Origin of the sequence: Delftia sp. HK171, assembly GCF_001886655.1 — a bacterium.
GTDB lineage: Bacteria > Pseudomonadota > Gammaproteobacteria > Burkholderiales > Burkholderiaceae_C > Comamonas > Comamonas acidovorans.
The window spans coordinates 5,632,663-5,688,509 of sequence record NZ_CP018101.1 but is presented as its reverse complement, the minus strand read 5'-3'; the positions used below and the strand labels follow the sequence as shown (position 1 = coordinate 5,688,509).

The window sequence follows — 55,847 nt, the reverse complement described above, 5'->3', positions numbered from 1 at the left end:
GCAGATTGTCCAGCAGGTGGTGCAGCAGCTCGCGGATCTCCTGCGTGCCGGCCTCGGAGAACTGACGGCCCTTTTTGATCTTCTTGTCCTCGATGTCCAGCAGCACGCGCTCGATGATGTCGCCGATCTGCTCCATGTTGATGGTGAAGCTGATGATTTCCGTCCAGCGCTGGCCCTCGCGCTCATCCAGTTCGGCGCGCGAGATCTTGGTCATGTAGTACTTGATGGCCGAGTACAGATCGTCCACCGTGCCTTCAAGCTCGCGCAGCTCCTGGGACAGCTTGAGGTCGTCTGTCTCCAGCACGCGCTGCATGCCGATCAGCATGGACTCGACCATGTCGGCCTGGTGCAGGGCCTCGCGCGCGGCGCAGGAAATGGCCAGCGACGGTGTGCTCAGCGCCGAGGGGTCCAGGTGGCGCGGGCGCAGCAGGCTGGTGGAGCTGGCCTCGGGCTTGGGCAGCAGGGCCGTCACCCAGCGCGCCACGGTCTGCGTGAGGCCGATGAAGCACAGGCTGTTGAAGATGTTGAAGGCCAGGTGGAACAGCACGATGTTCTGGCCCTTGCCGTCGATCATCGGCATCACGTAGGTGGCCCACAGCCCCAGGAAGGGCGCGACGATGGCCACCCCCATGATCTTGAACAGCATGTTGCCGATGGTGACCTGGCGCACTTCGGTGCTGGACTTGGCCGTGGTCAGCACGGCCACCAGGCCGCTGCCGATATTGGCGCCTAGCGTCAGGCCGAGCGCCACTTCCATGGGAATCGCGCCCGAGCTGGCCATGGCCGCGATCAGCAGCACGATGGCCAGGCTGGAATAGGCCATCACGGCCAGCAGCGCACCCAGCAGCAACTCCATGAAGATATCGCTGGTGACCGAGCCCAGCAGGGTGCGCACGGCGGGGGCTTCCAGCAGCGGCTCGGTGGCCTCGACCACCAGGCGCAGGGCCAGCAGCATCACGCCCAGGCCGATCAGCACGCGGCCTATGCGCCCGGCCGTGGTGTCCTGGCGGGTGATGAACAGCACCACGCCCACGAAGATGAACAGCGGCGACAGCCAGGACAGGTCGGTGGAGAACAGCACGGCCATCAGCGCCGTGCCCACGTCGGCGCCGCGCATCACGGCCAGCGCGGCCGGCAGCGAGATCAGGCCCTGGCCCACGAAGGCCGAGGTCATCAGCGAGGTGGCCGTGCTCGACTGCACCAGCGCAGTCACGCCCAGGCCCGACAGCGCAGCCGAGAAACGGTTGCTCATGCTGTGGGCGAGCAGGTCGCGCAGGTTGGCGCCGAACACCCGCAGCACGCCGGTGCGGACCATGTGCGTGCCCCAGACCAGCAGGGCGATGGCGGCCAATAGATTGAGTAAGTGCTTCATGTGCTGTGAGCGGAGAAGCGGACCAATATAACCCCGGTCCCGGCTTGCGCGCAGGAGAGTCGGCCGCATGAGCGCACAGTTTGGTGCGAAATAAAGAAAATTGTAGAAATAAAACGAATCAAAAAGAATTTCGGTTGACCAAAAACGCACTCAGGAAAACCCGAGGAGAAAGCCCGTCGGCACGCAGTTGGCGGCAGCCCCCCATGAAAAAGCCCCTCGCAGGAGGGGCTGGGCTGGCTGTCGTGGCGTGCGCCGCGGATCAGGTTCTTTTGGCCCGCCGTGCGCGCAGCACCTCGTCCAGGATCAGCAGGCCCGCGCCCACGCTGATGGCGATGTCGGCGGCATTGAAGGCCGGAAAGTGCGAACGGCCCCAGTAGAAGTCCAGGAAGTCCACCACGTATCCGTGCTGCAGGCGATCCACCACGTTGCCGATGGCGCCGCCCAGGATGCTGGCCAGCGAGAAGCAAAACAGCTTCTGCCCCGGATGCTTGCGCAACTGCCAGACGATGAGCAGCGTGGCCGCCACGCCGATGCCCACGAACAGCCAGCGCTGCCAGCCGCCCGCTCCGGCCAGGAACGAGAAGGCCGCGCCCGTGTTGTGGGCCCGCACGATGTTGAAGAAGCCCGTGATCGGCGTCCAGTCGCCCAGCTGGTAGGCACCAAGGATCCACTGCTTGGTGAGCTGGTCGATGGCGATGATCGCCAGCGACCAGGCCAGCCAGGGCCAGATGCGGCTGTTGCGGGATTCGGGGACCGCAGCAAAGGTAGGGGTCATGGCAGCGCCTCAGGGGTTGATTACGCCTTGTGGCGCTCTTCGCCAGCACCGTGCAGGTTGCTGTCGCAACGGCCGCACAGGCTGGGGTGCTCGGGGTTGATGCCCACGTCGGCACGGTAGTGCCAGCAGCGGTCGCACTTGGCATGGCTGCTGGGTGTGACGGCGGCCTGCAGGGCCTCGCCTGCCAGGGCCTCGGCCGCCGAGGTGATGAAGACGAACTTCAGGTCGTCGCCCAGGCTTTGCAGCAGGGCCAGGTCTTCGGGCTGGGCCGAGACACTGACTTCGGCCTGCAGCGAGGAGCCGACCCGGCCTTCGGTGCGCACGGCCTCGATGTCCTTGTTCACCACGTCGCGGATCTCGCGCAGGCGCGCCCACTTGGCCAGCAGGGCCTCGTCACCGGCCGGCAGGTCGGTGTAGGTCTCCAGGAAGATGGACTCGCTGTCGCCGAAGACCTTCCAGGCCTCTTCGGCCGTGAATGACAGGAAGGGCGCCATCCAGCGCAGCATGGCATGCGTGATCTGGTGCAGGGCGGTCTGGGCGCTGCGGCGGGCCAGGCTCTTGGGCGCGCTGGTGTACAGGCGGTCCTTGAGCACGTCCAGGTAGAAGCCGCCCAGGTCTTCCGAGCAGAACAGCTGCAGCTTGGCCACCACGGGGTGGAATTCATAGACCTTGTAGTGGGCCAGCAGCTCGGCCTGGAACTGGGCCGCGCGGGCCAGGGCCCAGCGGTCGATTTCCAGCAGCTCTTCGGTGGGAACCGAGTCCTGCGCAGCATCGAAGTCGCTGACGTTGGCCAGCAGGAAGCGCAGCGTGTTGCGGATGCGGCGGTAGGCATCCACCACGCGGGCCAGGATCTTGTCGTCGATGCCCAGGTCGCCCGAGTAGTCGGTCGAGGCCACCCACAGGCGGATGATCTCGGCGCCCATCTTGTTGCTCACGTCCTGCGGGGCGACGGTGTTGCCCAGCGACTTGGACATCTTCTTGCCCTGGCCGTCCACGGTGAAGCCGTGCGTCAGCAGGCCGCGGTAGGGCGCGCGCCCGAAGATGGCCGAGGCCAGCAGCAGCGACGAATGGAACCAGCCGCGGTGCTGGTCATGGCCTTCCAGGTAGAGGTCGGCCTCGGGGCCCTGGTCGTGGTGCATTTCGGCGTGCGTGCCGCGCATCACGTGCCAGAAGGTGGAGCCGGAGTCGAACCAGACTTCGAGGATGTCGGTGCTCTTGGTGTAGTGCACGGCCTCCTCGGCGCCCAGGATGTCCTCGGCCGTCACGCGGCTCCAGGCCTCGATGCCGCCCTGCTCGACCATGGCGGCCGCCTGGTCGATGATCTCCATGGTGCGCGGGTGCAGCTCGCCGCTGTCCTTGTGCAGGAAGAAGGGCAGGGGCACGCCCCAGCTGCGCTGGCGCGAGATGCACCAGTCGGGGCGGCCGGCGATCATGTCGCGCAGGCGGGTCTTGCCGTTCTCCGGGTAGAACTGGGTGTGCTCGATGGCCTCCAGCGCGATCTGGCGCAGCGTCTGCGCGGGCTTGTCGCCGGGCTTGGTGAACACGCCCTCGCCCTCGTCCATGCGGATGAACCACTGGGCTGCGGCGCGGTAGATCACGGGCGTCTTGTGGCGCCAGCAGTGCGGGTAGCTGTGGGTGATGGTCTTGGTGTCCATCAGGCGGCCGGCCAGCTTGAGCGCGTCGATGATGGCGGGCGTGGCCTTCCAGATGTGCTGGCCGCCGAACAGCGGCAGCTCGGGTGCGTAGACGCCGTTGCCCTGTACGGGACTCAGGATGTCTTCGCGCGTCATGCCGTTGTTCATGCAGCTGTTGAAGTCGTCCACGCCATAGGCGGGGGCCGAGTGCACGATGCCGGTGCCGTCATCGGCCGTGGCGTAGTCGGCCAGGAACACGGGCGAGACGCGGTCGAAGCCCTTGTCCATATCGGCCAGCGGGTGCTTGAACTGCAGGTGGTCCAGCTTCCTGCCCACGGCGGTGGCGACGACCTGGCCTTCGAGCTTCCAGCGTGCCAGGCATTTCTCGACCAGGGCCGAGGCCACGATCAGCAGGCCGCGCTCGGTGTCCACCAGGCTGTATTCCAGCTCGGGGTTGACGTTGAGCGCCTGGTTGGCGGGGATGGTCCAGGCCGTCGTCGTCCAGATGACGATGAATGCTGGCTTGGCCAGCGAGGGCAGGCCGAAGGCGGCCGCCAGCCTGTCGGGCTCGGCCGTGGGGAACATCACGTCCAGCGTCTGGCTTTGCTTGTCGGCGTATTCGATCTCGAACTCGGCCAGCGAGGAGCCGCAGTCAAAGCACCAGTACACGGGCTTGAGACCGCGGTAGACGAAGCCGCGCTCCATGACGCGCTTGAGGGCGCGCAGCTCGGCGGCCTCGTTGGCGTAGTTCATGGTCTTGTAGGGATGGTCCCAGTCGCCGAGCACGCCCAGGCGCTTGAAGTCCACCATCTGCTGGGCGATCTGCTCGGTGGCGAAGGCGCGGCTCTTGGCCTGCATCTCGTCGCGCGGCAGGTTGCGGCCATGCAGCTTTTCGATGGCGTTCTCGATGGGCAGGCCGTGGCAGTCCCAGCCCGGCACGTACAGCGCGTCGAAGCCTTCGAGCTGGCGGCTCTTGACGATCATGTCCTTGAGCGCCTTGTTCACCGCGTGGCCGATGTGGATCTTGCCGTTGGCGTAGGGCGGGCCGTCATGCAGGATGAACTTGGGCGCGCCGTGGCGCGCATCGCGCAGCTTCTTGTAGAGCCCCTTGTCCTCCCATTCCTGGACCCAGCCCGGCTCGCGCTTGGGCAGGTCGCCGCGCATGGGGAAGGGCGTGTCGGGCATGTTCAGCGTGGCGCGATAGCCCGCATTGGCGTTGGGAGAGACTTTCGAATCAGACATGGAGAACCTTGAAAGCAGGCCAGAGCCCGGACCGTCTGGTCCAGGCACGGAAAAAGGGGAGGGAAGCCTGGTGCGCACCCGCGCCCGGGCAGGTGACGGAGATCGTCAAATTCGGTCGCGCGTGGTCTGGCGACGGGTCTCTGTGTAGATGGGCGTGTGGATGGTGGCGAAGAACGCGCGCGCGTCATCGCAGTCCTTGGCGATGCCGGCGGTGAGGGCGTCGAGACTGTCGTACTTCAGCTCGTCGTGCAGTTTGTGCAGAAGTTCCACGCGGATGATTTTACCGTAGGCCTCTTCGCCTCCCGGCGCGCCGGGCCAATCGAGGCAGTGGGTTTCCAGCAGGACGCGCCCGCCGTTGACATCCGTCGGGTCCAGGGAAGGGCGCACGCCGAGGTTGGCCACGCCGCGCAGCGGTCGTTCATTCAGGCCATGGACCAGCACGGCGAAGATGCCGCTGGCCGCAGGCTTCCAATGGTTGAAGCGCAGGTTCAGCGTGCGAAAGCCGTCGCCCGCGCCCTGGCGGCTCTCGGCCAGGCTGCGGCCCAGCTTGCGGCCGTGCACCACATGGCCGGAGATGGTGTAGGGATGGCCCAGCAGCCGCGCGGCGTCCTGCATGCGCCCCTCGGCCAGGGCTGCGCGCACATGGGTGCTGGACACGCGCAGGCCGTGCACCTCGTAGCTGTTCATGCGAGCCACGTCAAAGCACTGGCGCTGGCCTGCCGCATCCAGCATGGCGTAGTCGCCCGCACGCTGGGTGCCGAAGCGGAAGTCGTCGCCAACCAGCACGTATTTCGCGCCTAGGCCCGCCACCAGCACTTCGTCGATGAAGGCCTGCGGCGACTGGCTGGCCAGCGTCTGGTTGAAAGGCAGAACCACAGTCTGGTCCACCCCGCAGCGCTCCAGCTCCGACAGCTTGTCGCGCAACGTGCCTATGCGCGCCGGAGCGATTTCAGGCCGTCCAAGGGTCTGGGCGAAGTAGTCGCGCGGATGGGGCTCGAAGGTCAGCACGCAGGTGGGCACACCACGCTGTGCAGCCTCGGCCGACAGCAGGGCCAGCATGGCCTGGTGGCCGCGATGGACACCATCGAAATTGCCGATGGTGACGGCACAGGCCGATTCCCGCCCTGGATGGTTGAAGCCTCGAAAAATCTTCATGGGACGCTTTGTTTTCAATAGCGGCTGGCACGCGCGCAGCCAGCGCAGGCTGTCAATCCGACATGGAAACAGAGTATATTGCCTCGATAAGGCCTGCCTTGCAGGCCCTGTGCACTGGCTGCATTCCCGTTCACTTTGGTGTCAGAGGAGGCGTGTCGTGAAGGTCTTGAAGCTGTCGGCCCAAGGGCTGCCCCAATCCTGGATCACGCTGGAGCAGGCGGCGCTGCATTACGCGGCGGACGATGTGCGCTGGGAGTCCGGCGGAGAGGTCGCCTGTTTCCGCGGTGGTCACAATGCCGTCACGGGCTGCCAGTCGGTCATCCACATCAACAGCATCATCGGTACGCGCGGTGCGCCTGCCATCAATCCGCACAGCCTGCAGCCGGGTCTGACCAACGGCAAGCTGTTCGCACGCGACCGCTGCATCTGCGCCTACTGCGGCCGCGTGTTCCATGAAAACGACCTCACGCGCGAGCACATCGTGCCCATCTCCGCAGGGGGAGGCCACCAGTGGATGAACCTGGTGACGGCCTGCCGCTCCTGCAATCACCGCAAGGGTGCCCGCACGCCCGAGCAGGCGCGCATGCCGCTGCTCTACACGCCCTATATACCCAGCCTCTGGGAAGACTTCATCCTGCGCAACCGGCGGATCCTGGCCGATCAGATGGAGTTTCTGCTGCTGCACGTGCCCCGGAGTTCGCGCTGGGCACGGGACGGCTTCGCCGAGGGCGGTGGTGCGCCCACGCACGAGGTGGCGTGGGCTTGATGAAGGCCTGTCAGGCAGCGGTCTTGGTGGCCGTCACGACAAAGCCCTGAACCGGCTCGCCACCTTCCTGGCGCAGCACCAGTTCTTCCGTCGACACACTGAAACCGGCTTGCTTGCACAGTGCCTCGATATGACTGCGCTTGTGGGCGTAGCGCTGGCTGGGTTGGAGGACCAGGTCGGGACCGTCTTCTGGGGCGGTTTCGCAGGAGAAGATGAACTCGCCACCTGTCTTGAGAATGCGTGCGGCATTAGGGATGACCGGTTGAGAGTCGCCAATGTAGACCAGTACATCCAGGCAGGTAATCACATCGTATTCCTGGTCTGGTGTATTGCTCAACGCGTCCAGCAGGTTGACATGGTGAAAACGGTCATAGATGCCATGCTTGGCTGCCTGCTCGATCATCTTGAGAGAGCTGTCGACACCAATCAGGTAACCCTGCATGGTGCCAAGGCAAAGCCCGAGCAAGCCGGTGCCACAGCCCAAGTCGAGCACATTGACGTCTTTTTCCGGATGACGTGCGATCAATTGCTGCGCCACCAGTTTGGGTAGTTGGTAGCCCAATCCCTGGACCAGATGCTGGTCAAACCTATCTGCCATGTTGTCGAACAGGGCCCGGTGCATTTCCTCTGGCAGATGTGCAGGAGTCGTTCCCTTCGCCAATGCTGCGTAATACGCCAGCGTTTCATCTTCTGGGAATTTCTCTTCCAGGATACGGATGTCATCCAGGGCTTCAGCGGCTTGACCGTGCGTGACGGTGTGCTTTACCCGTTCCATTCTGTATTGCGGTTGCAGGGGATGCTCCTGCACCAAGGCATCCAACAGCTGCACGGCTTGTGCATGCTCTCCCAGGTTGCCCAGGTCGCGGGCCAGATGCAGGCGCAGTGTGGCATCGCCCGGATGCATTTCAAGGCCGCGGTGCAGATGCTTGACGGCCATCTGCAGATTCCCGGCGCGGTGCGCAATATCGATCACGCCAGCAAGCACCTGGGAATTGTTGGGCTCAATGCGGGAAACTTTTTCTGCCAATTCAATCGCTGAATCGAACTGACCATGCCTTGCGCGAAAGAGCGCCGTCTCCAGCAAGCCCGGGCCCCACATGGGAGCCAGTTCAAGGCATCGTGCGAAGGCTTGTTCGGCCTTGGCGTGGTTCCCTGCCTTTTCAGCCATCAGTCCGCCCAGCATGAAGACGCGAGCGTCACCAGGCACTTGGCGATGAGCCTTGTTCAGAGTCTGGGCGGCTTTTTGCAGGTCGCCTTTCGCGATCTGCTGGCGAGCCATTTCCAGGTGCTTGCGGTTGATGTCGGCGGGGATGGAAGTAGCGCTCATGGACAGGTGTGTGTTTATGGCCAAGGAGAGGCGGGCGTTGATTGCGGCATGTGCCGGCAGGCCACGCCAGTGGCGAACTTTTCATTATCGTGGATTCTTCGCTCGGCCATGTTTCAAGCCGATGCCTGCAAGGTCTTGGCCTGCGGTGCGGGCAAGGGGCGCGGTGGCAGCGTGAGCGTGAAGCTGGTGCCGCCCTGGGCTGATGGCGCTGCCTGTATGTCGCCGCCATGCAGGCGCGCAATGCGCCGGGCGACCCACAGGCCCAGGCCGAAGCCGCGGGCCTGGTCCGCGCGGTGGCCGCGCTCGAAGCGCTCGAAGATGCGTTGCGCCAGCTCGGGGGCAAGACCCGGGCCCTGGTCGCTGACAGTGAGTTCCAGCCGGCCGTGTTCGTCGGTGCGCGCGCGCACGGCGATTTCTCCGGCCTTGGCATATTTCACCGCGTTGTCCACGAGGTTGGACAGGGCGATGCGGGTGAGCGTGGAGTCGCACTCCCATGTGGCAGGCGCATTGGCGCTGTCCAGGTTCAGGTGGTGGCGGCGTGACCAGTGCACAAGCTGCGCGGCATCATCGACCAGTTCCATGACGGGAGCGCGGTGCAATTGCAGCCGGAAGGCGGGGGCATCCAGGCGGTCGCTGATCAGGCAGTTGTCCACCAGGGCCGTCAGGCGCCTGCAGGCGCGGCGGATCTGTGCGGCGCGCTCAAGCTGGGAGTCGATGTCGGGCGAGGGAAAGGACAGCTGCTCGGTGGCCGCGCTGTCCACCACGGCCAGCGGCGTGCGGAATTCATGGTTGACCATGTTGAAGAACTGGCGTTGCTCCAGCCGCAGCGTGCGTTCGCTGTGCAGTGCCGCTTGCAGTGCGTTCTGGGCACGCAGCAGCTCGGCCGTGCGCAGACGTACACGCTCTTCCAGCGCATGCTCGGACTTGGCAAGGGACTCGAGCAGCTGTGCCTGGCGTGCCATGGAGTCCCGGAATTTCTGGATCAGACCGGCGCCCACGGCCACGGTGATCACGATGTTGACCAGCAAGGTGTTGAGCTGCCAGAACACGCTGGTTTCTATGGTCGGCAGGCTGGTCAGGCCGACATAGGCCGCTGTCACATACAGGCCCATCAGCCCATACATGGTGCTGGGAACCACCATCAGCACATGGACCAGATTGGCACGCTCGCGCAGCAGATTGCTCCATGCCACCACGGCGAACAGTGCGCTGATGGCCCAGGGCGCGCCAACCCCTATCCAGGCCCAGTCCTGGTAGCGGCCCAGCGGTATGCTGGGCAGGCACAGCAGAGGGATGATTCCCAGGGCAAGCAAGGCCCGGTCCATGCGCCGCCAGCGTGTGTCGCGTGTCAGCAGCTCGCGCATCTGCCAGGCCAGGGCGGCGGGCAGCATCAAGGTGCCCAGGCTGACGCACAGATGGCCCCAGTGCGCGAGATGGTCGGGCAGCCAGATCTGCAGGTACCCCCGGTCGCTGGCGCCGTGGATCAGCACGGCCATGGCGGCCACGGCCATGGCGGCCAGATTGCGCAGGCGCAGGGCCAGGGCAGCGCCGATGATCAGCAGGGCCAGCATGAGATTGATGCCCTGGTGGATGCCCGATGCCCATTCCACGGCCGAGAACTGCGTCATCAGGCCGCTGCTGCGCCAGAGCGTGGCGTCCAGCTGCATGGGGCTGGAGGTCTGCACGCGCAGGATGAAGGGCTGGCCCGAGTACAGCGGAAACACCAGCTGCCGAACGTGCACGCGCGGTTCGTCGGTGGCCGTATCACCGCTGCTGCGCATGCGCCATGCGCCGTCCACGTGCTGGTAGAGCGCAACGCGGTCCAGATAACTGGGCAGGATTTCCAGCCACAGCGGATCGTGCTCGGGGTCTGCCTTGCCGGCGGCGATGTGAGGCGCCTGCACCTTGAGCCAATACACATCGCGCGTATAGCCCTTGTTCAGCGGTGTATCGAGCAGGGTGAAGGCCGTATCGGGCAGGGCTGCCACCTGATCGATGGTGAAGCTGCCCTGGGCATCGACGAGCGCCAGCATGGGCAAGTCCGTGCCCAGCTGCAGGCGCTTTGCCGGCAGGGACTGCCAGGCCGGGCTGAGAATGAAGCAGACCACCAGCACCAGCGAAAACACCAGCCAGCCCGGCAGCGCCAGCCGGTTCAGGATACGCAGCAGGTTCAGGATACGCATGGCGAGGCGGGCTGTGTTGCAGCTGTGGCAAGGCCGCTGTCTTCGGGAATGCTGCTGGGCAGCGTCAGCGTGAAGCAGGTGCCGCCGCCCGCAGCTGGCGTGACCTGCACATCGCCGCCATGCATCTGGGCCACGCGCCGGGCCACCCACAGCCCCAGGCCGAAGCCTCGGGTCTGGTCCGAACGCTCTCCGCGCTCGTGCAGCTCGAAGATGCGCTGCGCCAACTCGGGCGCCAGGCCAGGGCCCTCGTCGCTGACGGTGAGTTCCAGCCTGCCCTGTGCGTCCAGGCGGGCGCATACGGCGATTTCTCCGGCCTGGGCGTATTTCACGGCGTTGTCCACGAGGTTGGACAGGGCGATCCGTACCAGGGTGGGGTCGCACTCCCAGGAGGCGGGGACGCCCGCAGTCTCCAGCTTCAGATGGTGGCGGCGCGACCAGTGCACGAGCTGCACGGCATCGTCGATCAGGTCCATCACGGGCACCCGGTCGAGCTGCAGCCGGAACGCAGGCGCGTCCAGTCGGTCGCTGACCAGGCAGTTGTCCACCAGGGCCGTGAGGCGCCTGCAGGCGCGGCGGATCTGGGCTGCGCGTTCCAGCTGGGAATCGATATCGGTGGACGGAAAAGTCAGTTGCTCGGTGGCCGCGCTGTCCACCACGGCCAGCGGCGTGCGGAATTCATGGTTGACCATGTTGAAGAACTGGCGCTGCTCCAGCCGCAGCGTGCGCTCGCCATGCAAGGCGGCCTGCAGCGCGTTTTGCGCATGCAGCAGCTCCGCCGTGCGTGTGCGCACCCGTCCTTCCAGCGCATGTTCCGACCGGGCCAGCGACTCCACCAGCTGCGCCTGCCTGCCCATGGAGTTCTGGAATTTCTCGACCAGGCTGGCGCCCACGGCAATGATGATGAGGATGTACAGCAGCAGCGATTCCAGCTGCCAGTACATGCCTGCCTCGATGTCGGAAGACACCAGTCCCGTATAGGCCGCAGCCACGTGGATGCCCATGACCGTGTGCAGCGTGTAGGGAATCAGCACCAGCAGGTTGACGATGCTGGGACCCTGGCGGAACAGGTTCTGCCAGGCCACCAGCGCACTCAGCAGACTGGCCATCCAGGGCACGCTGACCCCCAGCCAGGCCCATTGCGTGTAGTGCCCCGTCGGTATGCTGAGTACGGCCAGCAGCGGTGCCACGGTCAGCAGCACCAGCATGCGATCGATGCGGCGCCAGGCCGTGCCGCGCGTCAAGGTCTCGCGTGCCTGCCAGGCAAAGGCGGCAGGCAGCAGGAAGACGCCCACGCTCACCCAGACATCCGCATGCGGCGCCCAGGGCTCGGGCAGCCACAGCTGGGCATAGCCGCGCACATTGGCGTTGTGGGTCAGCACCACGAAGGCCAGCAAGGTCATGGCCATCAGGCTGCGCATGCGCAGGGCCAGGGCCGCGCCCGCGATCAGCAGGGTCAGCACCAGATTCACACCCTGATGCACACCCGATGCCCACTCGACGCTGGACAACCAGGCCATCAGCCCCGTGCTGCGCCAGACCGTGGCGTACAGCTGCATGGCGCTGCTGGTCTCGATGCGCAGCACAAAGGGCTGGCCAGCGCGCAGTGGAAACACCAGCTGGCGCACATGGATGCGCTGAGCCATGGGCACGGTGTCACCGCTTTCCCTCGCCTGCCACAGGCCGTGCGCCTGCTGGTAGAGCGTGACCCTGTCCAGATAGGTGGGCGTGATCTCCAGCCACAGCGCATCGTTGTCGGCCAGCCCGCTTGTGGGCGCAAGGGCAGGCGTGGCAACCCTCACCCAGTAAGCATGGCGGGTATAGCCCTCGTTCAGAGGCGTGCGCCGGGTTTCGAAGGCATCATCGGGCAGGGCCGCGACCTGTTCAATGGTCATGCTGCGGCCCGCATCGGCAAGCACCTGCATGGGCAGGTCCTTGCCAAGACGCAGTCCCTTGTCAGGGGGAGGCATGGACGCCGGGCTCAGCACGAAAAATGCAAGCAACCCGAGCGAGACCATGATCCATGCAATAAATGTAAATTTTTGTGTGTTTCTCTGAACTGTGAGCATTCGAGAGTGTTCGTGCATGGCGGCGGACGTTCGCCCCAATGAAAATCCGCGCACCAATAGGCAAACATCATGCAGCAGACACTAGAGCCATCGATCGAGTTCACCGTCGCCGTCGTAGAGGATGACGAGGATATTCGTATCAATGTGTGTCGATTTTTAACAAAGTCTGGCTTGCATGCCTGGGGCACGGATTCTGCAGAAGACTTCTACATAAAGCTACTGCGTGAGAAGGCAGATCTGGTCGTCGTCGACCTGGGCCTGCCCGGCGAGGACGGCCTGAGCCTGGTCAAGCGCCTGGCCGAGCAGGAGATTCCCGTCGTGGTGCTCACGGCGCGTGGCGATCTGGACAGCCGCATCGCCGGCCTCAATGCCGGCGCCCTGCAGTACTTCGTCAAGCCCACCGACATGAACGAGCTGGTGGCCGGCATCCGCTCCCAGCTGCGCCGCAACACGGGCCAGCCGGCCCGGGCGGCGGCACCTTTCCTGACCTGGCGCCTTGACCCCCTTTCGGCCTGCATGGTCGCGCCCAACCACCAGATCATTGCCCTGACCAGTCGCGAGCTGGAATTGCTCGGCTGCCTGATGGCAACCCCCGGAACCATGGTGGCCAAGCAGACCTTGATCGAGACCATGGGCTATGCCGATGTGGATGACGGCTTCCACCGCATCGAATCGCAGCTGACGCGGCTGCGCCGCAAGACCCTGGATATCTCCGGGCTGGCCCTGCCGGTGAGGGCCGTGTTCGGCCGAGGGCTGGTGTTCGTGCCTTAAGCGCCCGCCACTTTTCTTTCCCTTTCCCCACCTTTTGAACGCGGCTTTCAGAGCCCGCGCAGGGGATTCGTTCGCTCTTTTTTTGAGCGCGGGAAAGCTGCGGGGCTGTCGCCAGTGGCGCTACAGAGTTTTTTCAACGGTGCGAAAGCATCAAAAAAGAGAGGAGCGGTATGACAAGACAGACTATCCGTGCCGAGCGGAGTGCTTTCAAACAGAAGGCCGGAACCCAAGCAAGGCGCCTGGCACTGGGAGCTGCGCTGCTTGCAAGCACCGTGGCCCAGGCATCGTTCATCAATGGCGATTTCGAGACGGGAAATCTGAATGGCTGGACGGAAGAGGCCTGGACCAACAATGGCACGGCGGCGACCTTGACGTCCAACCCCGTCAAACTGGCTGACCTGCAGCGTGCGGCTCCGGCGGGAAAGCTGCCGTTGAACTCGGTCGTCACAGCGCCCGAGGCGACGGTCAAGGATCGCCTGTGGGTTTCGGGCAGCTCCGATCTGTTGCTGCCCATGCGCGGCAGCAACACGGCCCGCATCAATCTGACCGAGACGCATATCCCTCGCAATGTGTCGCCAGAGCCCTCGTTTACCCAGCAGCCGAAGACAGCCAGTGCCATTTCGCAGGAAGTGACGCTGACGGCCGACGACATCGACAAGGACGGAAAGATCCATATCCGTTTCATCGCTGCGCCGGTGCTGGATGATCCAGGCAGCGGTCACACGCCTGCTCAGCGTCCGTACTATGCCATTGCATTGGTCAAGACTTTCGATGCACAAACTGCTTCGGTGGTGGACAAGGAACTTTTCTTTAAATATCACTATGCGGGTCAACCGGGTGTGGCTTGGAAATCGTTCCAGGATGCGAATGGGCACTCGGAGTTGTTCACCGACCCTCAGGCCTATGACGTGGCGCCCGGCAATGAAGTGCTGCGTGTAGGCGATAAGGTTCGACTGGAAGCGATTGCCGCTGGCTGCAGCCAGAGCGGACACTCGGGCCACCTGTACGTGGACAACTTCACCACCGCCCTGCCCAAGGGGGTATGGATCACGGCGTCGGGACCGGTGAGTGCCCCCAAGAACGATGGCACTGAGATCACCTACACGTACAGCTACACCAACAATGCCAGTACGCCGGTGACCAATGTCGAGGTGACGCCGGCCATGCCGCAAGACAGCACGGGCGTTTCCACCAGCTTTGTCTCTTTGGTCGATGCGAAAAACTATTGCACCGCACCTGTGGGTGGCGTGGGCTCCACGGGCCCTGCAAAGTGCAGCATCCCCAGCCTTGCACCAGGTGAGACCCTGACGTTCAAGATGACGGTCAAGGTTCCGCTGGGCACGCCGGGCGACCAGATCAACAACGGCAACTACACCATTGGTGGCGATGGCGTGGCCACACTCATGGGAGCCATGGTGCAGACCAACCTGCTGGACGCTGCGTCCTCCAGCGACATGACCACGAACCCGAGCGGACTGCCGCCCAAGGGCACGGTGGGCGTGCCTTATCCGCCGACAGCTTCGTTCTCCTGCACCAACCAGGGTGCTGCAACTGCGAACAATGCGATCTGCGGCGTGACCGGCCTGCCCCCGGGAGTTACTGTGGGTCAGTGCAAGGTGAATGGTGTGGACTGGGCCCAGGGCGATGCCGTCGCTGCAGGCGAGACGGTGGTCTGCCCGGTCTCCGGCACGCCGACGGCTCCAGGCACTTCCAACGTACAGGTCACGACGGGTGCGGACAACGACGTGACTCCTGCCAACAACCAGGTGGCGGCGTCTCCTGTGGTGATTGCGTCCCCTGCGGGCCCGGCCTCCATCCCCACGCTCTCCGAATGGGGCCTGATCCTGATGTCCGGCCTGATGGGCATCATGGGCTGGGGCATGGCGCGCCGCCGCCGCGCCAACCCGCTGTGACCGGCAGTCGGTCGTGACACAGGGCGCCCTTCGGGGCGCCTTTTTTTTCATCTGGGCGCTGCCGCAGCCAATTGACTTGCTCAATGTGTGATCGAATAAGGGTTTGTACCTAGTGATATCCCCATGATCGTCCGTGATCGCCCCGCCGGCCTCAGGCTGTTTCTGATTTTGCGGGGCTCGGTGCTCCAGCGTATCCAGGTCACGCTGCTCGTGAACATCGTGTTCGCCGCCATCATCACTCTGGTGCATGGCAACCTGTTCGACGTCAAGATCACGGTGACGCCCATCCCTTTCACGCTGATCGGCCTGCCGCTGGCCATCTTCCTGGGCTTTCGCAACAACACCGCCTATGACCGCTACTGGGAAGGCCGCAAGCTCTGGGGCGAGATGGTGATCTGCGCGCGCACGCTGGCGCGCCAGTGCCAGAGCCTGATCGTCATCGACGGGGATCCGGACCCGGCCCGGCGCAGCAGCGATGTGCGCGTGCGCATGGTGCACCGGGCGATCGCCTTTGCGCATCTGCTGCGCACGCAGTTGCGCGGGCTGCACGAGGATGTGGCCGCAGGCCGCTGGCTAGTGGACAAGGAATGGCGCCAGCTCCAGGGCCTGCCGCTGGAGCAGCGCTGCGACGCACTGATGATGTCCATGGGCCGCGATCTGGCGCAGTGCGTGCGCCGTGGCGAGATGGACCCCTGCCTGGCCGCGTCCATGGACAAGACCTTCACGCGCATGACGGCGGCAGCCGCCTCGTGCGAGCGCATCCGCAACACGCCCATGCCGTTCTCCTATGCGCTGCTGCTGCACCGCACGGCCTATATGTACTGCTTTCTGCTGCCGTTCGGCCTGGTGGACACGACCGGGTTCATGACGCCCTTTGTCGTGGCCATCGTGGCCTACACCTTCTATGGGCTCGACGCCCTTGGCGATGAACTCGAAGAGCCCTTTGGCCTGGAGAGCAACGACCTGCCGCTGGACACCATCTGCCGCTCCATCGAGATCAGCCTGGGCTGCACGCTGAGCGAGACGGATCTGCCGGCACCGCTCAGGCCGGAGGGCTACCGGCTGACCTGAGGCGGCGGGCAGACATGGGCAAAGGCCCATGAAAAAAGCCCCGCAGTTTTCTGCGGGGCCTGGTGCGGTGCGCTGCGGTGAGGTCAGACCTCAGGCAAACACGCCGGCCGTGTCCTGCATCTTCGCGGAGACGATGCCCAGGTGATGCAGGGTGTCACCGCCCGTCATCTCCATCTGCGTCAGGCGCTTGAAGTAGTGGCTGCCCGCGTACTCGTCGGTCACGCCGATGCCGCCGTGCAGCTGGACCGACTGCTGGCCGACAAAACGCAGCGACTGGCCCAGCTGGACCTTGGCGCGCGCGATGGCCACGTGGCGCTCGGCATCGGCTGCGCTCATCTTGAGGCTGGCGTAATAGCTCATGGAGCGGGCCAGCTCCAGCTGCATCTTCATGTCGGCCACGCGGTGGCGCAGGGCCTGGAAGCTGGCGATCACCGTGTTGAACTGCTTGCGCTGGTTCATGTACTCGGTGGTTAGCTTCAGGGTCTGCTCCATGGCGCCCACGCCTTCGGCGCACAGCGCGGCGTTGGCGGCGTCCTGGCCCAGCGTGAGGGCGGCCAGGCCATCGGCCGTCACCAGCGTGGCGGGCGCCGCCTGGCAGCGCAGTTCGGCCGCGCGGCTGCCGTCCTGGGTGCGGTAGCCCTGGGTGCTGACGCCGCTGGCGCCGCGCTCCACCAGGAAGAGGGCGATCTTGCCGTCCAGCTGGGCCGGCACCAGAAAGGCATCGGCCGCGTCGCCTGCGGGCACCACGCTCTTGGTGGCGTCCACCGTGTAGCCGCTGCCGCTTTTGCTGGCCTTGGCGGCGCAGACATCGAGGCGGTAGCGGGCCTGGCGCTCCTGGTGTGCCAGCACGACCAGGGCCTCGCCGCTGGCCACGCGCGGCAGCCACTGGCCGGCCACGGAGGCGTCGGCGTGCTTGCCGAGCACGCCGGCGGCCACAAAGGCCTGCGCCAGCGGCTCCATCACCAGGCCGCGGCCCAACTCCTCCATCACCACCATCACGTCGGTGGCGCCCAGGCCCAGGCCGCCGTGCTCCTCGGGCACGGTCAAGGCCGTCAGGCCCAGTTCGGCGAGCTCGCCCCAGACCTCGCGCGAAAAACCGCCCGCCTCGACGATGGAGCGGCGGCGCTCGAAGGTATAGCCCTTGTCCACCCAGCGGCGCACGGCGTCGCGCAGTTGCTGCTGGTCATCCGAAAAATCAAAGTCCATTTTCTGTCTCCCGAAGCTGATCGAAGCGCGTCCGGCGCACTTCTGGGTTCAGCGAAACTCCAGCCAAAATCAGCCCAGCACCGTCTGAGCGACGATGTTTCTTTGCACCTCGTTGGAGCCGCCGTAGATCGTCGTCTTGCGCATGTTGAAGTACGTCGATGCCAGCGGCGCGTTGTCCACCACGCCGCCGGGGAAGTCGCCCTGCCAGCCGGCTTCCATGGCCTCTTCGATGAAGGGCAGGCTGAAGGGGCCGGCGGCCTGCATCATCAACTCGGAGTAGCGCTGCTGGATCTCGCTGCCCTTGATCTTGAGCAGGCCGGCGATGTCCAGCGGGTTCTTGCCCGATTTCTCGGCCGACAGCACGCGCAGCACCAGCATCTCCAGCGCGACCACATCGACTTCGAGCTTGGCGATCTCATCGCGGAAACGCTGGTCCTCGTAGACGCCTTCGGCCTTGGCGATGCGCTTGAGGCGCTCCAGCTCGCGCTTGGCGCGGTTCACGTCGGCGATGTTGGTGCGCTCGTGGCTCAACAGGTGCTTGGCGTAGGTCCAGCCCTTGTTCTCCTCGCCGATCAGGTTCTCGGCCGGCACCTCGACGTTGTCGAAGAAGACCTCGTTGACCTCGCACTCGCCGTCCAGCAGCTTGATGGGGCGCACGGTCACGCCGGGGCTCTTCATGTCCACCAGCAGGAAGCTGATGCCGGTCTGGGGCTTGCCCTCGTTGCTGGTGCGCACCAGGCAGAAGATCCACTCGCCGTACTGGCCCAGCGTGGTCCAGGTCTTCTGGCCGTTGACGATGTACTTGTCGCCCACGCGCTCGGCACGGGTCTTGAGGCTGGCCAGGTCCGATCCCGAGCCCGGCTCCGAGTAGCCCTGGCTCCACCAGACCTCGCCGCTGGCAATGCCGGGCAGAAAGCGCTGCTGCTGCTCGGGCGAGCCGTAGGCCATGATCACGGGTGCCACCATCACGGGGCCGAAGGGAATGATGCGCGGGGCGCAGGCCAGGGCGCATTCCTCCTCGAACAGATGCTTTTGCACGGCCGTCCAGCCGGGGCCGCCGAACTGCTTGGGCCAGCCGTAGCCCAGCCAGCCTTTCTTGCCAAGAATCTTGGCCCAGTTCTGCAGGTCGTCGCGCGTCAGGCGCAGCGAGTGGCGCACCTTGTGCGCGATGTCCTGGGGCAGGTTGGCCCGCACCCAGGCGCGGACTTCCTCGCGAAAGGACTGTTCTTCAGGGGTAAATGCCAGGTCCATGGACTGTGTCTCCTTCAATCCCGGCTTTTGTAGCACGCACGTTCTTTTTTGGACTGTCCAGGGCGTGACAACCTATGGCAATCCCTGATGCAACAAGCCCCGGGCGGCGGGACCGTCCGGGGCTTGCTGCTGGGGCTGCCTGAGCGCGGGCGATCAGCTGGATTGGCCGGGCTCCTCCAGCCCCAGCTGTGCATAGACATGCGCAAGACGTGCCTGCAATTGCTGTACCTGGGCTTCGAGATCAACCACGCGCTGGGCCAGGGCATCGCCGCGTGCGCCTGCTGCAGCGGGGGGCTGGGCCATGGCGTTCACGTCCACGGGGCCGCACAGCAGATGGGCCCAGCGCTGCTCGCGTGCGCCAGGCGCGCGTGGCAGCAGCACGACCAGCGGGCCGCCTTTTTCCTCGCTGCGTTCGCGCAGCTCTTCCAGGAAGGCTTCGACCGATGAGATGTCGGCGAAGCGGTGCCAGCGCTCGGAGTTGATGCGCAGCTCGCCCGCCGTCTGCGGGCCGCGCAGCATCAGCAGGGACAGCAGCACGGCACTCTGGTCGGGCACCCCCACGCCGCGCGGGAAGTTGTGCTCCCAGCGCGTGGCGCGCGCGCTGCTGATCTGTACGGACATGGTGCGCAGGCGCAGGCTGTCCAGCGCTTCCTGGGCCTCGCCTTCGCTGACTTCCATCACCGGATCACGGCTGCTTTTCTGGTTGCAGCCCGTGACCAGCGCGTTGAGCGTGAGCGGGTAGCTGTCGGGCACGGTGCGCGCCTTCTCCATCAGGGTGGCCAGCACGCGGGCTTCGACAGCGGTCAGGGGGGTGGAGCGGGGATCGAATGGCATGGGTGTCTGGACGGAAGAGGTGACAAGGCCCGGCAGGGCCATGGGCCTTGCCGGGGCTGGCGCAGGCCGCGCGGCCTGCGGTGCGACAATCGCCGCCCATGAAAAATATCGTGATCCTGATCTCGGGCGGCGGCTCGAACATGGCTGCCATTGTGCGTGCTTCGCAGCAACAGGACTGGGCGCGGCGTTACGGCGCCCGCGTGGCCGCCGTGGTCAGCAACAAGGCCGAGGCCTCGGGCCTTGTTTTCGCGCGCGAGCAAGGCATTGCCACCGAGGTGCTGGACCACCGCCCGTTTCCCAGCCGCGAGGCGTTTGACGCCGAGCTGGCCCAGGTGATCGACCGCCACGCGCCTTCGCTGATCGTGCTGGCCGGCTTCATGCGCATCCTCACGCCGGGCTTCGTGGCGCATTACGAGGGACGCATGATCAACATCCACCCCTCGCTGCTGCCCGCCTTCACGGGTCTGCACACGCACCAGCGGGCGATCGATGCAGGCTGCCGCTTTGCCGGCTGCACCGTGCACCGCGTTACGGCCGAGCTGGATGTGGGCCCCATCCTGGAGCAGGCCGTGGTGCCCGTGCTGCCCGGCGACACAGCCCAGGCGCTGGCCGCGCGCGTGCTGGTGCAGGAGCACCTCATCTACCCGCGCGCCGTGGCGCAGTTGATGCGGGGCTAGGGTCTGCTCACAGGCCCTCGCTCTGAAAGGCCTGCTGCTCCGGCTCGGGACAGCGTGCAAAGCGGGGCTGCTCCACGCCGTCGATGACCACGGTTTCATTGAACATGGCGGCAGGCCGCACCCACAGGCCTCGCTCGCCGTAGAGCGCGCGATACAGCGTCATGGACTCGCGCGTCTCACTGTGGCGCACGGTGGCAAGCACTTCGTAGGGGGCGCCCTTGTAGTGGCGGTACAGGCCCGGGGGCGTGGAGATCAGAGGTGGCAGGTCGTCGTCGGTCATGGGGCGCCATGGTAGCTGCGCCAGCCCGGCGTTGCTTCGGGTTCCGACCTGTGGCCCTCTCGGATTTGCAAGGCAGTGGGACAATTGCGCCCATGCATCCCAAACAGCTTCTCGACGCCTGCGCCGAACTGGTCAAGCGCACCCTGACTTTCGAACACCCGGCCGACGCCGTGGTGTCACGCTTTTTCCGTGAAAACCGCAACCTGGGCCCGCGCGAGCGTGCCGCGCTGGCCGAAACCGCCTACACCGTGCTGCGCAAGAAGCTGCTTTTTGAGAGCCTGGCGCGTTCTGGCAGCGGCTCGCGCGAGCGCAGGCTGGCCATCCTGGGCTTTGCCCATAGCCAGGAAGCCCTGGCCCGCGTGGCCGGCAAGTCCGAGCAGGGCGTCAAGGAGGCGCTCGGCTTTGCGCGCGCAGCGCTGTCCCCCCAGGAACTGCAATGGCTGGACGCCTGCGATGCCGTGCGCCCCGATGAGCTGATGGAGCCGCACCGCCACAACCTGCCCGAGTGGCTGGTCGCGCCGCTCAAGCAGCAGCTGGGCGAAGATTTCTGGGCCTTTGCCCAGAGCATGGAGCAGGCCGCACCGCTGGATCTGCGCGTCAATGCGCTGAACGCCAAGCGTGCCGATGTGCAAAAGGAACTGGCCGATGCCGGCATCGCCGCCGAAGCCACGCCGTACTCGCCCTGGGGCCTGCGCGTGCAGGGCAAGCCTGCGCTGGCCCGGCTGGACGCCTTCACGCGCGGCGCCATCGAGGTGCAGGATGAAGGCTCCCAGCTGCTGGCGCTGATGCTGGACGCCAAGCGCGGCGAAATGGTGGTCGATTTCTGCGCCGGCGCAGGCGGCAAGACCCTGGCCATTGGCGCGTCCATGCGCAGTACGGGGCGCCTGTACGCCTTCGATGTGTCCGGCCACCGGCTCGAAGCCCTGAAGCCGCGCCTGGCGCGCTCGGGCCTGTCGAACGTGCACCCTGCGGCCATCGCCCATGAGCGCGACGACCGCGTCAAGCGCCTGGCCGGCAAGATCGACCGCGTGCTGGTCGATGCGCCCTGCTCGGGCCTGGGCACGCTGCGTCGCAATCCCGACCTCAAGTGGCGCCAGTCGGCCAAGGCCATCGAGGAGCTCACGCAAAAGCAGGCGGCCATCCTGGCCAGTGCAGCGCGCCTGGTCAAGCCGGGTGGGCGCTTGGTCTATGCCACCTGTTCGGTCCTGCCGCAGGAAAACGAAGCCATCGCCGAAGCCTTTGCAGCGGAGCACTCTGACTTCGTGGCCATGGATGCCGGCGAACTGCTGGCCCAGCTCAAGGTGGAGCAGGGCGATGCGCTGTGCAGCGGCGGCGAGACCGGCACGCAGTACCTGCGCCTGTGGCCGCAGCGCCATGAGACGGATGGCTTTTTCGCCGCCGTTTGGACCCGGAAGCCGTAACTTGCAGACGCAATAAGCTGTAAATCGCAGGAGATTGTCGAATGCCTTTGTAGGCGCATCGCCTAAAATTGAGGCATCGGTGCCACTGGGCGCCGCCTTGCCAAAGGCTTCGGTTATGTCGCTGGATTTCGGATCGGTTTGGAACCTCGCCGTGGATTGGATGGCCCATGGCCTGTGGCAGCTGTCGTGGTGGCAGCTGCTGCTGTACGCCCTGGTCACCACCCACATCACCATTGCGGGCGTCACCATCTTCCTGCACCGCTGCCAGGCCCACCGCTCGCTGGACCTGGGGCCGGTTCCTTCGCACTTCTTCCGTTTCTGGTTGTGGCTGGGCACGGGCATGGTCACCAGGGAGTGGGTGGCCATCCACCGCAAGCACCACGCCAAGTGCGAAACCGAGGACGACCCCCACAGCCCGCAGACACGTGGCCTGGACACCGTGATGCGCCAGGGTGCGGAGCTGTACCGTGAAGAGGCGGCGAACGCCGAGACACTCAGGAAGTTCGGCCACGGCACGCCCGACGACTGGATCGAGCGCCATCTCTACAGCCGGCATTCGATCTGGGGCCCTTCGCTGATGCTGATCATCAATGTGCTGCTGTTCGGCGCCATCGGATTGACGATCTGGGCCGTGCAGATGGCCTGGATTCCGTTCTGGGCTGCCGGCGTGGTCAACGGCCTGGGCCATTTCTGGGGCTACCGCAACTTCGAGGCCCAGGATGCCAGCACCAACCTCGTGCCCTGGGGCCTGATCATTGGCGGCGAGGAACTGCACAACAACCACCATACCTACCCGACCTCGGCGAAGTTCTCGGTCAAGCGCTATGAGTTCGACGTGGGCTGGGTCTACATCAGCGCCATGCAGAAGCTGGGCTGGGCCAAGGTCAAGAAGACGGCGCCGCGGCTGGTCATGGGCGCCGTCAAGCCCGTGGCCGACGAAAAGACGCTGGAGGCCGTGATCGCCAACCGCTACGAGGTCATGGCCCGCTATGCGCGCGGCGTGCGCGCCGCCGTGCAGATCGAGCTCGATGCGCTCAAGCAACGCAAGGCCCGGCAGGCCGACCTGTCCCAGCTCAAGACGGCGCGCCGCTGGCTGCACCGCGATGCCGACAAGGTGCCCGCCCAGGCGCAGGGGCAACTGGCCCAGGCGCGCGCAGCCCACCCCGTGCTCGACCAGATGCTGGTCATGCGCGAGGAGCTGCGCCAGCTGTGGCTGAACACCTCGCTGTCGCGCGAGCAACTGACGGCCCATCTGCAGGCCTGGTGCCATCGCGCCGAGGCCAGCGGCATTGCCGCGCTCAAGGAGTTTTCCGTCAAGCTGCGCGCTGCCCACGCCTGAGGCCGCGAAGCCAGCCGGCAACTGACCATGCCCGGGGCCGCATCCCCTCTTCGGAGGCGATGCGGCTTTTTGCTGTGGGGCTCTGCCGCAGTTCCAGGCTTGCCATGGCCTGGGACAAGGAGCGGACCCGTATCTGCAGATCGGCGCCCGCGCGCCAGCCCTGGCCCGGCTGCAGCCTGAGGGCCGGCGCGGGCACCCCATCCGCCCAGGCCTGTTGCGGGGCGGTGATTTCCAGCGGGCCGTGGCGGCAGAACAGTTCACTGCCCTCCAGCACATGCAGGTGAAGATCGTTGCCGGGGGCAAGATGGCGCAGTTCGAAGGAGCGGGTGTCGGCGTTGTGCATGGTCTGTGTCCTGTGATTCCAGGCCCTCAAGCGTAGGCAGGCGGCCTTCATCGGCACAGGCACAGCCCGCGGCTTGTTGCATCGCAGCAGTGCAGATGGCGGTGGATCTGTTCTGCTTTGTGGTCGATGGATCTGTATCTGTTGCGTAACAGCGCCTTGCGGCAAGATCGCGGGCAAGTCCTCTCGTCCCCGATTCGTTGTCGACCTGTTCCATGACCCTTGCTAGCGCCTCTCCGACCCTGTACCGCCGCCTGGCGGCCGACTACAGCCTGGCGATGGAACTGGGCACGCTCAAGGCGGGCGAGCGCATGCCTTCCGTGCGCGAGCTGATGCGCCGCCATGAGGTCAGCCTGTCCACGGCGCTGCAGACGCTGCGGCATCTGGAGGACCTGGGCCAGCTCGAAGCCCGCCCGCGCGTGGGCTACTTCGTGCGCGATGCCCGGCCTGCAGGCCTGGCCCCGGCCAGCGAGCCCGACCTGAGCCAGCCGGTGCAACCGCTGCCGCAGCCGCACTTCGCAGGCATCAATGAACACATTTCCCTGATGCTGGAGCGCGGCCGCCAGGCCGACGTGCGCGTGGACCTGGGCGGTGCCACGCCACCGCCCGAACTGTTCGATCGCGGCTACCTGAACCAGACCGCCGCCCGGCTGCTGCGCGAGCAGCCCGACCTGTTGGTGCTGGGGCGCTCCATGATGGGCAGCCACCCCGATTTCCAGCGCGCCATGGCGCGGCGCGCGCTGGCGGCGGGCATCCATGTGGCACCGGCCGATGTGCTGGCGACCACGGGCAATTCCGAGGCCGTGAGCCTGGCGCTGGCCGCCGTGGCCTCGCCCGGCGACTTGGTGGCCGTGGAGTCGCCGACCTACTACGGCCTGCTGCAGGTGGTGGAGTCCTTGCAGATGCAGGCGCTGGAGATTCCCTGCAGCCCGCGCACCGGCCTGTCCATCGAGGCGCTGGAGCTGGCCCTGCAGACCCAGCCGCGCCTGAAGGCCGTGGTGGTCGTGCCCGAGCTGCAGATGCCGCTGGGTACGCGCATTCCCGATGAGCACAAGGCCAGGCTGGTCGATCTGTGCGGCGCCCACGGCGTGGCATTGATCGAGGACGACTCCTATGGACTGTTCGTGGAAAGCAGCCAGCCCGTGCGCCCCATCAAGGCCTGGGATCGCCTGCCGGGCCATGTCATCTATTGCGAGGCCTTCAACAAGAGCATGGCGCCGGGCCTGCGCCAGGGCTGGATGAACGCTGGCCAGTGGCATGGGCGGGTGCAGATGCTCAAGTTCGCGCGCAGCCGCGGCACCCAGACCCTGGCCCAGTTGCTGGCGGCCGCCTGCGTGGGCTCGCCCGCGCATCTGCGCAATCTGCAGCGCCTCAAGCAGCAGTTGCGGCGCCAGCGTGAAGGCATGGCGCAGCTGGTGGCGCGGTTTTTCCCGCTGGGCACGCGGCTGAGCCTGCCGCCCGGCGGACTCAGCCTGTGGCTGGAGTTTCCGGCTGGCGTGTCCACGTCCGCGCTGTTCACGCAGGCGCTGGCGCGCGGCATCCGCACGGCGCCGGGCAGCATGTTCTCGAACTCGGGGCGCTACGAGCACTGCATGCGCCTGGGCTGCACCCTGCCGGTGGATGCCGTGATCGAGCAGGCCTGCCGCGAGCTGGGTGCCATGGCCTGTGCGCAGCTGGGTCAGCCGGCGCGCAGTGGGTGACAGACGAAAAACGGACGCAAAGCCAACACAAAGCGGACGCAAAAAAACCGCCGGGCTTGCGCCGGGCGGTTTTTTGTCGGTACCGGGAACAGGCTGAATTACTTCAGCTTGATTTCCTTGTACGTGACGTGCTTGCGAGCCTTGGGATCAAACTTCATGATCGCCATCTTCTCGGGCATTGTCTTCTTGTTCTTGGTCGTGGTGTAGAAGTGGCCGGTTCCTGCAGTGGATTCCAGCTTGATCTTTTCGCGTCCGCCTTTAGCAGCCATGGTGTTTCTCCTTGAGGGATTTAGGCTTGGCCACGGGCACGCAGGTCTGCGAGCACGGAGTCGATACCGTTCTTGTCGATCAGGCGCAGAGCAGCGCTGGAAACGCGCAGGCGCACCCAACGGTTTTCGCTCTCAACCCAGAAACGGCGGTATTGCAGGTTGGGCAGGAAACGACGCTTGGTCTTGTTGTTGGCGTGGGAAACGTTGTTTCCCACCATGGGCTTCTTGCCCGTTACTTCACATACGCGTGCCATGAGGACACTCCGATAGTTGTACAGCCGCCGACGCTGATGCCCTGCATTTGCTGCATGGCTTGCCGGCAACCTCACCTCGCCATAAAGGGTGGCGGTAACCCCATGCTGAAAGTGTCCTGGCCATGCAAGCAAGGCGCGCTTCAAATTCAGCAAAGCCACGGATTATAGCGTCTCCATGAGAAAAGCCCCTGGGCCAGCCAAACACGGCTGCAGCCAGGGGCTTTTGCCGCCCTGCGGGAGAGCAGGGCGGGCAGGATTGCGGGTTGCGTCCTGCTTATTCCTGTTCGAGGAAGCGCTGGGCGTCCAACGCGGCCATGCAGCCCGTGCCGGCGCTGGTGATGGCCTGGCGGTAGACATGGTCCTGCACGTCGCCAGCCGCGAACACGCCGGGCACGCTGGTCTGCGTGGCAAAGCCCTTGAGGCCGCCCTGGGTGATGATGTAGCCGGTCTCGTCCATCTCCAGGTGGCCCTTGAAGATCTCGGTATTGGGCGCATGGCCGATGGCGATGAAGCAGCCCTGCAGCTGGATGTCCTCGGCGTGGCCGTCCTGGGTGCTCTTGATGCGGATGCCGGTCACGCCGGACTGGTCGCCCAGCACCTCTTCGAGCACGAAGTGGGTCTTGAGCTCGATCTTGCCGGCCCGGACCTTGTCCATGAGCTTGTCCACGAGGATGGGCTCGGCCTTGAACTTGTCGCGGCGGTGCACCAGGGTGACCTTGCTGGCGATGTTGGACAGGTACAGGGCTTCCTCGACGGCCGTGTTGCCGCCGCCGACCACGCACACGGGCTGCTCACGGTAGAAGAAACCGTCGCAGGTGGCGCAGCCGGAGACGCCGCGGCCCATGAAGGCCTCTTCGGAGGGCAGGCCCAGGTACTTGGCTGAGGCGCCGGTGGCGATGATCAGGCTGTCGCAGGTATAGGTGCCGGAGTCGCCGGTCAGCGTGAAGGGGCGCTTGGAGAAATCGACGCTGTGGATGTGGTCGAACACCACCTGGGTCTTGAAGCGCTCTGCGTGCTCCAGAAAACGCTGCATCAGCTCGGGGCCCTGCACGCCGTTCACGTCTGCAGGCCAGTTGTCCACCTCGGTCGTCGTCATCAGCTGGCCGCCCTGGGCCATGCCGGTCACCAGCAGCGGGTTGAGGTTGGCGCGCGCGGCATAGATGGCGGCCGTGTAGCCGGCAGGGCCGGAGCCGAGGATCAGGACTTTGGCGTGTTGGGTAGAAGACATGGATGCAGTTCTTGAAAAAGGCGCACGCCGGCAGTCGGCGTGCAGAAAAAAAGATACATCGGGAACAGCTGTGGAGTATCGCTCCGCAGTCAGGTTCCCGTTGCCATATGGATCAATGGCCCGGATTGTCAAAAATGATCGACGTGGCGCCGTCATGCGGCGGTGTCATGCTCTGTTGCAAGTGCTTGCATTACGCTTGCGGGTCGCCCTGGCTGTTTTTGCGGCCAGTCCGAGGGGGCTGGGGTAAGCTCCCGCCTGCGTATGACTTACTCATTGAACGCTCTGAACGCTTCCACATCCGCCAAGGGCAAATCCAGGTCTGCGGCGCGCCCCGGCATGGTGGCGCGCTTCGGCCACGAAATGCTGCTGCTGGCGGGGCTGCTGGCCCTGGTGTTCTGGCTTGCCTCCATGCTCAGCTACTCGCCCCAGGATCCAGCGTGGTCCACCTCCGGGGCGGGACACGCGCGCCTGGTCGCCAACTGGATGGGCCGCGTCGGAGCCTGGCTGGCCGACGCCTGCTATTTCGGTTTCGGCATGTCGGTCTGGTGGCTGGTGCTGGCCTCGCTGCAGACCTGGCTGTCTTCCTTTGCGCGCTGGCTGCGCGGCGGCGTGCCGCGCGACGGTGTGCCACTGCCGCCCCTGTGGCGCCGGCGCCTGCGCTTTTGGGGCGGGCTGCTGCTGCTGCTGGGTGCGAGCTGCGCACTGGAGTGGACGCGCCTGTACCGCTTCGAGAGCGTGCTGCCCGGCCCGGCCGGCGGCGTCTTCGGCTACATGCTGGGGTACCACAGCCTGCAGTGGCTGGGCTTCATGGGCTCGGGCCTGATCGGCATCTGCGTGGCCGTGATCGGCCTGGCCATGGTGTTCCGCTTTTCCTGGGGTCATCTGGCCGAATCCATGGGCGCACGCCTGGACGGCTGGGTGCTCTTTCTTTTTGCGCGCCGTGAAAAGGCCCGGGACGAAGCCGCAGGCCGCCGCGCTGCGCGCGAGCGCGAGGAAGTGGTGCAGGAAGAGCGCACGGAAAGCGCCGTGCAGCACCCGCAGCCCGTGCAGATCATCGAACCCGTGCTCCAGGAGGCTGCGCTACCCAGCGTGCGCGTGGTCAAGGAGCGCCAGAAGCCCCTGTTCTCCGAACTGCCCGACAGCAAGCTGCCCCAGGTGGATCTGCTCGATGCGGCGCAGCAGCGCCAGGAAAGCGTCTCGCCCGAAACGCTGGAGATGACCAGCCGGCTGATCGAAAAGCGCCTCAAGGACTTTGGTGTCGATGTGCATGTGGTCGCCGCCATGCCCGGCCCCGTGATCACGCGCTACGAGATCGAGCCGGCCACGGGCGTCAAGGGCTCGCAGATCGTGAACCTGGCCAAGGATCTGGCGCGCTCGCTGTCCCTGGTGTCCATCCGCGTGATCGAGACGATTCCCGGCAAGAATTTCATGGCGCTGGAGCTGCCCAATGCCAAGCGCCAGTCCATCCGCCTGTCCGAGGTGCTGGGCTCGCAGGTCTACCACGACGCCAAGAGCATGCTGACCATGGGCCTGGGCAAGGACATCGTGGGCAATCCGGTCGTGGCCGATCTGGCCAAGATGCCGCACGTGCTGGTTGCCGGCACCACGGGTTCAGGCAAGTCGGTGGGGATCAACGCCATGATCCTGTCGCTGCTGTACAAGGCCGAGGCCCGCGATGTGCGCCTGCTGATGATCGACCCCAAGATGCTGGAAATGTCGGTCTACGAAGGCATTCCTCACCTGCTGTGCCCCGTGGTCACCGACATGAAGCAGGCCGCCAATGGCCTGAACTGGTGCGTGGCCGAGATGGAGCGCCGCTACAAGCTCATGAGCAAGCTGGGCGTGCGCAATCTGGCGGGCTACAACGCCAAGATCGACGAGGCCAAGGCGCGCGAGGAATCCATTCCCAACCCCTTCAGCCTCACGCCCGAGGAGCCCGAGCCGCTGCAGCGCCTGCCGCACATCGTCATCGTCATCGACGAGCTGGCCGACCTGATGATGGTGGTCGGCAAGAAGATCGAGGAGCTGATCGCGCGCCTGGCCCAGAAGGCCCGCGCGGCGGGCATCCACCTGATCCTGGCCACCCAGCGTCCCAGCGTGGACGTGATCACCGGCCTGATCAAGGCCAACATCCCCACGCGCATCGCCTTCCAGGTCAGCAGCAAGATCGACAGCCGCACCGTGCTTGACCAGATGGGCGCCGAATCCTTGCTGGGCATGGGCGACATGCTCTACATGGCCAGCGGCACGGGCCTGCCCGTGCGCGTGCACGGCGCCTTCGTGTCGGACGAGGAAGTGCACCGCGTGGTGGGCTACCTCAAGGAGCAGGGCGAGGCAGACTACATCGAAGGCGTGCTCGAAGGCGGCACGGCCGAGGGCGACAGCGAGTTCGGCTCGGAGTCCGGCGACGGCGGCAACGGCGAGAAGGACCCCATGTATGACCAGGCCGTGGAAGTGGTCCTCAAGGACCGCAAGGCCAGCATCTCGTATGTGCAGCGCAAGCTCAGGATTGGTTACAACCGCTCGGCGCGCCTGCTGGAAGATATGGAAAAGGCGGGCCTCGTCAGCGGTCTCACGGCCAGCGGGCAGCGCGAAGTGCTGGTGCCCGCGCGCGCCGGGGAATGAGCCCGCTTCCCCGCAATCATGGAGAAAGAATGAAACGTCTGTTGACTGCAGTTGTGATCGCGGCAAGCGCGACGGCCTCGTGGGCCGATGGCCTCAAGAGCCTGGAAGCCTTCATGAAGAATTCCCAGGCCGGCCGCGCCGAATTCACCCAGGCCGTCACGGCCCCGTCCAAGGATGGCCAGCCGCCGCGCACCAAGAACTCCAGCGGCCAGTTCGAATTCCAGCGTCCCGGCAAGTTCAGGTTCGTCTACACCAAGCCGTTCGAGCAGACCATCGTCGCCGACGGCAAGACACTGTGGCTCTATGACGCCGACCTCAACCAGGTCACGCAGCGCCCCCAGGCCCAGGCCCTGGGCAGCACGCCGGCCGCCATCCTGGCGTCGGCCAACGATCTCAAGGCGTTGAGCGCCGACTTCGATCTGCAATCCGCGCCCGAGCAGGATGGCCTGCAATGGGTCCAGGCCAGCCCCAAGGACAAGAACGGCCAGCTCAAGAGCGTGCGCGTGGGCTTTGCGGCCGATGGCCAGCTTTCGGCGCTGGACATCCTCGACAGCTTTGGCCAGCGTTCGCTGATCCGCTTCAGCCAGCTGCAGACCCAGGCGTCCTTGCCGGCCTCGACTTTCGAGTTCAAGGTGCCAGCGGGCGCCGACGTGCTCAAGCAGTAAGCCGCGCTGCCGCGCGGGGCAACCCTTCAGGCCGGTCACAGCTGCAGTGCGCAGTTTGTGAGGTTTTGTAATGGTTTTGCCTAATATCGTCGAGACAATGGCGGCCTGCGGCCAGCGATTGTTTCGACGTCCCTCCGAGGACATGCTGGCCGGCTCTCGCATGCCTTTATGAACCTCAGTCGCAAGTTGCCGCTCGCCATTGCCATGGCGCTGCTATTCACCCTCGCTGCCGGATTCTTCGGACTCTGGTCGGCCCATCGATCCCTAGGCGTCTTTCACGGCGATGTCCAGCGCCACATGGCGGCGGAACGCCTCGCCGCCGAGGTGGAAGGCCACTTCAAAACCCAGGTCCAGGAATGGAAGAACGTGCTGCTGCGCGGCTCGGACAACGCGCTGCGCGAGCAGCACTGGAAGGGCTTTCTGGCCGATGAGCGCGCCGTGCAGGACAAGACCGCGGCCTTGCTGGCCCTGGTGGACGATGCCTCCCTGCGCGAGATCGCCCAGGGCTTTGTGGCACAGCACCGCAAGATGGCCGAGGGCTACCGCGTGGGGCTGGACAAATTCGAGGCCACGGGCTTCGACCCCTCGGTGGGCGACATGGCCGTGCGCGGCGTGGACCGCGAGCCGGCCGAGCTGCTTTCCCAGCTCAAGGCCGGCATTGCGGCGCAGAGCAAGGCGGTGGCCGACGATGCCTACAGCAGCGGCAAGCACGCCACGGAGCTGAGCCTGGTGCTGATGCTGGTGGCGGCCGTGGCCGGCGTGGCCATTGGTTGGCTCATCACCCGTGCCGTGGTGGCACCGCTGCGCAGCGCGGTCCAGCTGGCCGAGAAGGTGGCCCAGGGCCATCTGACCAATGCCATAGCGAGCGGCGGGCACGACGAACTGGGCCAGCTGCTGCGGGCGCTGGGCGCCATGCAGGAGCAGCTGCGCAGCATCGTCGTGGAAGTGCGCGGCAATGCGGAGCAGGTGGCATCCGCCAGCTCGCAGATCGCGGCCGGCAACAGCGACCTGGCCCAGCGCACCGAGCAGCAGGCATCGGCCCTGCAGATGACGGCTTCGTCCATGGACCAGCTCGACTCCACCGTGCGCGGCAATGCCGATCACGCAGAGAAGGCCAACCTGCTGGCTTCGTCCGCCAGCGACATCGCCACGCGCGGTGGCGATGCCATCTCGGCCGTCGTGGGCACCATGCGCAGCATCCAGGATGCGTCCGAGCGCGTGGTCAGCATCATCGAGGTGATCGACGGCATCGCGTTCCAGACCAATATTCTTGCGCTCAATGCGGCCGTGGAGGCCGCGCGGGCCGGAGAACAGGGCCGGGGCTTTGCCGTGGTCGCCGCCGAGGTCCGCACGCTGGCCCAGCGCAGCTCGGGCGCGGCGCGGGAAATCCGTGACCTGATCCAGGCCAACGCCCAGCGCGTGGCCCTGGGGGCCGAGGAGGTGGACAGCGCAGGTGCGACCATGGCCTCGGTGCAGGAGGTGATTGCCAAGGTCTCGCACATGATCGGCGCCATCAGCCATTCCAGCGGCGAACAGAGCGCTGGCGTGAGCCACGTCAACAGCGCCATCGTCCGCATCGAGGAGGGGACCCAGCAGAACGCCGCGCTGGTGGAGCAGACCAGTTCGGCCGCCGAGAGCCTGCGCAAGCAGGCCCATCAGCTGGTCGAACTCATGGCGCGTTTCAGGACGGCCTGAACGCGGTGGCCGGGGCCGGGCGCAGCCGGTCGTGGAGCGCCGCCAGCACCAGGGTGGCTGCCACGGGCAGGGCCCAGCCCATGCCGTTGCCCGGCAGGCTGTTCAGGAAGGCCGGCAGCCAGTCCTGCCAGCCGGCCGCCTTGGCGGCATCGACAAGACCGAACACCAGCGCCACGGCCAGCACCGGCGCGAACACGCGCTGCGCATTGCGCCACAGGCCTGACAGCAGGCTCAACACCACCAGGGCGATGGCCAGCGGATAAATGCCCACCAGCACGGGGCCGGACAGGGCAATCAGCTGGGCCAGGCCCTGGTTGGACACCAGGATGCACGCCAGCCCAATGGCCACCACCACCGCGCGGTAGGGCAGGCGCAGCATCTCGCTGAAGTAGGCGCCACAGGCGCTGACCAGGCCCACGGCCGTGGTCAGGCAGGCCAGGGAAATCACCACGGCCAGCAGCAGGCTGCCGATGGGGCCGAAGGTGTGATCCACATAGCGCGTGAGGATGAGCACGCCGGTCTGCGCCTGCGGGGCGATGGACTGGCTGGTGGCGCCCAGATGGATCAGCGACAGATACACCAGGCCCAGGCCCACGGCCGCGATCACGCCCGCGATGATGGCGTAGCGCGTCTGCAGCCCGGTGTGGGAGATGCCCCGGTCCCGGATGGCGTTGACGATGACGATGCCGAAGGCCAGGGCGCCCAGCGCGTCCATGGTCTGGTAGCCCTCCAGAAACCCTTCGGTCAGGGGCGCGACCAGGTAGTCGCCGCTGGCGCTGGTGGCGGCACCGGCCGGCAGCAGCACGGCGGCGGCACCCAGCACCACCAGGGCCAGGATCAGCACGGGCGTGATCAGCTTGCCGATGGTGTCGATCAGCTTGCCGGGGAACAGGGACAGGCCCATGACCAGCACAAAGTACACCGCCGAGTAGATGAACAGCGCAGTGCTGCTGTGGCCCACGAAGGGCGCAAAGCCCATCTCGAACGACACGGTGGCCGTGCGCGGCGTGGCAAACAGCGGGCCGAGGATGAGATAGATCAGCAGGCCCAGCACCATGCCGGCCTTGCGGCCCACGGGCGAGGTCAGTGCATCGAGCCCACCGCCCACGCGCGCCAGCGCCACCACGGTGAGCAACGGCAGGCCCACGCCCGTGAGCAGAAAGCCCGTGGCCGCCGCGGCCGCGTGCTCGCCGGCGCCCTGGCCGACCATGGGCGGAAAGATGATGTTGCCCGCGCCGAGGAACAGCGCAAAGGTCATGAAGCCTAGGGCGATAAGGTCCCGGGTCTTGAGTGTTTGCATGGATGCAGAAATGAAAAGGTCCCGCCTTGCCGCATGGCAGGCAGTTCCGGAAACGGTGGGAGGCGCGGAGCGATGGGGCAGCAATGGCGCAGGCCCGATGGCCGCGCATGCCGCGCGGCCGGCTCCGCAAAGGGCAGCATTTTAGGGCGGCGGCCCGAAGCGGGTGAAAAATGTCAGTGATTGCTCTTGATGAGATGCATGCAAACCATTCATGTCATGTGAGTGACATGCCTGCAGGCGATGGCCAGGATCCTGGCTGGCGATCCATGGCTTCATCCCCCGCAGCCAGGTACAGGCATCAGGGGCTGGCGCACCCGCTGCCGCCATGGCGTGGACAATGGCGTCATGGTTTTGCAACTGCATCTGTTCCCCTCGGCAGCGAATCCGGCACATGGGCTGCCGAACGCCTTCTGCGCGGCGCTGCCTGCGACGGAGCTGGCCCATGGCTGATCTGTTCACCCAGGAGCCCTCCGCACCACTGGCCGAAGCCCTGCGGCCCAAGACCCTGGACGAGGTCGTGGGCCAGTCCCATCTGCTGGGCGAGGGCAAGCCGCTGCGCCTGGCCTTCCAGTCAGGCAAGCCGCATTCCATGATCTTCTGGGGGCCGCCCGGCGTGGGCAAGACCACGCTGGCCCGGCTCACGGCCACGGCCTTCAAGTGCGAGTTCATTGCGCTGTCTGCGGTGTTCTCCGGGGTCAAGGACATCCGCGCGGCCATGGAGCAGGCGCAGCAGAACCTGGCCATGGGCCGGCACACCATCCTCTTCGTGGACGAGATCCACCGCTTCAACAAGTCCCAGCAGGATGCGCTGCTGCCCTATGCGGAAAGCGGGCTGGTCACCTTCATCGGCGCCACCACGGAGAACCCGTCCTTCGAGGTGAATTCGGCCCTGCTGTCGCGCGCGCAGGTCTATGTGCTGCAATCCCTGACCGACGATGAACTCAGGCAACTGCTGCTGCGGGCGCAGGAAAAGGCCCTGGGCGGGCTGGAGTTCGACGACCTGGCGCGGGACACCATCGTCGGCTATGCCGATGGCGATGCCCGGCGGTTCCTGAACCTGCTGGAGCAATGCCAGACGGCGGCCGGCGCTGCGGGCGTCACGCGGATCGATGCCGAGTTCGTGCAGAACGCGCTGACCTTGAATGCCAGGCGCTTCGACAAGGGCGGCGACAACTTCTACGACCAGATCTCGGCCCTGCACAAGTCCGTGCGCGGCTCCCATCCCGATGCGGCGCTCTACTGGCTCACGCGCATGCTCGATGGCGGCGCCGATGCGCGCTACCTGTCGCGGCGCATCGTGCGCATGGCCTGGGAGGATATCGGCCTGGCCGATCCGCGTGCCATGCAGATCGCCAACGACGCAGCCCTGACCTATGAGCGCCTGGGCAGCCCCGAAGGCGAGCTGGCGCTGGGCCAGGCCGTCATCTACCTGGCCATGGCCGCCAAGAGCAACGCCGGCTACAACGCCTACAACAAGGCCCGGGCCTTCGTGAAGCAGGACAGAAGCCGCGAGGTGCCCGTGCACCTGCGCAACGCGCCCACCAAGCTCATGAAGGAACTGGGCTACGGCCATGAATACCGCTACGCGCACGACGAGCCCAACGCCTACGCGGCCGGCGAGACCTATCTGCCCGAAGGCATTGCGGAGCCGGGCTGGTACCAGCCCGTGCCCCGGGGCCTGGAGATCAAGATCGGCGAGAAGCTGGCCGTGCTGCGCAAGTGGGACGAAGAGGCAGGCGGCGCATAGCCGAAGCCGGTGAGGGCAGGCCGGTGCCGGGGCTAGGCGCCCGGGCCGGGCTCCACCGCCACGTCCCGCGCGTGCAGGGGGGCGTGGCACTCCGAGCAGACGACCAGGGGGTCGAACGTGTGGCCGCACACCGTATGCCGGTGCAGCAAGGGCCGGCCTTCCTCGCCGGACATGTGTACATCGCCCCAGTGCACGATGGCCATGACCACGGGATGCAGGTCCAGCCCCTTGGGCGTGAGGCGGTACTCGTGCCGTACCGGCGCCTCCTGGTAGGCCACCTTCTTGAGCACGCCTGCCTCGACCAGCCTGGCCAGCCTGTCCGACAGCATGGGGCGTGAAATGCCCAGGCGCCCCAGGAATTCATCAAAACGGCGTACGCCCAGAAAGCAGTCGCGCAACACCAGCAGTGTCCAGCGGTCGCCGATGACCGAGACCGTGCGTGCGATGGAGCAGCGCTCCTCTTCCAGTTCGTTCCATTTCATTGGGCAGTTCCCCGCTTGACGGGTTCTGATTTTAAACCTACCGTGCATTGAGTTCAAAAAATGAACTGACCAATCATCCACGGAGATCCCATGACCGACAAGAAAGCCATTCTCGTGATCGGCGCTGGCGACGCCACGGGCGGCGCCATCGCCCGGCGTTTTGCGCGCGAAGGCTATATCGCCTGCGTCACGCGCCGCGACGCGGACAAGCTCCAGCCCCTGGTCGAACAGATCCGCGCCGCCGGTGGCCAGGCCCATGGTTTCGGCAGCGACGCGCGCAAGGAAGAGGAAATGGTGGCTCTGGTGCAGAAGATCGAGGCCGAGATCGCACCCATCGAGGTCGCCGTCTTCAACATCGGCGCCAACGTGCGCTTCGGCATCACCGAGACCACGGCGCGCGTCTACTTCAAGGTCTGGGAGATGGCCTGCTTCGCTGGCTTCCTGATGGGGCGGGAGGCGGCCAGGGTGATGCTGCCGCGCGGCCGGGGCACCATCATCTTCACGGGCGCCACCGCCAGCCTGCGCGGGCGCGAGGGCTTTGCTGCGTTTGCCGGCGCCAAGCACGGCCTGCGTGCGCTGGCCCAGAGCATGGCGCGCGAGCTCTGGCCCAAGGGCATCCATGTGGCCCACCCCGTGATCGACGGCGCCATCGACACGGAGTTCATCCGGAGCAACTTTCCCGAACGCTATGCCCTCAAGCAGCAGGACGGCATCCTCAATCCCGACCACATCGCCGACCTCTACTGGCAACTGCACCAGCAGCCGCGCGATGCCTGGACGCATGAAACCGAAATCCGCCCCTGGATGGAGTCCTGGTAGGCCCTTCAGCCATTTGCGTCCCTTCAGCCGCTTCAGCCCCTTCGCTTCGATGTTCCATCCCATTTGATGCAGGCCGTGCCATGAAACCCAACGTGCAATTCCTCTTCGACTTCGGCAGCCCCAACGCCTATCTCTGCCACCAGGTCATCCCCGCAATCGAGGCGCGCAGCGGCATCCGCTTCGACTATGTGCCGGTCCTGCTGGGCGGCCTGTTCAAGCTGGCCAACAACCGCTCACCGGCCGAGGCGAATGCCGATATTCCCAACAAGCGCGCCTATGAGGCGCTGGAACTGCAGCGTTTCGTGCAAAGGCATGGGCTCACGCGCTTCCGGATGAATCCGCACTTTCCCGTCAACACCCTGCAGATCATGCGCGGGGCCGTGGCGGCGCAGGGCCTGGGCTGCTTCGAGCGTTATGTGGATGCGGTGTTCTCCAGCATGTGGGAGAAGGGCTGCAAGATGGACGATGCCCAGGTGATCGGCACCGAGCTGTCCGGGGCGGGCCTGGACGCCCCAGCCCTGATCGCCGCAAGCCAGACGCCCGACGTCAAGGCCCGGCTGCTGGCAAATACCGAGCAGGCCTTCCACCGTGGCGCTTTCGGATCGCCCACCTTTTTTGTTGGCGACGAGATCTACTTCGGCAAGGACCGCCTGCGCGATGTGGAGGAACAAGCGCTGCGGGCCTGCAGCCAGCCTCAGGCCGATCGCCCGTCGTAGCGCGTGATGCGCAGCGCCTCGGGGTCCACGCCTTCCAGGCAGCGCACGTTGACGGCCGCCATGTGCCGGCCCTGGGGATCGATGGCCTCGCCGAACGGATGGATGCCGCAGGTCGGGCAGAAGCGGTGCTGGATCAGGTGCCGGTTGAAGGTGTAGGTCCGCATCTGTTCATCGGGCGTCTGCAGCTGCAGCTGTTCCCTGGGAACGAACCACATGAGGGCGCCCTTGCGCGCGCAGATGGAGCAGTTGCAGGCCATGGCCTGGGTGAGTTCGCCTTCCACATCGAAAGCGATGCCGCCGCAGTGGCAGCTGCCGTGGTATTTCATCGGGGTTCTCCGTGGCCACCTCGGGCTGGCGGCACTGCCGTTGATGGTAGGAGTTCATGCTGGCTACGGCAAATTGCTGCAGTGCTACATAAGAGCACGTGGCTTGTAAAGCCTCGGGAAACCCCCCTGCAACAAGGCGTTGCAGGCCACCGGGGGGTGCCTAGAATCGCCAATCCCCTGCGGTTTCCGGGCCACAAGCCAGGATGCGGCGGGAGAGCTTCCACCACCATGGCATTGCTGGCTCCGTTCGTTTGGATGCGAGGCACGCTGAATGTCTCCATCCTGGACTAAAGGGGAGAGCGCATATGGACATACTGCTTCAGCAGGTCATCAACGGATTGGTCCTGGGCAGCATGTACGCCCTGATCGCCCTGGGCTACACCATGGTGTACGGCATCATCCAGCTCATCAACTTCGCCCATGGCGAGGTGCTCATGGTCGGCGCGCTGACCAGCTGGAGCTGCATAGGCCTGATGCAGGAGGCCATGCCCGGTGCGCCGGGCTGGTTGATCCTGCTGCTGGCGACCGTGATCGCCTGCGTGGTGGCCGCGGCACTGAATTTCGTGATCGAGAAAGTGGCCTACCGCCGCCTGCGCAGCAGCCCGCGCCTGGCGCCGCTGATCACGGCCATCGGCGTCTCGCTGCTGCTGCAGACGCTGGCCATGATCATCTGGAAGCCCAACTACAAGGCCTATCCCACGCTGCTGCCGAGCACGCCCTTCGAGATCGGCACGGCGGTGATCACGCCCACCCAGATCCTGGTGCTGGTGGTCACGGCGATCGCGCTGGCATCGCTGACCTATCTGGTCAACTACACCAAGCTCGGGCGCGCCATGCGGGCCACGGCCGAGAATCCGCGCGTGGCGGCCTTGATGGGCGTCAAGCCCGACGTGGTGATCTCGGCCACCTTCATCATCGGCGCCGTGCTGGCGGCCATCGCGGGCATCATGTACGCCTCCAACTACGGCACGGCCCACCACACCATGGGCTTTCTGCCGGGGCTCAAGGCCTTCACGGCGGCCGTGTTCGGCGGCATCGGCAACCTGGCCGGCGCCGTGGTCGGCGCCATGCTGCTGGGGCTGATCGAGTCCATAGGCTCGGGCTACATCGGCGACCTCACGGGCGGCGTATTGGGCAGCCACTACACCGATATCTTCGCCTTCATCGTGCTCATCATCATCCTGACGCTGCGCCCCTCGGGCCTGCTGGGTGAGCGTGTGGCCGACCGCGCCTGAGGAGACCCGCATGAACAGCAAGAAGACCGTGCAATGGATTCTGGGCGGCCTGGCGCTGATGGTGCTGCCGCTGGTGCTGCAGTACTTCGGCAATGCCTGGGTGCGCATCGCCGACCTGGCCCTGCTCTATGTGCTGCTGGCACTGGGCCTGAACGTGGTGGTGGGCTATGCAGGCCTGCTGGACCTGGGCTACGTGGCGTTCTACGCCGTGGGCGCCTACATGTTCGCGCTGATGGCCTCGCCGCATCTGGCGGAGACCTTCGAGGGCTTTGCCGCCATGTTCCCTGACGGGCTGCATACCTCCATCTGGCTGGTGATACCGCTGGCGGCGCTGCTGGCGGGCATCACGGGAATACTGCTGGGCATCCCGGTGCTCAAGCTGCGCGGGGACTACCTGGCCATCGTCACGCTGGGCTTCGGCGAGATCATCCGCATCTTCATGAACAACCTGGACCAGCCGGTCAACATCACCAACGGCCCCAAGGGCATAGGCCAGATCGACTCGGTGAAGATTCTGGGCCTGGACCTGGCCAAGCGCCAGGAGATCTTCGGCTACGACATCAGCTCGGTCACGCTGTACTACTACCTGTTCCTCTTCCTGGTGCTCGTCAGCATCGTGATCTGCTGGCGCCTGCAGGACTCGCGCATCGGCCGCGCCTGGATGGCCATCCGCGAGGACGAGATCGCCGCCAAGGCCATGGGCATCAACACGCGCAACATGAAGCTGCTGGCCTTCGGCATGGGCGCTTCCTTCGGTGGTGTCTCGGGCGCCATGTTCGCGGCCTTCCAGGGCTTCGTCTCGCCCGAGTCGTTCAGCCTCATGGAGTCCATCATGATCGTGGCCATGGTGGTGCTGGGCGGCCTGGGCCATCTGCCGGGCGTGATCCTGGGGGCGGTGCTGCTGTCGGCCCTGCCCGAGGTGCTGCGCTATGTGGCCGGGCCTCTGCAGCAGATGACCGACGGGCGGCTTGACGCCTCCATCCTGCGCCAGTTGCTGATCGCGCTGGCCATGATCGTCATCATGCTGATGCGTCCGCGCGGCCTGTGGCCGTCGCCCGAGCATGGCAAGAACCTGCCGCACCAGTCCTGAGCATGGAGACAACGCAGATGGCGAACACGGCAGACAACGGCTCCACCACCTCCCCGGTGCTCAGGGTTTCGGGCATTTCCAAGCGCTTTGGCGGACTGCAGGCCCTGTCCGATGTGGGCATGACCATTGGCCGTGGCCAGGTCTACGGCCTGATCGGTCCCAACGGCGCGGGCAAGACCACTTTCTTCAACGTGATCACGGGCCTGTACACGCCCGACAGCGGCAGCTTCGAGCTGGCCGGCAAGGCCTACGAGCCCTCGGCCGTGCACAAGGTGGCCAAGGCCGGCATTGCGCGCACCTTCCAGAACATCCGGCTGTTTGCCGAGATGACGGCGCTGGAGAACGTGATGGTCGGGCGCCATGTGCGCACGCATTCGGGCCTGATCGGCGCGGTGTTCCGCACGCCAGGCTTCAAGGCCGAGGAAGCCGCGATCCGCGCGCGGGCCCGCGAACTGCTGGACTACGTGGGTATTTCCAAATACGCCGACTTCAAGGCCCGCACGCTGAGCTACGGCGATCAGCGCCGCCTGGAGATCGCGCGGGCGCTGGCCACCGACCCGCAACTGATCGCGCTGGACGAGCCTGCCGCCGGCATGAACGCCACCGAGAAGGTGCAGCTGCGCGAGCTGATCGACCGCATCCGCCGGGACCAGCGCACCATCTTGCTGATCGAGCACGACGTGAAGCTGGTCATGGGCCTGTGCGATCGCGTCACCGTGCTGGACTATGGCAAGCCCATCGCCGAAGGCACGCCGGCCGAGGTGCAGAAGAACGACAAGGTGATCGAAGCCTATCTGGGCACCGGAGGACACTGAACCATGGGTGAGCAAGTGCAAGACAAGGGCGTGTCCGCGCCGGTGCTGTTGAAGGTCCATGGACTGAAGGTGGCCTATGGGGGCATACAGGCCGTCAAGGGCGTGGATTTCGAGGTCCGCCAGGGCGAGCTGGTCTCGCTGATCGGCTCCAACGGGGCGGGCAAGACCACGACCATGAAGGCCGTCACGCGCAGCCTGCAGATGGCGGATGGCGACGTGCACTACCTGGGCCGCAGCATCCGCAACGTGGGCGCCTGGGATCTGGTGGCCCAGGGCCTGGTCATGGTGCCGGAGGGGCGCGGCGTATTCGCGCGCATGACCATCACCGAGAACCTGCTCATGGGCGCCTACACGCGCAACGACAAGGCCGGCATTGCCGCCGACATCGAGCGCATGTTCGGCATCTTCCCGCGCCTGAAGGAGCGCCGCGACCAGCTGGCCGGCACCATGTCGGGTGGCGAGCAGCAGATGCTGGCCATGGCGCGCGCGCTGATGAGCCAGCCCAAGGTGCTGCTGCTGGACGAGCCCTCCATGGGCCTGTCGCCCATCATGGTGGACAAGATCTTCGAGGTGGTGCGCGATGTGCATGCGCTGGGCGTGACGCTGGTGCTGGTCGAGCAGAACGCCAGTCGTGCGCTGGCGCTGGCCGATCGCGGCTATGTGATGGAGTCCGGCCTGATCACCATGACCGGGCCCGGCCAGACCCTGCTCAGCGATCCGCGCGTGCGGGCCGCCTACCTGGGCGAGTGAACTCCGGGGCAGCCGCCTGCGCACAGGTTGCTGGAATGTCCCGTGCCATCGACGGGATATGGCAAAAATATGACGATTTGATGAAGATTCATCGAATGCCTATTGATGCGGGATGTTGCGTATCTGTGCGATGAAGCAGGTTTTTCAAGAAAATTCGCGCAAAAAAGCAATTTTTGGAAAGCAATCGAAAAACCGGCTTCTGGCGCTGCGGGCGCGATAATTCAGGCCTTCCAGCACCCGGGCGCACCTCACATGAACTGGCTCCAACACATCCCCGTCGGGCTGCAGACCGTGGTCCTGCTGGCCATGAGCAATGTCTTCATGACGTTTGCCTGGTATGGGCACCTGAAGAACCACGCCTCGTCGCCCTGGTACGTGGCAGCCCTTGTCAGCTGGGGCATTGCGCTGTTCGAGTACCTGCTGCAGGTGCCTGCCAACCGCATAGGCCACACGCAGTTCAGCGTGGCGCAGCTCAAGATCATCCAGGAGGTGATCACGCTGTCGGTGTTCGCGCCTTTTGCCGTGCTCTACCTGAACCAGCCCCTCAAATGGGACTTCCTCTGGGCCGGCCTGTGCATGGTGGGCGCGGTGTATTTTATTTTTCGCAGTGGCTGACAAGGCGGCGCGCCGGCGCGCAAAAACGCGCTTGGGACTCAAGAGTACACTTCGCCCCGTTCAAGCCGGGAAGCCATGCCAAGCATCCGCAATGTGACGCAGTGAGTCGCCTGGTTCCCACTTTTCCCGGTAAGGAGCATTCATGCTTTTTGGCAAACTATTGCCACGCGAAGGCAATTTCTTCGAGATGTTCAACCAGCATGCCGACCGCATCGTCGATGCCGCGCATGCCTTCTCGCAGCTTGTCGCCAACTACAACGATCCTCATCTTCGCGAGAAATACAACGAGGACGTGAACAACGCCGAGCGTGCCGCCGACCGCGTGACGCATGACGTCACCAAGGCGCTGCACAAGACCTTCATCACGCCGCTGGACCGCGAGCAGATCCACTCGCTGATCAACACCATGGACGACGTGGCCGACCTGATCCAGGACTCGGCCGAGACCATGGCGCTGTACGACGTGCGCCACATGACGGATGAGATCACGCGCCTGACCGACCTGTGCGTGCGCTGCTGCGAGCGGCTGCGCGATGCGGTCAAGCTGCTGTCGCGCATCTCCGATCCATCGGTGGTGGACGCGGCGATGAAGACCTGCGAGGAAATCGACCGCCTCGAATCGGACGCCGACCGCGTGATGCGCTCGGCCATGAGCAAGCTGTTCCGCGAAGAGCCCGATGTGCGCGAAGTCATCAAGCTCAAGGCCATCTACGAACTGCTGGAGACGGTGACCGACCGCTGCGAGGACGTGGCCAACCTGATCGAGGGCATCGTCCTCGAGAATTCCTGAGCCCTCGCGGAGTCGTTTCGTTATGGAATCCGTACAAGCGGCCCTGTGGGTCGTGATCCTGCTGGTGGTGCTGGCCTTGCTGTTCGACTTCATGAACGGCTTCCACGATGCTGCCAACTCGATCGCCACCGTGGTCTCCACGGGCGTGCTCAAGCCCACGCAGGCCGTGGCCTTCGCGGCCTTCTTCAACGTGGTGGCGGTCTTTGTCTTCCACCTCAGCGTGGCGGCCACCGTGGGCAAGGGGATCGTCCAGCCCGGCATCGTGGACACACACGTGGTATTCGGCGCCCTGGTCGGCGCCATTGCCTGGAACGTGATCACCTGGCACTACGGCATCCCCAGCAGCTCCTCGCATGCGCTGATCGGCGGCATCGTGGGCGCCGTGATCGCCAAGGCTGGCGCGGGCGCACTGATCGCCAGTGGCATCTGGAAGACCGTGGCCTTCATCTTCGTCTCGCCGCTGCTGGGCTACCTGCTGGGCTCGCTGATGATGGTGCTGGTGGCCTGGATCTGCCGCCGCGCTGCTCCCAACCGGGTGGACCGCTGGTTCCGCCGGCTGCAGCTGGTCTCCGCCGGCGCCTACAGCCTGGGCCACGGCGGCAATGATGCGCAAAAGACCATCGGCATCATCTGGCTGCTGCTGATCGCCACCGGCTATGCCAATGCCGGCGACGCGGAGCCGCCGCTGTGGACCATCGTCAGCTGCTACCTGGCCATCGGCCTGGGCACCATGTTCGGCGGATGGCGCATCGTCAAGACCATGGGTCAGAAGATCACCAAGCTCAAGCCCGTGGGAGGCTTTTGCGCCGAAAGCGGTGGCGCGCTGACGCTGTTCTTCGCGACCTTCCTGGGCGTGCCGGTCTCGACCACGCACACCATCACGGGTGCCATCGTCGGCGTGGGCTCCACCCAGCGTGCCAGCGCCGTGCGCTGGGGCGTGGCGGGCAACATCGTCTGGGCCTGGGTGCTGACGATCCCTGCCAGCGCCTTCGTGGCTTCCATTGCCTACTGGATCAGTCTCCAGCTGTACTGAGCTGCGACAACTGCCCCAAAAAGAAAGACCGCCAATGGCGGTCTTTCTTTTTGGGTGGAGGTACGCGCTGGCGCACCACAGCGAAAACTTCACTGCGAAATCTTGCGCGCTTCCTCCACCTGGTGCTCGAAGTAGTGCTGGAAGCTGTAGGCAATGCTGGCCATGAGCACGGCGGCGCCCAGCATCAGGGACAGCGCAATGGCAAAGATGGTGGACCAGCCCGTGCGCCCGGCCTGCGCCTGCACGTCAACGCCGGGGTTGTGGCGCCGGTTCCAGGCTTCGGTGTCGGTCAGCCCGTAGAGGATGGCGCGCAGCGCGCAGCCGGCGATGGTGAAGCCCAGCAGAGGAATCAGCAGCCAGCTGAGCTGGTCGTCCTGCCCCAGTTGCTGGACGCGCTCGATGCCGTACACGCCCAGCGCCGTGGGCACGGGCAGCAGCCAGCCCAGCCAGTCGCCGAAGCCATGCAGATAGAAGCGGTGCAGCCCCAGCGGCCCGCCGACAAAGGCCAGCCAGGTCGTCAGGGTCTTGCTTTTGGAGCGCGCAGCCCCCTGCTGTGCTTGAGCGGGCTGAGGCAAAGGCGTGCTGGGTCGGTTCATGCACCCATTATTCGGGCGAACTGCGGTTGCCGTCTCCCAGGGTCTTCTCCATGAGGACGATGTCCAGCCAGCGGCCGAACTTCCATCCCATGGAACTCAGCGTGCCCGCCGGGGTGAAGCCCGCAGCGCGGTGCACGCCGATGGAGCCGGCATTGGCCGAGTCACCGATCACCGCCAGCAGCTTGCGCACGCCGGCTGCCTCGCATTCGCGCGACAGCGCATCGAGCAGCAGGCGGCCCACGCCCTGGCCGCGCGCCGCGTCATGCACGTAGATGGAATCCTCGGCGGAGAAGCGATAGGCCGGGCGCGGCTTGAACCAGTTGGCATAGGCAAAGCCCAGCACCTGGCCCTGTTCGTCCACGGCGACCAGATAGGGCAGGCCCTTGGCCAGCACGTCCGCGCGGCGCGTTGCCATGTCCGATTCGGCAGGGGGATCGGTCTCGAACGTGCCCGTGCCGTGCAGCACGTGGTGGCGGTAAATGGAGGTGATGGCGGCGAGATCGCCGTCCAGGCTTGAGCGAATGGTAGGCATGGAAAGGGAAGTTGGATATAATCGCTGGTTTTACGGCGTGTCGCTGGCCGGGTGGTCATGTCGCGTGTCTCAAACGCCGCAAAACATGTGCAGCCATTCATTGTCTAGTTAATTGTGTGGTGGCTGCGCCCACCCGAAGGAAAATCATGGTCGTCATTCGACTCTCTCGCGGCGGTTCCAAGGCCCGTCCGTTCTACAACATCGTTGCCGCCGACAAGCGCGTGCGCCGCGATGGTTCGTTCATCGAACGCCTGGGCTTCTACAACCCCAACGCCCGTGGCGGCGAAGAGGGTCTGCGCGTTGCTCTGGACCGCGTGAACTACTGGAAGGGCGTTGGCGCGCAGGCTTCCGAGACCGCAGAGCGCCTGATCAAGCAGGCCACCCAGAAGACTGCTGCCTAATTCAGCATCCCTTCTGAAATCGGGTTCCGTTGGCTTGTCTGACGGAGCCCGTTTTTGTTTTCCCCTCCGGATCGCCTTGCACGGATCTGCAACGATCTGCATTGACTGTCCATCTACTGCCTACCGACTGCCATGAGCCACATGCCTGAACTCGAAGCCAGCGTCCTGCCCGCCGATGCCGTGGAGGTCGGGCGCATCGCCGATGCCTGGGGCATCAAGGGCTGGTTCAAGGTGGCCGCCTTCAGTGCCGACCCCGAGGCCCTGTTCACCGCAAAGCAGTGGTATCTGCAGCCCCCCGAGAAGGGTGCGCGGCAGTTCACCGGTACGGTGCTGCTGCCGGTCAAGCAGGCGCGCGTCCACTCCGATTCCGTCGTCGCCACATCGCCTGTCGTGAACGACCGCAATACCGCCGAGGCCCTGCGTGGCGCGCGCATCTTCGTGGCGCGCAGCGATTTCCCGCAGCCCGAAGATGGCGAGTATTACTGGGTCGATCTGCTGGGCCTGTCCGTGGTCAACCGCGAGGGCGTGGCTCTGGGCGTCGTCCGCGACCTGCTGTCCACCGGCCCGCAGACCGTGCTGGTGCTGGCCTATGAAGAGGATGGCAAGGAGCGCGAGCGCATGATTCCCTTTGTCGATGCCTATGTGGACAAGGTGGATCTGCCGGGCAAGACCATCGTTGCCGACTGGCAGCCCGACTATTGATCGCCGACCTCCATGCGCTTCGACATCATCACGCTGTTCCCTGAGCTGTTCACGCCGTTTCTTGAAAGCGGCGTCACGCGCCGTGCCTATGCCTCGGGCCAGGTCGGCGTACACCTGTGGAATCCGCGCGACCATGCCCAGGGCAACTACCGGCGCGTGGACGATCGCCCCTTTGGCGGCGGTCCGGGCATGGTGATGATGGCCGAGCCGCTGCAGCGCTGCCTGGAGGCGGCCCGGCAGGCACGCCGTGATGCCGGCGAGCCCGAGCCGGCTCCCGTGGTGCTGTTCTCGCCGATCGGCACCACGCTGCGCCATGCCGTGGTGGCCGACTGGGCGCAGGGGCAGGGCGCAATCTTGCTGTGCGGCCGCTACGAGGGCCTGGACCAGCGCTTCATCGATACCCATGTCACGCACCAGTTGAGCCTGGGCGACTTCGTGCTGTCTGGCGGCGAGATCGCTGCCATGGCCCTGCTGGATGCCGTCGCGCGGCTGCAGCCCGGCGTGCTCAATGACGAAGGCAGTTTCCAGCAGGACAGCTTCAATCCGGCGCTCGACGGCCTGCTCGATTGCCCGCACTACACCCGCCCCGAAGTCTGGGAAGGGCGGGAAGTGCCGGCGCCACTGTTGTCCGGCCACCACGCGCAGATCGAGCGCTGGCGCCGTGACCAGCGCCTGTCCATCACGGCCAGGCACCGGCCCGAGCTGATAGAGCAGGCGCGCGCCCAGGGCCTGCTCAACGCCAAGGACGAGGGGTTTTTGGCAAAAAACGTCTCCGGGCTATAATCCGCGATTCTTCGATCCTCTATCCGGCCGCTGCTACGAACAAAGCAGCCATGGCGCCAATCCCGGCGCTTGCCAATCCTGGCGCGGACAAGATCGATTGGATGTTGACCATGAATCTGATCCAGATCCTCGAGCAAGAGGAAATCGCCCGTCTGAACAAGACCATCCCCCAGTTCGCCCCCGGTGACACCGTCATCGTGAGCGTGAACGTGGTCGAAGGCAGCCGCAAGCGCGTGCAGGCTTACGAAGGCGTGGTGATCGCCAAGCGCAACCGTGGCCTGAACAGCGGCTTCACCGTTCGCAAGATCTCCAGCGGTGAAGGCGTGGAGCGTACGTTCCAGACCTACTCGCCCCTGATCGCCGGCATCGAAGTCAAGCGTCGCGGTGATGTGCGTCGTGCCAAGCTGTACTACCTGCGCGAGCGCAGCGGCAAGTCGGCCCGCATCAAGGAAAAGCTGCCGTCGCGTGTCAAGGTTTCTGCCGAAGCCTAAGCACCTGCGTCACAGCTGGAAAGCCGCTACAGTCGCCTGTAGCGGCTTTTTTGTTGTCCGGCCGTTTCCCATCACAAGCCTTCATTCGTGTCCTCTCTGCCCGATACCGCCATTCCCGTGCCGACCGGCGGGCCAGTGCCCGCAGCCGTGCCGTCGATCGCCGACCCGCGCATGGCGCAACTGATTGGCAAGGACAGTCACCTGCCTGCCGTGCCCCCCGAGGCCCGTACGCCCGAGGCCCTGCGCCAGCGCTTTGCGCTGCCGCCCCAATGGGCTCCCGAGGTGGTGCGCGAGAAGCGCTTCAGCGATCGCCAGCCCACCGATGCCGCCGTGCTCGTGCCCATCGTGCTTCGCCCCGAACCCACGGTGCTGCTGACCGAGCGCACGGCCCACCTGTCCACGCATTCGGGGCAGGTGGCATTTCCGGGCGGCAAGCGCGATCCGGAGGATGCCTCTGCCCAGGCCACGGCCCTGCGCGAGGCGCATGAGGAAGTCGGACTGGCCGCCAGCGATGTGCAAGTGCTGGGCACGCTGCCCATCTACATCACGGGCACGGCCTTCCTGATCACGCCGGTGGTGGCCCTGGTCGATCCCCGGGCGCACCTCAATCCCAATCCCTACGAAGTGGCGGATGTGTTCGAGGTGCCGCTGGCCTTCCTGCTCGATCCTGCCAACCATGAGCGCCACTCCATGGTCTGGAACGGCGTGCCGCGCGAATGGTTTGCAATGCCCTACCAGGATGGTGATCGCCAGCGCTACATCTGGGGCGCCACGGCCGGCATGCTGCGAAATCTTTACCGATTCCTGTCGGCCTGATGCCCGGATCGCGGGCCGTGCCACCCCGGGGTCACTGACCTGTCTGCATGCGCCAGTATGATGGCCGGATGAGTTTCTTTGCCATTCTGATCGCCTTGCTGATCGAGCAGGCGCGCCCGTTGACGCCGGCCAATCTCGTGCACACAGGCTACAGAGCCTGGACGGTTTCGGTGCGCCGCAACTTCGATGCCGGCCAGGCGCACCATGGCTGGCTGGCCTGGACCGTGGCGGTGGCATTGCCCTGCGTGCTGGTGACGGGCATCTACCTGCTGCTGCTGTGGGGCGTGGGCTGGCCGCTGGCCATGGTCTGGAATGTGGCCGTGCTCTATGTGACGCTGGGCTTTCGCCAGTTCAGCCACCACTTCACACGCATCCGCGATGCGCTGGATGCAGGCGATGAGTATGCCGCGCGCGAGGCGCTGGCTCACTGGCAGCAGGTCGATGCCAGCGAGGTGCCGCGCAGCGAGGTCGTGCGCCATGTGATCGAGTACTCGGTGCTGGCCGCGCATCGCCATGTGTTTGGCGTTCTGTTCTGGTTCTCTGCGCTGGCAGCGCTGGGGCTGGGCCCGCTCGGCGCCGTGTTCTACCGCATGACCGAGCACCTGTCGCGCTCCTGGTCGCGCAAGGGCCTGGTGGGCGGCACCCAGGTCAGTCCCCAGTTGCAGCACACCTCCCGGCTGGCCTGGACCGTGATCGACTGGTTGCCTGCACGGTTGACGGCGCTGTCCTTTGCCGTGGTCGGCAGCTTCGAGGAAGCCATCGAAGGCTGGCGCTTCCATGCCCAGCGCTTTCCCAACGACAACGATGGCGTGATCCTGGCCGCCACCTCGGGTGCCATCAACGTGCGCCTGGGCGGCGAGGCACTCAAGCGCCGCGAAGGCATCTCGGTGACCCGCGACGACGGCGAGGAGATCGATCTCGATGTGGACAGCGAAGCCACGCCGGGCCGCGAGCCCGAGATCGGCCATCTGCGCAGCGTGGTCGGCCTGGTCTGGCGTTCGGTCGTGGTCTGGCTGCTGCTGCTGGCCCTGCTGTCGCTGGCGCGTTTGCTGGGCTGATCGCTGCGCCGCAGAAGGCGAGCCCTGCCTGTCTTGCCAGGCAGCAGCCCGCCCTTCCTGATGCAGCCAAGTCGTCGTTTTGAGGAGGTCAGTACTTCTGCGCCTGGCTCAATTCATCGAACAGCTCAGCGTAGATGTAGTAGCGGTTGGCGCTGATGTCGTGGTCGGCATCCATTCCGGTTTCCTCGTCTTCCACGCGCGGCATGACGGCGCATCCCGGCTCGTGCAGATGTGTGCAGTTGTAGAACTTGCATTCCTGCGCATGGGCGCCGATGTCGGGCATGCAGCGGGGCAGGTCCGTGGGCTCTATGTGGCGCAGGCCGAATTCCTGGAAGCCCGGTGAGTCGATCAGCGCCGTGGTGCGCTCTTCGTCCATCCAGTACCAGCTGGTCGTGGTGGTCGTGTGCTTGCCGGAGTTCAGCGCCTGCGAGATCTCGTTGGTGGCCGCGCGTGCGCCGGGCACCAGCAGGTTGATCAAGGTGCTTTTGCCCGAGCCGGACGGGCCCAGGACCAAGGTGGCCTTGCCCTTGAGGTGTTGCATCAGCAACTGCCGGTCGGCCTCGCCTTCGTTGGCCAGCGACAGCGACAGCACCTCGTAGTGCGGCGTTTCCTGGCCCAGGTACATCTCGCGATAGGGCTTCAGGCGCTCCCAGGCATCGGCGAAGGGCTCGGCCAGGTCACGCTTGTTCAGTGCGATCAGGGGCTTGATGTGGGTGGCTTCGGCGGTGATGAGGGCACGGGCCAGCTGGCTTTCGGAGAACACCGGCTCGGCTGCGATCAGGATCAGCACCTGGTCGATGTTGGCCGCAAAGGACTTGGTGCGTATCTCGTCCTGGCGGTAGAACAGGTTGCGCCGTTCCAGCACCTTCTCTATGGTGCCTTCCTCGCCCTGGCCGGCGGGTGGCAATTGCCAGCGCACGCGGTCGCCGACCACGGTCTGGCTCTTCTTGCCGCGCGGATGGCAGATGTGGCGTGCGCCTTCTTCGGTCTCGACCACGCAGTGGCGGCCATGGCTGGAGACGACCAGGCCTTCTCGCAATGCGGAGCGCTCAGCCATGGGATGCCGGGGTGGGATTCATGGACGCTCCAGCAGCGCATCGATGCGCCGGGCGCACTCGATGTCGGTGGACGAGATGCCGTTCACGTCATGCGTGTTCAGGCGCACACCGCAACGGCCGTAGCTCACGGTCAGGTCGGGGTGGTGGTCCTGCTGGTGGGCGATCAGGGCCAGTGCGTTCACGAAGGCCATGGTCTCGTAGTAATTGGCAAAGGCGTAGCTCTTGGCGATGGCATCGCCATCGAGCTGCCACCCCGGCAGGTCCGCCAGTGCGGTGCGCAATTCGTCCGGCGTCAGCGCGCGGCGCTGCTGCGTGGACCAGTCCTGTTGTTGCAAGCGTTGTGTGCTCATGGTGGATGTGAAAGGGTCAGGTCGGAGAAGGCATGCGCGCCAGCCGGGCGAGGGCGGGCGGATGCGAGTAGTAAAAGCCCACGTACCAGGGATCGGGCGTGAGCGTTGAAGCATTGTCCTCGTACAGCTTGAGCAGTGCCGAGGCCAGATGGGCGCCGCTGGCCTGTTGCATGGCATAGGCATCGGCTTCGAACTCATCGCGGCGCGACAGGGCCGAGAACAGCGGGGTGACAAAGAAGCTGAACACCGGCACGGCCAGCAGGAACAGCAGCAGTGCCACGGCCTCGTTGCCGGCGCCTATTCCGCCATGGCCCAGCGCAAGGTCAAGACCCGGGCGCACGCCCAGGCCCAGGTAGAACCACAGCTGCTGCGACAGCCAGCCCAGCAGTGCGAAGCCGGCCAGGCTGGCGGCGAACATCAGCAGCATGCGCTTGAGGATGTGGCGGTGCTTGAAGTGGCCTAGCTCGTGCGCGAGCACGGCCTCCACCTCGTCGGCGTCGAGCTGCTTGAGCAAGGTGTCGAAGAACACCACGCGCTTGGAATGGCCGAAGCCCGTGAAATAGGCATTGGCATGGGCCGAGCGGCGGCTGCCATCCATCACGAACAGGCCTTTGGCCGTGAAGCCGCAGCGCTGCATCAGCGCGCTCACGCGCTCCTTGAGCGTGCCTTCGGCCAGCGGTTCGAACTTGTTGAACAGCGGTGCGATGAAGGTCGGAAAGATCCACATCAGCAGCAGGTTGAAAGCCGTCCACACGGCCCAGGCCCACAGCCACCACAGGTCGCCGGCCGAGCCCATGAGCCACAGGATCAGGGCTGCCAGGGGAAGGCCGATGGCCGCGCCCATGGCGGTGGACTTGATGGCATCGGTCAGCCACAGCCGCAGCGTCATCTGGTTGAATCCAAAGCGCTGCTCCAGCACAAAGGTCTGGTAGAGCGACAGAGGCAGCTCCACCAGCCCGGAGATCAGGGCAAAGCCGGCCAGCAGTGCCAGTTGCTGCCACAGGCCGGCACCCATCAGTTCCAGCAGCCACTGGTTGAGTGCGTCGAGCCCGCCCAGCAGCGTCCATGCGAGCAGCACCACGGCGCCCAGCGTCATCTCGATCAGGGCGATGCGGGCCTTGGCCAGCGTGTAGTCGGCGGCCTTTTGATGGGCCGCGAGGCTGATGCGTTGCGCAAAGGCCTCAGGCACCTCGGCCCGATGGCGGGCCACATGGCGGACCTGGCGCGAGGCCAGCCAAGCGCGCAGCAGCCACTGGGCGAGCACGGCTGCGGCAAACAGCAGGGACAGCGTCGAGGAAAAATCGGGGTTGAAGGCCATGTGGCCGCAGTGTAGGCGACAATTTGGGCCATGTCCGAAGCCTCCGAAGCCGCCAGCGCTTGCATTCCCGTCCCCGCCGAACCCGGCACGCCCATCACCCTGGCCAAATCCGATCTCAACCTCGTCTGGCTCGACTGCGAGATGACCGGGCTGCAGCCCGATACCGATCGCATCATCGAGATCGCCGTGGTCGTCACCAGTCCGGACCTGGCCATTCGCATCGAAGGGCCGGTATTTGCCATCCATCAGGCAGATGCGCTGCTCGATGGAATGGATGCCTGGAACAAGGGCACGCATGGCAGGAGCGGCCTGATTGATCGCGTCAAGGCATCGACCATCAGCGAGGCCGATGCGGAGGCTGCGCTGATCAAGTTCCTCTCGCAGTACGTTCCCAAGGCCAAGGCCCCGCTGTGCGGCAACAGCATCGGGCAGGACAGGCGCTTCATGGAGCGCTACATGCCCAAGCTCAACAACTTCTTCCACTACCGCAATGTCGATGTCAGCACCCTCAAGGAACTGGCCAGGCGCTGGAAGCCCGACGCCTATGCCTCCTTCAAGAAGGCCCAGCGCCACACGGCACTGGCCGATGTGCACGAGTCCATCGATGAGCTGGCGCACTATCGCGCGCGCCTGCTGAGCGTCTGAATCTGGCGGCCCCGGCCATTTTTTATGACAGGGGCTTGCGGGAAAACCCGGGGAGTGCGACAATCTACAGCTTGCCCCCATCAACAAGGGGCAATTTGCACATCTCCATCACACAAGGGCCCCTGCGCTGTGTGTCTGTGGTCGGTGTCCATAGACCACCATGAAGGCTTTCATGGATGGCGGGACCACCGGTTTCGGACCAGCCGAAAATGCCCATCCGCCCTTTTGCGAAGGGCCGGTTAAGTCTGACGGTGGATGTTGACCCAACCGTCGAGAAAAGCGTGCCAGATCGCTGACTGCGCGTGCTTTTCGTTAGAGCCATTCATGAACGATATCTCTCAAGAGCAGGGCATCATTGCCGCTGCCGATTCCTCTTTTGCTTCCGCCGCTGAAGCATCTTCCGTGCTGAACGCCGCCGTTGCCAGCGCCGAGCAGGCCGCCGAATCCCTGGCCGCCGCCGAAGTCGTGGAAATCGCCGAAGGCGCCGAGGCTGTTGAAGCAGCCCCCGAACTGCCCAATGCCTTCATCGAGCTGGGCCTGGCTGAAGAACTGGTCCGTGCCGTTGCCGATCTGGGCTACACCCAGCCCACGGCCGTGCAGGCGCAAGCCATTCCCCTGGCCATGGGCAGTGATGACCAGGCCTTCATCGACCTGATGGTGTCCAGCCAGACCGGCTCGGGCAAGACCGCTGCCTTCCTGCTGCCCGTGCTGCACACGCTGATCCAGCAAAAGGCTGACGAAGAAGCCGCCATCCGCGCCGAATATGACCGCCAGTGCGCCGAAGCAACGGCCAGCGGCCAGCCCACGCCCAAGCGCAACAAGCGCAAGGACCCCACGAATCCCCGCAACTTCAAGGCAGCCGTTCCCGGCGCCCTGATCCTGTGCCCCACGCGCGAGCTGGCACAGCAGGTGGCGCATGACGCCATCGAGCTGGTCAAGCACTGCCGCGGCATCCGCATCGCCAACGTGGTGGGCGGCATGCCCTACCAGCTGCAGATCGCCAAGCTGCAGAACGCCAACCTCGTGGTGGCCACTCCCGGCCGTCTGCTGGACCTGCAGCGCTCGATGCAGATCAAGCTCGACCAGGTTCAGTTCCTGGTGGTGGACGAAGCCGACCGCATGCTGGACCTGGGCTTCTCGGACGATCTGGCCGAAGTCAACGACCTGACGGCACAGCGCAAGCAGACCATGATGTTCAGCGCCACCTTCGCGCCCCGCATCCAGCAACTGGCCATGCGCGTGATGCATGACGGCGGCTCCGGCGTGAAGAAGGTCACCATCGACACGCCCCAGGAAAAGCACGCCAGCATCAAGCAAGTGCTGTTCTGGGCCGACAACTCCCAGCACAAGCGCAAGCTGCTGGACCACTGGCTGCGCGACACCACGATCAACCAGGCCATCGTTTTCGCATCGACCCAGGTCGAGTGCGACGGCCTGGCCAATGACCTGCAGCAAGACGGCTTCTCCGCCGTGGCACTGCACGGCGCCCTGAGCCAGGGCCTGCGCAACCGCCGCCTGATGGCGCTGCGCAGCGGTCAGGTGCAGGTGCTGGTGGCTACCGATGTGGCCGCACGCGGCATCGACGTGCCCACCATCACCCACGTCTTCAACTACGGCCTGCCCATGAAGGCCGAGGACTACACCCACCGTATCGGCCGCACGGGCCGTGCCGGTCGCGAAGGTGTGGCCGTCACGTTCGCGGAATTCCGTGACCGTCGTCGCATTTTCGATATCGAGGCCTACAGCCGCCAGCAATTCAAGGCCGAAGTGATTCCTGGCCTGGAACCTGCACAGCGCGCACCCAGCAGCAACGAAGGCCGTGGCGGCCGTCGTGGCGGCGGTGGTTTTGAAAGCCGTGGCGGCGATCGCCGTGGTGCCGGCGGCGGTGGCCGTGGCGGTTTCGGTGGTGATCGTGGCTTTGGCGGCGATCGCGAGCGCAGCTTCGGTGATCGCGGTGGCGATCGTGGCTTCGGTGCACGCCGTGATTCCGAAGGCTATGGCCGCAAGGCTGGCTTCGGTGGCTTTGGCGGTGGCCAGCGCGAAGGCGGCTTCGGCCAGGGCCAAGGTCAGCGCGAAGGCGGCTATAGCCAGGCTCCGCGTGAAGGCGGCTACAGCCAGGCCCCGCGCGAAGGCGGCTTTGGCCGTGGCGGTGAAGGCCGTGGCTTCAGCGGCGACCGTGGCGCTCCGCGTGGCGGCGATCGCCGTGATGGCGCTCCCCGCGAAGGCGGCTTCCGTGGTGCATCCGGCGAGTCGCGCGGCTTTGGCGGTGGCGAATCCCGTGGCGGCTTCGGCGGCGGCGAGCGCCGTCCTGCCTTCGGCAAGAGCGCTCCCAAGCCTTACTCGCCCCAGGGCGGTGATCGCAAGCGCGTCGTGCGCTGATCGATCTCGGCATTGCATGCAGACCGGCCCTTCGGGGCCGGTTTTTTTTCGGCCATCTGCGTCCTCGCGTGGTGCGGCCTGTCCTTGATGGTGCAGAACCTGCTGTCTGGCGGGCTCTGTGACTGCCATAATCGCGGCGCGGAGGTGCCCTGTGGAGTCTTTGATCGCGTCCAGTGTGGATTTTGAACACATGTTCGAACTGGCCCCCGTCTCGCTATGGCTGGAGGACTACAGCGCGCTCAAGCGGCTGCTCGACCAGTGGCGTGCACAGGGCGTGACCGATCTGCAGGCGCATTTCCTGGCCCACCCTCAGGCGCTGCAGCAGTGCAGCGCGGCGCTCAAGGTGGTGCGCGTCAACCAGCGCACGCTGGACCTGTTCGGCGCCAGTGACCAGCAGACCTTTCTTGCCAGCCTGGGTCAGGTGTTCCGCGATGACATGCATGCGGGCCTGGCCTGCGAGCTGGAGGATCTGTGGCAGGGCTCTCTGAGCTTTGCCAACCGCACCGCCAACTACACGCTGGACGGGCGACGGCTCGATGTGCAGATCCGTGGCCGCATCCTGCCCGGTCATGAAGCGCTTTGGGACTGCGTGCTGGTGTCGCTGGAAGACGTGACGGCCGAGATGCGCAGCGCGCGCCAGCTGCACCGCAGCGAACAGTACTCGCGCGACCTGTTCGAGTACTCGCCTGTGTCGCTGTGGGTCGAGGATTTCAGCGCCATCAAGCGCCTGCTCGACGATGTGCGCGCCCAGGGCATCAGCGACTTCGCCACCTTCCTCAAGGTGCACCCGGAATTCGTCTCGCGCTGCATGCAGGAGATTCGCGTCGTGGACGTGAACCGCCAGACGCTGCGCATGTTCGGCGCCACCGACAAGCTGCAACTGCTGAGCCGGCTGGGCCGCATCTTCCGTGACGAGATGATCGACTCCTTTGCCGATCAGT

General features: G+C 65.4%; 53 protein-coding genes (2 of these 53 only partly in view). 30 read left to right on the top strand and 23 right to left on the bottom strand.

Features of this window, described 5'->3' with window-relative positions; all coding sequences use genetic code 11:
• The 4 genes from BO996_RS25425 to BO996_RS25410 all read right to left on the bottom strand — a co-directional run.
• Positions 1-1,372, bottom strand: partial view of a Na/Pi cotransporter family protein gene (locus BO996_RS25425; protein ID WP_013800898.1) — the 5' portion only. Its footprint begins 293 nt before the window's first position; the window shows 1,372 of its 1,665 coding nt (coding positions 1-1,372); it begins with the start codon at positions 1,370-1,372; its stop codon lies beyond the left edge, outside the window.
• A 259-nt stretch (positions 1,373-1,631) separates the two neighbouring features.
• Positions 1,632-2,147, bottom strand: coding sequence for a signal peptidase II (lspA, locus tag BO996_RS25420; protein WP_013800899.1), 516 nt, complete (start codon positions 2,145-2,147; stop codon positions 1,632-1,634).
• 20 nt (positions 2,148-2,167) lie between these two features.
• Complete coding sequence (ileS, locus tag BO996_RS25415) at positions 2,168-5,023, bottom strand: isoleucine--tRNA ligase (RefSeq protein WP_013800900.1); 2,856 nt, start codon at positions 5,021-5,023, stop codon at positions 2,168-2,170.
• A gap of 105 nt (positions 5,024-5,128) precedes the next feature.
• Positions 5,129-6,178, bottom strand: coding sequence for a bifunctional riboflavin kinase/FAD synthetase (locus BO996_RS25410; protein ID WP_071956687.1), 1,050 nt, complete (start codon positions 6,176-6,178; stop codon positions 5,129-5,131).
• Positions 6,179-6,335: 157 nt separating this feature from the next.
• On the opposite strand from BO996_RS25410, the gene BO996_RS25405 reads away from it, so the two are divergent.
• Positions 6,336-6,944 (top strand): HNH endonuclease, encoded by a 609-nt coding sequence (locus BO996_RS25405; RefSeq protein WP_012207180.1) that lies wholly within the window; start codon positions 6,336-6,338, stop codon positions 6,942-6,944.
• A 10-nt stretch (positions 6,945-6,954) separates the two neighbouring features.
• Here BO996_RS25405 and BO996_RS25400 read toward each other — a convergent pair whose 3' ends face one another.
• The 3 genes from BO996_RS25400 to BO996_RS25390 form a co-directional block, all read right to left on the bottom strand.
• Entirely contained in the window at positions 6,955-8,271 is a 1,317-nt protein-coding gene (locus BO996_RS25400; RefSeq protein WP_071957214.1) for a tetratricopeptide repeat protein, read from the bottom strand.
• Between the two features lie 113 nt (positions 8,272-8,384).
• A complete protein-coding gene (locus BO996_RS25395) occupies positions 8,385-10,454 on the bottom strand; it encodes a sensor histidine kinase (protein WP_071956686.1) in 2,070 nt (689 codons plus the stop codon).
• A complete protein-coding gene (locus tag BO996_RS25390) occupies positions 10,442-12,421 on the bottom strand; it encodes a sensor histidine kinase (RefSeq protein ID WP_071957213.1) in 1,980 nt (659 codons plus the stop codon). The genes BO996_RS25395 and BO996_RS25390 overlap by 13 nt, the downstream gene beginning before the upstream one ends.
• Before the next feature lie 168 nt (positions 12,422-12,589).
• Between BO996_RS25390 and BO996_RS25385 the strand changes: the two genes are divergently transcribed.
• The 3 genes from BO996_RS25385 to BO996_RS25375 all read left to right on the top strand — a co-directional run bounded on the left by BO996_RS25385 (position 12,590) and on the right by BO996_RS25375 (position 16,275).
• Positions 12,590-13,291 carry a response regulator transcription factor gene (locus tag BO996_RS25385; RefSeq protein ID WP_013800907.1) on the top strand — a complete coding sequence of 234 codons (702 nt, stop codon included), beginning with the start codon at positions 12,590-12,592 and terminating at the stop codon, positions 13,289-13,291.
• 170 nt (positions 13,292-13,461) lie between these two features.
• Positions 13,462-15,204: an IPTL-CTERM sorting domain-containing protein gene (locus BO996_RS25380; protein WP_071956685.1), complete on the top strand. Its 1,743-nt coding sequence runs from the start codon at positions 13,462-13,464 to the stop codon at positions 15,202-15,204.
• Between the two features lie 123 nt (positions 15,205-15,327).
• Positions 15,328-16,275: a bestrophin family protein gene (locus tag BO996_RS25375; RefSeq protein ID WP_071956684.1), complete on the top strand. Its 948-nt coding sequence runs from the start codon at positions 15,328-15,330 to the stop codon at positions 16,273-16,275.
• A gap of 90 nt (positions 16,276-16,365) precedes the next feature.
• Here BO996_RS25375 and BO996_RS25370 read toward each other — a convergent pair whose 3' ends face one another.
• The 3 genes from BO996_RS25370 to BO996_RS25360 all read right to left on the bottom strand — a co-directional run bounded on the left by BO996_RS25370 (position 16,366) and on the right by BO996_RS25360 (position 19,566).
• Entirely contained in the window at positions 16,366-17,481 is a 1,116-nt protein-coding gene (locus BO996_RS25370; protein WP_071956683.1) for an acyl-CoA dehydrogenase family protein, read from the bottom strand.
• Positions 17,482-17,550: 69 nt separating this feature from the next.
• Positions 17,551-18,732: an acyl-CoA dehydrogenase family protein gene (locus BO996_RS25365; RefSeq protein WP_012207172.1), complete on the bottom strand. Its 1,182-nt coding sequence runs from the start codon at positions 18,730-18,732 to the stop codon at positions 17,551-17,553.
• 153 nt (positions 18,733-18,885) lie between these two features.
• Positions 18,886-19,566: a YceH family protein gene (locus BO996_RS25360; protein WP_043796599.1), complete on the bottom strand. Its 681-nt coding sequence runs from the start codon at positions 19,564-19,566 to the stop codon at positions 18,886-18,888.
• Between the two features lie 98 nt (positions 19,567-19,664).
• Between BO996_RS25360 and purN the strand changes: the two genes are divergently transcribed.
• Positions 19,665-20,243 (top strand): phosphoribosylglycinamide formyltransferase, encoded by a 579-nt coding sequence (purN, locus tag BO996_RS25355; RefSeq protein WP_012207170.1) that lies wholly within the window; start codon positions 19,665-19,667, stop codon positions 20,241-20,243.
• 7 nt (positions 20,244-20,250) lie between these two features.
• On the opposite strand, the gene BO996_RS25350 is transcribed toward purN, so the two are convergent.
• The gene (locus tag BO996_RS25350; RefSeq protein WP_071956682.1) at positions 20,251-20,523 is read right to left on the bottom strand and encodes a DUF1653 domain-containing protein; all 273 of its coding nucleotides are present in this window, start codon (positions 20,521-20,523) and stop codon (positions 20,251-20,253) included.
• Positions 20,524-20,615: 92 nt separating this feature from the next.
• On the opposite strand from BO996_RS25350, the gene BO996_RS25345 reads away from it, so the two are divergent.
• Both BO996_RS25345 and BO996_RS25340 read left to right on the top strand, forming a co-directional pair.
• Complete coding sequence (locus BO996_RS25345; RefSeq protein WP_043825048.1) at positions 20,616-21,944, top strand: RsmB/NOP family class I SAM-dependent RNA methyltransferase; 1,329 nt, start codon at positions 20,616-20,618, stop codon at positions 21,942-21,944.
• Between the two features lie 115 nt (positions 21,945-22,059).
• Positions 22,060-23,283: a DesA family fatty acid desaturase gene (locus tag BO996_RS25340; RefSeq protein ID WP_071956681.1), complete on the top strand. Its 1,224-nt coding sequence runs from the start codon at positions 22,060-22,062 to the stop codon at positions 23,281-23,283.
• Here the strand turns inward: BO996_RS25340 and BO996_RS25335 are convergent.
• Positions 23,258-23,626 (bottom strand): hypothetical protein, encoded by a 369-nt coding sequence (locus BO996_RS25335; protein ID WP_034396784.1) that lies wholly within the window; start codon positions 23,624-23,626, stop codon positions 23,258-23,260. The two genes, BO996_RS25340 and BO996_RS25335, sit on opposite strands and share 26 nt — an antisense overlap.
• A gap of 212 nt (positions 23,627-23,838) precedes the next feature.
• Between BO996_RS25335 and BO996_RS25330 the strand changes: the two genes are divergently transcribed.
• Positions 23,839-25,323 (top strand): aminotransferase-like domain-containing protein, encoded by a 1,485-nt coding sequence (locus BO996_RS25330; RefSeq protein ID WP_071956680.1) that lies wholly within the window; start codon positions 23,839-23,841, stop codon positions 25,321-25,323.
• A gap of 98 nt (positions 25,324-25,421) precedes the next feature.
• Here the strand turns inward: BO996_RS25330 and rpmG are convergent, their stop codons facing one another.
• The 3 genes from rpmG to trxB form a co-directional block, all read right to left on the bottom strand.
• Positions 25,422-25,592: a 50S ribosomal protein L33 gene (gene rpmG, locus BO996_RS25325; protein WP_012207164.1), complete on the bottom strand. Its 171-nt coding sequence runs from the start codon at positions 25,590-25,592 to the stop codon at positions 25,422-25,424.
• A gap of 20 nt (positions 25,593-25,612) precedes the next feature.
• On the bottom strand, positions 25,613-25,846 hold the full coding sequence (gene rpmB, locus BO996_RS25320) for a 50S ribosomal protein L28 (RefSeq protein ID WP_012207163.1): 234 nt from the start codon (positions 25,844-25,846) through the stop codon (positions 25,613-25,615).
• 274 nt (positions 25,847-26,120) lie between these two features.
• The gene (gene trxB, locus BO996_RS25315) at positions 26,121-27,074 is read right to left on the bottom strand and encodes a thioredoxin-disulfide reductase (RefSeq protein ID WP_034396780.1); all 954 of its coding nucleotides are present in this window, start codon (positions 27,072-27,074) and stop codon (positions 26,121-26,123) included.
• A 261-nt stretch (positions 27,075-27,335) separates the two neighbouring features.
• On the opposite strand from trxB, the gene BO996_RS25310 reads away from it, so the two are divergent.
• From BO996_RS25310 to BO996_RS25300, 3 genes are all read left to right on the top strand, one after another.
• Positions 27,336-29,699 (top strand): DNA translocase FtsK, encoded by a 2,364-nt coding sequence (locus BO996_RS25310; protein ID WP_012207161.1) that lies wholly within the window; start codon positions 27,336-27,338, stop codon positions 29,697-29,699.
• A gap of 29 nt (positions 29,700-29,728) precedes the next feature.
• Positions 29,729-30,364: an outer membrane lipoprotein chaperone LolA gene (lolA, locus tag BO996_RS25305; protein WP_013800917.1), complete on the top strand. Its 636-nt coding sequence runs from the start codon at positions 29,729-29,731 to the stop codon at positions 30,362-30,364.
• 168 nt (positions 30,365-30,532) lie between these two features.
• Positions 30,533-32,059 (top strand): methyl-accepting chemotaxis protein, encoded by a 1,527-nt coding sequence (locus tag BO996_RS25300; RefSeq protein WP_071956679.1) that lies wholly within the window; start codon positions 30,533-30,535, stop codon positions 32,057-32,059.
• Here BO996_RS25300 and brnQ read toward each other — a convergent pair.
• A complete protein-coding gene (gene brnQ / locus BO996_RS25295) occupies positions 32,046-33,359 on the bottom strand; it encodes a branched-chain amino acid transport system II carrier protein (protein WP_013800919.1) in 1,314 nt (437 codons plus the stop codon). The genes BO996_RS25300 and brnQ overlap by 14 nt on opposite strands.
• 442 nt (positions 33,360-33,801) lie before the next feature.
• On the opposite strand from brnQ, the gene BO996_RS25290 reads away from it, so the two are divergent.
• Complete coding sequence (locus BO996_RS25290; protein WP_012207157.1) at positions 33,802-35,106, top strand: replication-associated recombination protein A; 1,305 nt, start codon at positions 33,802-33,804, stop codon at positions 35,104-35,106.
• A gap of 32 nt (positions 35,107-35,138) precedes the next feature.
• Here the strand turns inward: BO996_RS25290 and BO996_RS25285 are convergent, their stop codons facing one another.
• A complete protein-coding gene (locus BO996_RS25285; protein ID WP_043825062.1) occupies positions 35,139-35,588 on the bottom strand; it encodes a winged helix-turn-helix transcriptional regulator in 450 nt (149 codons plus the stop codon).
• Positions 35,589-35,678: 90 nt separating this feature from the next.
• Between BO996_RS25285 and BO996_RS25280 the strand changes: the two genes are divergently transcribed.
• Together BO996_RS25280 and BO996_RS25275 are read left to right on the top strand one after the other, a co-directional pair.
• On the top strand, positions 35,679-36,407 hold the full coding sequence (locus tag BO996_RS25280; RefSeq protein ID WP_013800921.1) for an SDR family oxidoreductase: 729 nt from the start codon (positions 35,679-35,681) through the stop codon (positions 36,405-36,407).
• A gap of 80 nt (positions 36,408-36,487) precedes the next feature.
• Positions 36,488-37,123, top strand: a complete 636-nt coding sequence (locus BO996_RS25275) for a 2-hydroxychromene-2-carboxylate isomerase (RefSeq protein ID WP_071956678.1) — start codon at positions 36,488-36,490, stop codon at positions 37,121-37,123.
• On the opposite strand, the gene BO996_RS25270 is transcribed toward BO996_RS25275, so the two are convergent.
• Positions 37,102-37,449, bottom strand: coding sequence for a GFA family protein (locus BO996_RS25270; RefSeq protein WP_013800923.1), 348 nt, complete (start codon positions 37,447-37,449; stop codon positions 37,102-37,104). The genes BO996_RS25275 and BO996_RS25270 overlap by 22 nt on opposite strands.
• Positions 37,450-37,754: 305 nt before the next feature.
• Between BO996_RS25270 and BO996_RS25265 the strand changes: the two genes are divergently transcribed.
• From BO996_RS25265 to BO996_RS25235, 7 genes are all read left to right on the top strand, one after another.
• On the top strand, positions 37,755-38,684 hold the full coding sequence (locus BO996_RS25265) for a branched-chain amino acid ABC transporter permease (protein ID WP_012207152.1): 930 nt from the start codon (positions 37,755-37,757) through the stop codon (positions 38,682-38,684).
• Between the two features lie 10 nt (positions 38,685-38,694).
• Positions 38,695-39,774 (top strand): ABC transporter permease subunit, encoded by a 1,080-nt coding sequence (locus tag BO996_RS25260; protein WP_013800924.1) that lies wholly within the window; start codon positions 38,695-38,697, stop codon positions 39,772-39,774.
• 17 nt (positions 39,775-39,791) lie between these two features.
• Positions 39,792-40,589 carry an ABC transporter ATP-binding protein gene (locus BO996_RS25255; protein ID WP_071957212.1) on the top strand — a complete coding sequence of 266 codons (798 nt, stop codon included), beginning with the start codon at positions 39,792-39,794 and terminating at the stop codon, positions 40,587-40,589.
• Between the two features lie 3 nt (positions 40,590-40,592).
• Positions 40,593-41,339, top strand: coding sequence for an ABC transporter ATP-binding protein (locus BO996_RS25250; RefSeq protein ID WP_096913852.1), 747 nt, complete (start codon positions 40,593-40,595; stop codon positions 41,337-41,339).
• Positions 41,340-41,591: 252 nt separating this feature from the next.
• Positions 41,592-41,954, top strand: coding sequence for a DMT family protein (locus BO996_RS25245; RefSeq protein ID WP_012207148.1), 363 nt, complete (start codon positions 41,592-41,594; stop codon positions 41,952-41,954).
• 142 nt (positions 41,955-42,096) lie between these two features.
• Entirely contained in the window at positions 42,097-42,744 is a 648-nt protein-coding gene (locus BO996_RS25240) for a DUF47 domain-containing protein (RefSeq protein WP_013800926.1), read from the top strand.
• 22 nt (positions 42,745-42,766) lie between these two features.
• Positions 42,767-43,777 (top strand): inorganic phosphate transporter, encoded by a 1,011-nt coding sequence (locus BO996_RS25235; protein ID WP_012207146.1) that lies wholly within the window; start codon positions 42,767-42,769, stop codon positions 43,775-43,777.
• Positions 43,778-43,866: 89 nt separating this feature from the next.
• On the opposite strand, the gene BO996_RS25230 is transcribed toward BO996_RS25235, so the two are convergent.
• Positions 43,867-44,373: a TM2 domain-containing protein gene (locus tag BO996_RS25230; RefSeq protein WP_071956677.1), complete on the bottom strand. Its 507-nt coding sequence runs from the start codon at positions 44,371-44,373 to the stop codon at positions 43,867-43,869.
• 7 nt (positions 44,374-44,380) lie between these two features.
• A complete protein-coding gene (locus BO996_RS25225; RefSeq protein ID WP_013800927.1) occupies positions 44,381-44,905 on the bottom strand; it encodes a GNAT family N-acetyltransferase in 525 nt (174 codons plus the stop codon).
• 146 nt (positions 44,906-45,051) lie between these two features.
• On the opposite strand from BO996_RS25225, the gene rpsP reads away from it, so the two are divergent.
• From rpsP to BO996_RS25195, 6 genes are all read left to right on the top strand, one after another.
• A complete protein-coding gene (gene rpsP, locus BO996_RS25220; protein ID WP_012207143.1) occupies positions 45,052-45,306 on the top strand; it encodes a 30S ribosomal protein S16 in 255 nt (84 codons plus the stop codon).
• Positions 45,307-45,438: 132 nt separating this feature from the next.
• On the top strand, positions 45,439-46,008 hold the full coding sequence (rimM, locus tag BO996_RS25215) for a ribosome maturation factor RimM (protein WP_013800928.1): 570 nt from the start codon (positions 45,439-45,441) through the stop codon (positions 46,006-46,008).
• Positions 46,009-46,020: 12 nt separating this feature from the next.
• Positions 46,021-46,791 carry a tRNA (guanosine(37)-N1)-methyltransferase TrmD gene (gene trmD / locus BO996_RS25210; protein WP_071956676.1) on the top strand — a complete coding sequence of 257 codons (771 nt, stop codon included), beginning with the start codon at positions 46,021-46,023 and terminating at the stop codon, positions 46,789-46,791.
• A 110-nt stretch (positions 46,792-46,901) separates the two neighbouring features.
• Positions 46,902-47,282, top strand: a complete 381-nt coding sequence (gene rplS, locus BO996_RS25205) for a 50S ribosomal protein L19 (RefSeq protein WP_013800930.1) — start codon at positions 46,902-46,904, stop codon at positions 47,280-47,282.
• 87 nt (positions 47,283-47,369) lie between these two features.
• The gene (locus tag BO996_RS25200; RefSeq protein WP_043825071.1) at positions 47,370-48,098 is read left to right on the top strand and encodes a CoA pyrophosphatase; all 729 of its coding nucleotides are present in this window, start codon (positions 47,370-47,372) and stop codon (positions 48,096-48,098) included.
• 68 nt (positions 48,099-48,166) lie between these two features.
• The gene (locus tag BO996_RS25195; protein WP_034398910.1) at positions 48,167-49,156 is read left to right on the top strand and encodes a CobD/CbiB family protein; all 990 of its coding nucleotides are present in this window, start codon (positions 48,167-48,169) and stop codon (positions 49,154-49,156) included.
• A gap of 88 nt (positions 49,157-49,244) precedes the next feature.
• Here the strand turns inward: BO996_RS25195 and rsgA are convergent, their stop codons facing one another.
• From rsgA to BO996_RS25180, 3 genes are read right to left on the bottom strand one after another with little or no spacing between them, the layout of a single operon-like run.
• Positions 49,245-50,213 carry a ribosome small subunit-dependent GTPase A gene (gene rsgA, locus BO996_RS25190; protein WP_013800931.1) on the bottom strand — a complete coding sequence of 323 codons (969 nt, stop codon included), beginning with the start codon at positions 50,211-50,213 and terminating at the stop codon, positions 49,245-49,247.
• Positions 50,214-50,231: 18 nt separating this feature from the next.
• On the bottom strand, positions 50,232-50,564 hold the full coding sequence (locus BO996_RS25185; protein ID WP_013800932.1) for a 4a-hydroxytetrahydrobiopterin dehydratase: 333 nt from the start codon (positions 50,562-50,564) through the stop codon (positions 50,232-50,234).
• Between the two features lie 16 nt (positions 50,565-50,580).
• Entirely contained in the window at positions 50,581-51,882 is a 1,302-nt protein-coding gene (locus BO996_RS25180; protein WP_043782752.1) for a M48 family metallopeptidase, read from the bottom strand.
• A gap of 141 nt (positions 51,883-52,023) precedes the next feature.
• On the opposite strand from BO996_RS25180, the gene orn reads away from it, so the two are divergent.
• The 3 genes from orn to BO996_RS25165 all read left to right on the top strand — a co-directional run.
• Entirely contained in the window at positions 52,024-52,527 is a 504-nt protein-coding gene (gene orn, locus BO996_RS25175) for an oligoribonuclease (RefSeq protein WP_230356148.1), read from the top strand.
• Positions 52,528-52,851: 324 nt separating this feature from the next.
• The gene (locus BO996_RS25170; protein ID WP_065345610.1) at positions 52,852-54,906 is read left to right on the top strand and encodes a DEAD/DEAH box helicase; all 2,055 of its coding nucleotides are present in this window, start codon (positions 52,852-52,854) and stop codon (positions 54,904-54,906) included.
• A gap of 151 nt (positions 54,907-55,057) precedes the next feature.
• Positions 55,058-55,847, top strand: the 5' portion of a protein-coding gene (locus tag BO996_RS25165; RefSeq protein WP_330873353.1) for a sensor domain-containing diguanylate cyclase. Its footprint extends 680 nt past the window's final position; only the first 790 of its 1,470 coding nucleotides appear in the window; it begins with the start codon at positions 55,058-55,060; its stop codon lies beyond the right edge, outside the window.

Bases quoted from the DNA above. Each gene is read 5' to 3' on its own strand.
- BO996_RS25235 (WP_012207146.1), top strand. From the start codon at position 42,767: ATGGAATCCGTACAAGCGGCCCTGTGGGTCGTGATCCTGCTGGTGGTG.
- BO996_RS25260 (WP_013800924.1), top strand. From the start codon at position 38,695: ATGAACAGCAAGAAGACCGTGCAATGGATTCTGGGCGGCCTGGCGCTG.
- BO996_RS25245 (WP_012207148.1), top strand. From the start codon at position 41,592: ATGAACTGGCTCCAACACATCCCCGTCGGGCTGCAGACCGTGGTCCTG.
- BO996_RS25330 (WP_071956680.1), top strand. From the start codon at position 23,839: ATGACCCTTGCTAGCGCCTCTCCGACCCTGTACCGCCGCCTGGCGGCC.
- BO996_RS25410 (WP_071956687.1), bottom strand. From the start codon at position 6,178: ATGAAGATTTTTCGAGGCTTCAACCATCCAGGGCGGGAATCGGCCTGT.
- brnQ (WP_013800919.1), bottom strand. From the start codon at position 33,359: ATGCAAACACTCAAGACCCGGGACCTTATCGCCCTAGGCTTCATGACC.
- BO996_RS25395 (WP_071956686.1), bottom strand. From the start codon at position 10,454: ATGCGTATCCTGAACCTGCTGCGTATCCTGAACCGGCTGGCGCTGCCG.
- BO996_RS25375 (WP_071956684.1), top strand. From the start codon at position 15,328: ATGATCGTCCGTGATCGCCCCGCCGGCCTCAGGCTGTTTCTGATTTTG.
- BO996_RS25360 (WP_043796599.1), bottom strand. From the start codon at position 19,566: ATGCCATTCGATCCCCGCTCCACCCCCCTGACCGCTGTCGAAGCCCGC.
- BO996_RS25335 (WP_034396784.1), bottom strand. From the start codon at position 23,626: ATGCACAACGCCGACACCCGCTCCTTCGAACTGCGCCATCTTGCCCCC.
- trxB (WP_034396780.1), bottom strand. From the start codon at position 27,074: ATGTCTTCTACCCAACACGCCAAAGTCCTGATCCTCGGCTCCGGCCCT.
- BO996_RS25185 (WP_013800932.1), bottom strand. From the start codon at position 50,564: ATGAGCACACAACGCTTGCAACAACAGGACTGGTCCACGCAGCAGCGC.
- BO996_RS25400 (WP_071957214.1), bottom strand. From the start codon at position 8,271: ATGAGCGCTACTTCCATCCCCGCCGACATCAACCGCAAGCACCTGGAA.
- ileS (WP_013800900.1), bottom strand. From the start codon at position 5,023: ATGTCTGATTCGAAAGTCTCTCCCAACGCCAATGCGGGCTATCGCGCC.
- rplS (WP_013800930.1), top strand. From the start codon at position 46,902: ATGAATCTGATCCAGATCCTCGAGCAAGAGGAAATCGCCCGTCTGAAC.
- lolA (WP_013800917.1), top strand. From the start codon at position 29,729: ATGAAACGTCTGTTGACTGCAGTTGTGATCGCGGCAAGCGCGACGGCC.
- BO996_RS25250 (WP_096913852.1), top strand. From the start codon at position 40,593: ATGGGTGAGCAAGTGCAAGACAAGGGCGTGTCCGCGCCGGTGCTGTTG.
- rpmB (WP_012207163.1), bottom strand. From the start codon at position 25,846: ATGGCACGCGTATGTGAAGTAACGGGCAAGAAGCCCATGGTGGGAAAC.
- rpsP (WP_012207143.1), top strand. From the start codon at position 45,052: ATGGTCGTCATTCGACTCTCTCGCGGCGGTTCCAAGGCCCGTCCGTTC.
- BO996_RS25230 (WP_071956677.1), bottom strand. From the start codon at position 44,373: ATGAACCGACCCAGCACGCCTTTGCCTCAGCCCGCTCAAGCACAGCAG.
- BO996_RS25370 (WP_071956683.1), bottom strand. From the start codon at position 17,481: ATGGACTTTGATTTTTCGGATGACCAGCAGCAACTGCGCGACGCCGTG.
- BO996_RS25345 (WP_043825048.1), top strand. From the start codon at position 20,616: ATGCATCCCAAACAGCTTCTCGACGCCTGCGCCGAACTGGTCAAGCGC.
- BO996_RS25385 (WP_013800907.1), top strand. From the start codon at position 12,590: ATGCAGCAGACACTAGAGCCATCGATCGAGTTCACCGTCGCCGTCGTA.
- BO996_RS25390 (WP_071957213.1), bottom strand. From the start codon at position 12,421: ATGCCTCCCCCTGACAAGGGACTGCGTCTTGGCAAGGACCTGCCCATG.
- BO996_RS25170 (WP_065345610.1), top strand. From the start codon at position 52,852: ATGAACGATATCTCTCAAGAGCAGGGCATCATTGCCGCTGCCGATTCC.
- BO996_RS25285 (WP_043825062.1), bottom strand. From the start codon at position 35,588: ATGAAATGGAACGAACTGGAAGAGGAGCGCTGCTCCATCGCACGCACG.
- BO996_RS25265 (WP_012207152.1), top strand. From the start codon at position 37,755: ATGGACATACTGCTTCAGCAGGTCATCAACGGATTGGTCCTGGGCAGC.
- lspA (WP_013800899.1), bottom strand. From the start codon at position 2,147: ATGACCCCTACCTTTGCTGCGGTCCCCGAATCCCGCAACAGCCGCATC.
- orn (WP_230356148.1), top strand. From the start codon at position 52,024: ATGACCGGGCTGCAGCCCGATACCGATCGCATCATCGAGATCGCCGTG.
- rimM (WP_013800928.1), top strand. From the start codon at position 45,439: ATGAGCCACATGCCTGAACTCGAAGCCAGCGTCCTGCCCGCCGATGCC.
- BO996_RS25255 (WP_071957212.1), top strand. From the start codon at position 39,792: ATGGCGAACACGGCAGACAACGGCTCCACCACCTCCCCGGTGCTCAGG.
- BO996_RS25290 (WP_012207157.1), top strand. From the start codon at position 33,802: ATGGCTGATCTGTTCACCCAGGAGCCCTCCGCACCACTGGCCGAAGCC.
- BO996_RS25380 (WP_071956685.1), top strand. From the start codon at position 13,462: ATGACAAGACAGACTATCCGTGCCGAGCGGAGTGCTTTCAAACAGAAG.
- BO996_RS25275 (WP_071956678.1), top strand. From the start codon at position 36,488: ATGAAACCCAACGTGCAATTCCTCTTCGACTTCGGCAGCCCCAACGCC.
- BO996_RS25280 (WP_013800921.1), top strand. From the start codon at position 35,679: ATGACCGACAAGAAAGCCATTCTCGTGATCGGCGCTGGCGACGCCACG.
- BO996_RS25270 (WP_013800923.1), bottom strand. From the start codon at position 37,449: ATGAAATACCACGGCAGCTGCCACTGCGGCGGCATCGCTTTCGATGTG.
- BO996_RS25340 (WP_071956681.1), top strand. From the start codon at position 22,060: ATGTCGCTGGATTTCGGATCGGTTTGGAACCTCGCCGTGGATTGGATG.
- rpmG (WP_012207164.1), bottom strand. From the start codon at position 25,592: ATGGCTGCTAAAGGCGGACGCGAAAAGATCAAGCTGGAATCCACTGCA.
- BO996_RS25300 (WP_071956679.1), top strand. From the start codon at position 30,533: ATGAACCTCAGTCGCAAGTTGCCGCTCGCCATTGCCATGGCGCTGCTA.
- BO996_RS25180 (WP_043782752.1), bottom strand. From the start codon at position 51,882: ATGGCCTTCAACCCCGATTTTTCCTCGACGCTGTCCCTGCTGTTTGCC.
- BO996_RS25310 (WP_012207161.1), top strand. From the start codon at position 27,336: ATGACTTACTCATTGAACGCTCTGAACGCTTCCACATCCGCCAAGGGC.
- rsgA (WP_013800931.1), bottom strand. From the start codon at position 50,213: ATGGCTGAGCGCTCCGCATTGCGAGAAGGCCTGGTCGTCTCCAGCCAT.
- BO996_RS25350 (WP_071956682.1), bottom strand. From the start codon at position 20,523: ATGACCGACGACGACCTGCCACCTCTGATCTCCACGCCCCCGGGCCTG.
- BO996_RS25240 (WP_013800926.1), top strand. From the start codon at position 42,097: ATGCTTTTTGGCAAACTATTGCCACGCGAAGGCAATTTCTTCGAGATG.
- trmD (WP_071956676.1), top strand. From the start codon at position 46,021: ATGCGCTTCGACATCATCACGCTGTTCCCTGAGCTGTTCACGCCGTTT.
- BO996_RS25195 (WP_034398910.1), top strand. From the start codon at position 48,167: ATGAGTTTCTTTGCCATTCTGATCGCCTTGCTGATCGAGCAGGCGCGC.
- BO996_RS25225 (WP_013800927.1), bottom strand. From the start codon at position 44,905: ATGCCTACCATTCGCTCAAGCCTGGACGGCGATCTCGCCGCCATCACC.
- BO996_RS25365 (WP_012207172.1), bottom strand. From the start codon at position 18,732: ATGGACCTGGCATTTACCCCTGAAGAACAGTCCTTTCGCGAGGAAGTC.
- purN (WP_012207170.1), top strand. From the start codon at position 19,665: ATGAAAAATATCGTGATCCTGATCTCGGGCGGCGGCTCGAACATGGCT.